Below are 57,671 nucleotides of genomic sequence, written 5' to 3'. Positions count from 1 at the left end.
GCCCGCCCTGGCCGCCTCAATTGACGCATTAAGGCTAAGTAATTTTGTCTGTGTGGCAATGCCCCGGCTCATATCCAGAATTTTACCGGTGTCCTTAACCTTTTGCGCCGATTCGTTAGATACGGTAACTACATCATCCGTAGTTGACGCAAGTTCCTCGGACGAGGCTGATATTTCCTGTACAGCCGCGGCAGCCTGCCGGACATTCTCCGATACCAGCTCCACGACTCTGGCTACCGCCTGCTTTTGCATATCTTCTTTGATCCGGTAGCCAACAATGGTTGCCGCTAACTGCGTGAGCGGCTTGACGACCTCGACCGAGCCGGTGATACCAAACGTGCCAACCCGCGCTCCGTCAATGACGATAACACAGCTGTAGCCTTCCCGGACCTGAGGGTTTTGCAGCGCTTCTTCAGCGGAAACCGCATACTCATCCGTCAGTCCCTGCAGGATCTTCCGTGCTCCGCTATGTACGGCTCCAAGCCTGGTTCCGCCTACCGTATCCGCAATCACTGTACCGGAATCATCGCAAATAATCATTGGATAACCGGTTTTACCGGCAACAAACTTTACAATTTCCGCTGCTAAATTGGGGCTAATCGTATATTCAGCCATACCCGTCCCCTCACTTTAACCCTATTCTTTTGTAATTTGCTTCGACATATCCCGCCAAAGTCCTGCCCTGATCTGAATTTTACTGCCCGGACCGGAAAGTAAACCGCAGGGGCAGACGCAGCACGCAACGCGCGCAAGCAAACGTAAGACGGCAACCCGTCAGCAGCCGAAAGCCGGCTTTGGTTACACGCCTGAACACACGGAGCAGGTTCTTGTGTGCAAACAAGAACCTGCTCCGTGTGTTTAGGCGCGCCGTTTTAGGCTTTTATGAAAAAACGTTTTGCGGCACGCCGGTTATATGGATGAGGTGTTTTAAAAAACTGCCTCTCCACTGCTAAACTATGCACCAGACAGGCAAATCTTGCCGGTTATTCCTTAGTAGCCAATGATCAGCAGACTGTCAATATAACTGAATATCCGTTCGATTTTACTGAGGCGTTTGACGGTATTATTATAAAATTCACTGCTGCTTTGCTGTCCCTGCCGTACGACCGGCACTAACAGAACGCCATGCCTGATTACCGACGATTCGGCAAACTTACAAATATTCTTCCAGATATTATTAATTTCACCCTTTTCCACTTCTACGGCGATTTGCAAATCCTGGTGAAAAAAATCAACTTCAAAATTCAAACCGCGTCTAAATAACGCTTCACACTGACGATTGGTAACTGAATGCATAAACCCCAGCCGGCGCATATCATTTACAATGACCTTTTCCGCCTCAACACTTTTCCGGAACGGTGTATTGCGGATTTCAGTCAGCTGACTGCTATTATTGATCACAACCTGGCAGAGCTGATGCTCATTCGGATTAACCTGCATTCTATATAAATACTGGCGCGGCGGATATACCGGCGGTACAGTATGCGGCATAAGCGCTCCTTCCTGGCAACTAGCAAAGCATTCATTACTGAATGCTTTGCCTGAAAACAGTATTGGCATTTTTTATTGATATAGCTTAACAACTTCGGCATCTGTATAGTAATGCGTCAATATTTCCTGAAAATCTTTCCCCTGCTTGGCAAAAGTATAAGCGCCCCATTGGCACAGCCCTACGCCATTGCCCCACCCCAGGCCTTTAAACGTAAAGTCTTTGCCGTCATAAATCATGTCGGTAATCAAGGTTGATTTTAAGCGGTCAAAGCCAACCGCTTTGCGGAACTCAGCTCCATAGACCTTCTGGCTGCCGGCGCCAATATAAAGAATCCGGCCGGAAGGACCCTTTTCCAGGATTTTTATATCGCCGGGCCGGCCATTGTAGCCAACCGCCGCCGCTACTTCAGTCCCGGGAATTTTGACCGTCCAGGATTTGATATTATCAGGCGCATAGGCGAAACAGTTATCCTTTACCGGTTGAAAATATGGCGCCGGGTGAGGAATCTCTTTGGGAAAGCTCTCCTCTTTGGTAGCGGCAATCTGACCATTACACGAACTATAAATTGCATTTACCAAACCACCGCCATAAAGCAGGATTTGTCCTCTGGTGCGCCGGACTGCTTCCCGGACATTATCATTGACTTTCTCCGGGGCAAAGGCCTGCAATTCTTCTTTTGCTGTACTGACGTCAGCGTTATGCAGCCGCCTGATTGTTCCCGCCTCAATGGCATTAACGGTCAAAGTCCGTGAAGCTATCGCCTGTGCTGCCAGTGCCTCGACCGGCCACTCCGGCTGCATTTCCTGAGCGATTACTCCCTCAATATATTTTTCCATCGACATGCTTTCAATGGTTCCTTTATCGGCCCGCCACACTGTAACGGTTGGCTCTGCTTTATATTTTCCGACGTCAAACTGCGGCACGCCCGGGATTGGTTCCACCGTTTTACCCGGCGTCTGCGGAGCCTGCTCCATCGGCGCCGGCGGCGCGGGCTTGGGGGCAGGAGGCCGTAATAAGGCATAAGCTCCCGCAACGGCTAGGACAAGGATCACCGCGATAATTGCATAATTAACATTTTTATTCTTTAGCATACACTCCCACCTCGGTATTATTATGGTGATTAAATTGGTTTTTATACAGGGCCAGTGCATGAACTGCTGAAAAAAGACTGCTTCAGCAAATTCCGCAGAATTACACTGAGCAGCCTTATGGTGGATTAAGCAATCCCATTTTAAATCAGAAAACTCCGCCGCCAAAGGGCAGGAAGCTTACCGTACAATGACCGAAACCCCGTCCGGTATAACAGTATAGCGGGCATCCGCTCCGGCGATGTGCTCGGCCAGGGCGATGGCTTCAGGCAGGGTTTTGGCCACTTTCATCTTCATATCGGTAATCAGCTTGGGATCGCACTCATCCGATACCATAATTACCGTATGTTTAAGCAGTACCCGCGCCAAAATTTGAGCCTCCCATTGATCGGCAATGGTGTTTTCGGGTTCAATCGCCATAATTTTATCCATGACCGCCTGGGCATCTTTGGCCTCAGTAAACCAGCGATAGAAGGCCTCGCCGCCATGCCCGTCATTACACGCCGCACAGATGATAATGACGCCGCCCGGCTTGCAGCTTGCCTCAGCGGCGGTCATTCCTTTTACGGCCTGATAAATATTCTGATCCAGCGGATAGCCCCCATTAGAAGTAATGACGATATCCGCCGGTTTAGCGCTCACCCGGGCCAATTCCCCGGCAAACCCGGTTCCGGCCAGATGAGCCTGTTCAACATCACCGGCATAGGCTTTGATAATTTTTTTGTCAGCATCAATAATCACATTGACAATAAAGGCCAGCTTGGCTGTTTTTGCCGCATACAGCATATCAATATGAATCGGATTGCCTTCCAGAATCCCGGTTCTGGCGTTTTCATGAACGATAAACCGGGAGTTGTGATTGGCCAGCACAGTTACTTTACTTACAACTCCAGGCAGTACGCTCTTTCGTCCACCAGAGAAGCCGGCAAAAAAGTGAGGTTCAATAAAGCCTTCCGAAATTAACAAATCGGCCTCTACAGCCAGCTTATTAATAACAATATCCCCGCCTGAAGGTAATTTCCCAATGTTGACCATAATATCAGGATCAAACGCATTATGAACAACTATTTTTTCATTGGCAACAATTTCCTCACCAAATTTGCTGATCAATTCTTCTTTGGTTGTTAAGCGGTGAAACCCGGTCGCAATTAAAAAGGTGATATCCGCGTGCGGATTGCCGGCCCGGATTTCGGCCAGCATTACGGGCGCCATAATTTTACTGGGAACCGGCCTGGTGTGGTCACTGGCAATAATCACTATTTTGCTTTTATCTTTTGCCAAATCTCTCAGCCGGGCCGAACCAATTGGGTTTTCCAGGGCTTGCTGTACCAGCTCACGCTCGCCGGCCTCAGGGTGATAGTGATGTGATTTGGATTCCAGCACTCCTTCCAGCTTACTGTCCGGAATAGCAGCGATCAGATGACCTTTGCCGTAGGGAATTTTAATGTCAGCCATTTAAAGCTCTCCTTTATGTCATTTTATATACAAAACTCACCTTACAACGGTTGCAGCATTTATCTTACATAGTACTGATAAAAGTATTTTACCCCAAAAGTCTGAAATCCTTTTTAAAAAAGTAAGTTAAAATATTAATTTAAAAAATTCACCCTATTGCGCCTATAAATCAAACAAACCTGTGCAATGCTCTTTTTGCCGTAACGAGCATTGCACAGGTTATTCCATGCGGTGTATTGGTTACTATTTGCCTTTTTGGGTAATGATATATTTCTCCACCATTTTAACAGGATGATAACTTTGTTTGGCTTTTCTCAAACCGGGAATGCCCATATCCTCTTCCCGGTTGATATACGCCAGATGGCTCCAGCTGTTTTTACAAAACTCCTGATTAATGGCGGCATATGCTCCCTTAATCTCCGGATTGGCTTTTTCAACATGAATTACGGCAGTGTCCGTATTGAGCTGTTCTCCGAAACTAAAGGCCTCGACCTTACCGTCAATGACAATGATCCCGCCGGTAAGCTGCAGCAGTTCAAAATTGTTCAGAATTTCAATAATTGCATTTTTTTCGGCCAATAGCATCGGGTCTTTATAACAGCCGTGTTTTCTACACCATTCGATAATATTATCAATACATTGCGGAATTAACTCCTGCGTCAGCGGCAAATATTGATAATTGCTGTAGTTTTTGCGAAAGCTGTTTACATGATTTTTCTTAGAATGATAGCTGCGCCCTTTTAAATCAATTAAGTCCTGCACCCGGTAAACATAGTCATAATTATCCCGGTCACTGCTGATGATAAACTTGCCGGGCATCATTTGCTCAATGATTGCGGCCGGCCCGGCTTCCACCCCGCTCATGACAAGCGGAAAATCAAGTTTCCGAAAATATTCCAGCCATTTTCCCATCGCCTTCCCCAATTGCTGCTGCGGTCCGAACGGCTGCAAAACATATTTCTGGTCGCCCCAGGCGGCCCGGGCATATAAAAAGTCTTCTTCAATAGCCCACTCTATTTGATAGGCATTTCGCCACATAAACAGATTGGTAAAATTGAAATGGGCGTTTTCGTAATATTGTTGACGGAAAAACTCGTCAAAGACGGGTTTATCCTGCAACTGAATCTGTCGGAACTTAATAATAATCCCTCCCGTGAACCTATTCCACACACTAAGCTAAATTATACCAGCTAATCGGCCTGTGAACAAACAAATGGCAAAAAGACGTATAATTGCGTAATTTATTAATTTTCAGTCAATAACAGAATTTGACGCTGCTCACTGTAATACAGTAATTAGGTTATGCAGTTGCTTTGTTATATTATACGTTTATTATGGTAATGTTGCTATGGTTATGAAAAGAACTTTCCGCCTTGTCCCGGCTACAGCGGCCGGAGCGCCAAAACCCGGGACGGCCCCTGCTTGCCAGTTGGAGTTGGCAAACAGGGGCCGCCCCGGTTGGCAAGAGCTGCCACCGGTAAAGGCGACGGCCCTTTCAGGCGCTTTGCAGTATTGCGCCGCCCGCTATCGGCGGCCCGAAAAAAATGCCGGCTAGCCGATCACACCAACTGCATGCAAAAATACGACAACCAATAAAACCGGCGTTACATACCGCAGGGTAAAATAATAGCAGTTAAAAAGCCCGCCCAGCTTGAGATGTCCATCATTGGACAGCTCCCGCAGGATATCTTCTTTCCGGACAACATGACCGATAAAGACGGCGGTCAACAGCCCGCCCAAAGGCATCAGGATATTAGAAGACAGATAATCGAACCAGTCAAAGAAGCCCCGGTCCAAAAGTGTGTAAGCACCCAGCAGGCTGCTTTTATCCACGGATAATGTGGCTAGAATGCCAATGGCCGCAATCAGCCCGGCGTTCAAAACAGCGGCCTTAGGCCTGGACATTTTGCGTTCCTCGGTGAAATAAGCCAGGGGAACTTCTAATAATGACAACATTGCGGTAGTTGCCGCAATTGAGGTCAAAAAGAAAAAGGCCACCAGCAGCACATTACCGAAAGGTATTTGGGAAAACACCAGTGGAATGGTCATAAATAACAAACCAGGCCCGGCGCTGGGCTCCAGCCCGAACGAAAACACCGTTGGAAAAATGGCAAGGCCGGCCAATAACGAGACCAGCGTATCCGACAAAGCCACTTTGGCCGCAGTGGCGTATAAATTATTATTCGCAGTAAAGTAACTGCTATAGGTGATCATTGTCCCCATAGCCAGCGACAATTTAAAGAAAGCCAGCCCCAAGGCCGTTAAAACCCCGGTTGCCGTCAATTTTCCAAAATCGACCTGCAGCAAAAAATCAATTCCCGCACTCGCGCCCGGCAAAGTCAAAGCCCGGATGTCGCACACCAGAATCAGGATAAACAATAGCGGCATCAAGGTCTTGGTAATCTTTTCAATTCCGTCTCGCACGCCCATCACCAGAATTGCAGCCACCACCGCCATAACGACAAACTGCCAGATGATTGGCGCCGCCGGCCCCAGCACAACTTCACTGAATTGCAATTGCGCCGAAGCCATCGTAATGCCGTCAAAATCACCTTTAACGGCCTTAAAGAGATAAAAATAAACCCAGCCGGCAACACAGCTGTAAAAAAGCATAATCAGATAAGAGGATAATATACCCATGATACCGATACACTGCCAGGCGGCGCCAGGGCGCAGGGCCTGTAAAGCGCCAACCGCATTTTTCCTGGTTTTACGGCCGATATAAAATTCACTAATCATAATCGGCAAGCCGACAAATGCAATGCACAGCAAATAAACCGCCAGAAAAGCGCCGCCGCCGTATTGTCCGGTAAGGTAGGGAAACTTCCAGATGTTGCCCAGACCTACCGTTGAACCGAGGGTAGCCAAAAATACCGCCAGCCCTGAAGAAAAAGTTTCTCTTTTCACTATTCCAACTCCTGATATACAGATTACTTTGGGTCTGAATTGCCCGTTTCGGCATTAGAAAACCCGGCTTGCGCCCAGCCTGGGGCCAAAGCTCAAGCGCTGCTTGCACTTTGCATATCAGAAGCTACCCCTTCTGAACCGTACAATAAAAAACTGCCTGCCCTGAGTAGACCTCACAGGACAAGCAGTTTAATTCCAGCCGGAGCCAGTGCGGCAAACCCCTGCATTGTCAGGGATTTGCCATATCAGGGCAATTTTGCTTGTTTGTAGTCCGTGTACATCCTACCAAACCCGCGTCCGCCTGTCAAGTACACGAAGCAAGCGTTTTAACCAAAATAATCGATGCCGGCGGCAAAAATTTGCTGATCTTTATTGCCCGGAACATTTATGCCAAGATTTGCACCTACCCTTTCGGAATGCCCCATTTTCCCCAAAACCCGGCCATCCGGGCTGGTAATACCCTCAACCGCCTGCATTGAGCCATTGGGGTTATGAGGAATAGCCATCGCAGGCCTGCCGGAAAAATCAACATACTGGGTGGCAATCTGACCATTCTGCGCCAGTTTGTCCAGCATTGCCGCATTGGCGACAAACCGTCCCTCGCCATGGGAAACGGCAATGGTATGAATGTCGCCAACCTTTACATGATTAAACCAGGGGGATTGATTCGATACAATCCGGGTTTGTACCATGCAGGAGACATGACGTCCAAGGCTGTTATGCGTAAGGGTAGGAGTGTCGGCGGTCAGATCGGTGATTTCGCCATAAGGTACCAGTCCCAGTTTAATTAAGGCCTGGAAGCCGTTGCAGATGCCCAGCATTAACCCGTCCCGCTGCCGCAGGAGCTGCATGACCGCCGCCTTGATCCGCGAATTACGGAACATCGCTGCAATAAACTTACCGGACCCGTCCGGCTCATCGCCGGCGCTAAACCCGCCGGGCAGCATAACAATCTGGGCATTTTCAATCCCTTGGGCAATGGCCTCAATAGATTGCTCTACCGCCTTCGGCGTCAGATTTCTGATCACCAGCGTGTCAACCTGGCCACCGGCCCTGGCGAAAGCCTGGGCTGAATCATATTCACAATTTGTGCCGGGAAAAACCGGAATAAACACCCGGGGCTTAGCATAGCGAACGGCAGCTTTCCGCGAACCGGCAGTATCATACGGCTGGAAGTTTATTTTGCTTTCTTCCCCGGCGGTTTGCGTCGGAAAAATCTTTTCCAGAGGTTGTTCCCATACTTGCTGGGCCTGATCCAGGCCAATGGCTATCCCGTTAACTTCTATCACGTAGTCCTGCTGGGTTACGCCAAGCACTTGAAAAGCAACATCCTCAAAAACACTTTCCGGTTCGGTCGCCGGAGCCAGTTCTAATACCAGCGAACCGTAATCAGCGGAAAATAAAGCTTCAGCCTTGGCATTTTCCGTCATTTTAAGACCGATTTTATTGCCAAAGGCCATTTTGCTTACGGCAGCGGCAATTCCGCCGTTACGCACACTATTGGCGGCTAAAACCCGGCCGGCCTTGATCAGCTTGGTAACCTGGGAAAAATTGCGGCGCAAGGCCTCAAAATCAGGCATTTCATATTCATCCCGCAGCGCCGGCACTATCACCACGGTATTGCCGGGCGCTTTAAACTCAGGCGAAATTACGGCATTCGCATTTACCACATTGACGGCAAAAGCGACCAGGGTGGGGGGCACACTGATGTCCTTAAACGTGCCTGACATGCTGTCCTTGCCGCCAATGGCCGGAATGCCCAATTCCAGTTGGGCGTATAAAGCGCCCAATAGCGCACTGAACGGTTTGCCCCATTTGGCGGCATCCTGGCCCAGTTTCTCAAAATACTCCTGCAACGTTAGCCGGATGGTGGAATAGTCTCCCCCCAGCGCCACAATTTTCGCCGCAGCCTCAACCACTGCGTACAGCGCACCGTGAAAAGGACTCCATTTGGCCAGCGCCGGATTATAGCCGTACGTCATGGCAGTGGCCGTATCGGTTTTGCCGGTAAGCACCGGCAGTTTAGCCACCATCCCCTCGCTGGGCGTAAGTTGATATTTGCCGCCAAACGGCATTAAGACCGTACCGGCGCCGACGGTGCTGTCAAACATTTCGCCAAGCCCTTTCTGGCTGCAAACATTCAACTGCTGCAAATTCTCCAGCCAGCGGCCGGCAAGATGGTCCGCCTCCCAGCCGGGAGTGGCGGTAAAAAACCTGTCAGCGGCGGCCGGAGCCTGCACGCTGACCGCCGTGGACTGCAAAACGCCATTGGTATTAAGAAAATCCCGGCTGATATCTACAATGGCCTTGCCCCGCCAGAACATCTGCAGACGGTTGCAGTCGGTTACCTCGGCTACCACCGTAGCTTCAAGGTTCTCGGCATCGGCATAACGGATAAACGCCTGGGCGTCTGCTGCGCTGACGACAACCGCCATCCGTTCCTGAGATTCGGAAATTGCCAGTTCTGTACCGTCAAGACCTTCATATTTTTTCAAAACCTTGTCCAAATCAATCCTAACCCCGTCGGTAAGCTCGCCAATGGCTACGGAAACTCCGCCTGCGCCGAAATCATTGCAGCGCTTAATCAGTTTGCTTACTTCGGCATGACGAAATAAACGCTGAATCTTCCGTTCGGTTGGCGCGTTGCCTTTCTGGACTTCCGCGCCGCAATTAAACAGTGATTCCTCGGTATGTTCCTTGGAAGAGCCGGTTGCTCCGCCGCAGCCGTCACGGCCGGTCCGGCCGCCAACCAACAGGACCGCATCCCCCCTGACCGGTACGCCCCGGACGACATTTCCCCTGGGAGCAGCCGCAATTACAGCGCCAATCTCCATACGCTTAGCCATAAAATCCTCGTCATATAGTTCGGTAACCTGCCCGGTAGCCAAACCGATTTGATTGCCATAAGAACTATATCCGGCTGCGGCGCCTGTCGTAATTTTCTTTTGCGGCAATTTACCCGGTAAGGTATCCTGAACCGGGCGGCGCGGATCAGCACTGCCGGTTACCCGCATGGCCTGGTAAACATAAGAACGGCCGGACAAAGGATCGCGAATTGCCCCGCCCAGGCAGGTGGCGGCACCGCCAAAGGGTTCAATTTCCGTAGGATGATTATGCGTTTCATTCTTAAACATAACCAGCCATTCTTCCGGATACCCGTCCACATCAACCGTGACGGCAATACTGCAGGCATTGATTTCTTCCGATTCGTCCAAATCGGCCAGCAGACCGCGTTTCTTCATTTCCTTCATCCCGATGGTTGCAATATCCATAAGTGATATATCGCGGTCCTTATCGCCATAAACATATTTCCTGGCATCAAGAAACCTTGCATAGGCCTTGGCAATCGGCTCAACAAAATAACCGCTTTCAAACCTGACCGTATCCACCCTGGTGAAAAAGGTCGTATGACGGCAATGATCCGACCAGTAAGTATCAATGACCTTTATTTCGGTTATGGTCGGGTCACGCTGTTCGGTATCCCTGAAATAGCTTTGACAAAATACCAAATCATTGTAACTCATAGCCAGGCCGGCTTCAGCCATAAAAGATTCCAACTCCCGGCCTGTTTTATGGATAAATCCGGTCAGCGCCGCCACATCGGCCGGGTCTTCAGACATCATCCTCAGTGTTGCCGGTTTATCAAGACAGGCTTCGCGGCACTCTACCGCGTTGATGCAATAGTTTTTAATCCGGTTAAACTCCTCGGCCGTGATTGTCCCAGTTAAGACAATCACCTTTGCCGTAACAATTACCGGGCGGTCCTGCTGCGTTAAAATTTGAATACACTGGGCAGCCGAATCGGCGGTCTGATCGTATTGACCCGGTAAAAACTCCATGGCAAATACCAGATCGGACGAAGCAGCCGGCAGCACCTCGTCATATACCTCATCAACCGTCGGTTCGGAAAAAACCGTACTGCGGGCTTGCAAATATTCAGCTTCGTTAATTCCTTCAATATCGTAGCGATTGACCAGCCGCACCGCGGTTAATCCGCTTATGCCCAGACTTTCTTTCAAATCGGCATACAAAGCCTGCGCCGGGATATTAAAACCCGGACGTTTTTCCACATAAATTCTTTTTACACTGCTCATATGAACCGCCCCCTAACCTTTACAACTATCATTGTAATATATTATTATTAATAATAATAATTAATAATTCTAATCTATTTCATTAGGAGCACTTATGAATAATATCAATTTTGAACTGTATAAAGTTTTTTATTATGTTGCCGGTAAACTAAGTTTTTCAGCCGCAGCCAACAGCCTGTACATTTCACAGTCGGCAGTCAGTCAGTCAATTAAGCAATTGGAGGAGCAGCTTGGCAGTAAATTGTTTTTCCGCAATACCAAGCAGGTCAAGCTTACCAAATCCGGGGAATTGCTGTTTAGCCATGTCGAACAGGCTTTTAACTTTCTTAAAACCGGCGAACGCAGTATTGCCGAGCTGCAGGCCCTGCAGCTCGGCGAATTGAAAATTGGCGCCAGCGACACGATCTGCAAATACTTCCTGCTGCCTTATCTTAAGCAATTTCATCAGCTTTATCCAAAAATCAAAATTAATATTACCAACCGGCCTTCGCCGGTATGCGCGGAATTACTGCGCAAAGGCCTGGTTGACATCAGCATTATAAATTTACCGAATGCCAGGCCGGATAAAGACCTGACAATCAGCCGCCTGCAGGCAGTCCACGATGTATTCATCGCCGGGCCTAAATACAGCCATTTGCAGCAGCAAGTGCTTGAACTCCGGCAATTGAGCGGTTATCCGCTGTTAATGCTGGAACGAAATTCAACAACCCGGTTGTTTTTTGACCAATATCTGCAGCAGCATAATCTCAGGATCACACCTGAGATTGAGCTGGACAGCGTTGATATTATGATCGAATTGGTGAAAATCGGCCTGGGTATTTCCTTTATCGCCAGGGAATACCTGCAAAAAGAACTGGCAGACAATGAGGTCGTCCTCCTAAACGTAAATGAGCCGATACCTTCACGCTATTTAGGAGTAGTCACGCATGCCAGTCTGCCAGTTCCTGTCGCCGCCCAAAAATTCATGGAACTATTGGTGCAATAATTAAACTTTAACCCGGGGAATATTGCGGCCGTAAAATATTTCCGACATTTCCTTTTTGAGCCGCTGTTTGATTTTTTTCTTTTCGCCTGTCAGTAATTCTTTCTTGGCTGTACCGAACAAGTAATTGTCTAAATCAAATTCTTTGAGAATCATTTTGGTGTGGAAAATATTTTCCTGATAAACATTAACATCAATCATTTGATACAATTGACGAATATTGGGCGCAATATAATTTTGCACCGAATTGATTTTATGATCAATGAAAAACTTTTTGCCGTTTACATCACGGGTAAAACCGCGAACCCGGTAGTCTACAATGGCAATATCCGAGCTAAAGGATTTGATCAGGTAATTCAGCGCTTTCAGGGGCGAAATGTGACCACAGGTAGAAACATCAATATCGGCCCGGAAAGTACTGATGCCCTTGTCAGGATGACTCTCCGGATAAGTATGAACAGTGATATGGCTTTTGTCCAAATGACAGACCACGGCTTCTGACTCAGGCTCCGCCGGCGCTTTGACCACTAGCGGTTCTTCGGATATCAGCATGGTTACACTGGCGCCCTGCGGATCATAATCCTGCTTGGCGATATTTAAAATATTGGCCCCGATAATATTGGCGACTTCTGTTAAAATATTGGTAAGGCGGTCGGCATTATACTCTTCGTCTATATACTCTATATATGCCTGACGATGCTCGGGCGTCTTGGCATAGCAAATGTCATACATATTAAAACTTAAGGATTTGGTCAGATTGTTAAATCCGTAAAGCTTGAGTTTTTTGATTTCTCTAATATTCATCTCATCCACCTTACTACTGTATTTAAAATGCAGGGGTTAGCCGGTATATCCGATTTGATATTCTACAGTTAATGACAAATCCCTGCTAAATTTGCAGGCTTCCAAATATTTTCGGGGAGCCTTTGCCCGGCAAGCACCGGAGATTGACTGCTTACACCAAATCAAGAGCGATTTTCAGCACAACTTTTTTTACCTCGGCCTGATGATCGCCGCTGCAGCCGGGGCGGTGTATATCCCAGGGAAATATGACTGCGTAAGCGCCTGAGGATAAGTGAATAAAGGATTCACCGGCTACCGTTTTATAATAAACCGCATCCTTTTGGGGCGTACAGTCTTCAAGTATCTCCTGTGCATCGCTGCGCGGCGCGTAGCCCAGCAATTCCTCGCCTGCCGCAACAAATTGCACGTCAATATACTTTACATGAGTTTCCGCTTTACAGTTTTCCCAGGGCTGCGGCGTATATTTTGAAACAATCGCCAATATTTTGTCGCCGTCAATCGGGTACCGGCCTTCGGCCAGACTGCCGAAATCGGTTTCCGCCAGATATTTTACTCCTTTTTGGACAGCCTCCGGCAGAAAAGGCAGTTCATTACTTAGATTATGCAAATTACCAATGATCATGCTAATCATCCCTTCTTGTTTTATTTACTTATTTTTGACAGGTTGATAGGATTATAGTTGCAAACAGGTTTTGTCCTATGCTATTATTTAAACAAATAAATAGCAAATAGGCAATGACAGGAAAAGTATAGGTGCTGTTTTTCCACAGAGAGCCGGAATCTGCTGTGAACCGGCGTTGAACGCATTTAGAAAGCCCTCCTTAAGCCGCAGGCTGAAAGTCCCAGTAAGCCTGACCGTCTTGCCCCGCGTTAACGGGTTAAAGTGAGCCGTATGGCTAAACAAGGTGGTACCGCGGGAACAGTTCTCGTCCTTTCAACAGGATGAGAACTGTTTTATTTTTCCATACTATACCTTAGATCATCAACAGATTGGAGTGTTCATTATGAAGCAATTATTGGAATTACTGGAAAGAGACGCCAAACGGCCAATTGCCGAGCTGGCGGTAATGCTCGACCGGTCCCCGCAAGAAGTGGCGGCCGAAATCAAGGCCCTGGAAGAAGAAAAAATAATTATTAAATATCATACCATTATTAATTGGGAAAAAACCGGCACTCATACTGTTACCGCCATGATTGAGGTAAAAATTACACCCCAGCGCGAAGTTGGTTTTGACGCCCTGGCTGAACGCATTTACCGCTTCCCGGAAGTACGCAGCGTTTATCTTATGTCCGGCGCTTACGATCTGCTGGTTATGCTGGAAGGTCAGTCCCTAAAAGAAATTGCCAGTTTTGTTTCAACCAAGCTGGCGACCATTGACGGCGTCATCGGCACAACTACCCATTTTATGCTGAAAGCCTATAAGGAGTCTGGAATTATTATTGAAGATCGGGAAGAGGATCGCCGCCTGGTGGTGACGCCATGAGCTGGGCAGACCGTATTTCACCGGCCGTCCGTTCCATTCCGCCTTCAGGCATTAGAAGATTCTTTGATATTGCAGCCGAAATGAAAGGAGTAATTTCGCTGGGTGTCGGAGAGCCGGACTTTATTACTCCCTGGCATATCAGAGAGAGCTGCGTTTATGGACTGGAGCGCGGCTATACCTCCTATACCGCCAATCATGGCCTGTTGGAACTCCGGGAAGAAATTGCCAAAACAACGGACCGCGACTATAACGTCCGCTATGAGCCGAACCGCGAAATCCTTATTACTGTTGGCGTTAGCGAAGCCCTGGATCTGGCCTTAAGAGCAGTTTTATCGCCCGGCGACGAAGCCCTTGTGCCTGAGCCCTGCTATGTATCCTATAAAGCCTGCGTTACCTTGGCGGGCGGCGTTCCAGTACCGGTGCCAACGGTTATGGAAAACCAGTTCCGGGTGACGGTTGAGCAGCTGGAACAGTTGGTTACCCCCCGTACCAAGGTTTTGTTGATCGGATACCCCAACAACCCCACCGGCGCAATTATGCCCAGAGAAGAACTGCTCCGCATTGCGGGGTTTGCCAAAAAACATGATCTCATTGTAATTTCAGACGAAATATACGCCAACCTTACCTATGATGCTGAACATACCTGCTTTGCATCACTGCCTGAAATGAGGGACCGCACAATTTTGCTCAATGGGTTTTCCAAAGCCTATGCCATGACCGGCTGGCGCATCGGCTACGCTATGGGCAACGCTGATTTTATTGCCGCCATGACCAAAATCCATCAATACACCATGCTGTGCGCCCCCATTACCGCACAAGTTGCAGCAGTGGAAGCGCTCCGTCACGGGCAGGACACCATGAAGAAAATGGTAGCCGAATATGACTGCCGCCGTCGCCTGATGCTGGATGGATTATGTAATATGGGACTTAGCTGCTTTGAACCAAAAGGCGCTTTTTACATCTTCCCCTCCATTAAAAATACCGGACTGAAATCGCTGGAGTTTGCCGAGGAACTGCTCAAAGCGGAAAAAGTCGCGCTTGTGCCTGGTGATGCGTTTGGCGAAAGCGGTCAGGGTTACATCCGCTGTTCTTATGCAACCTCGATGGCCAACCTGAACAAAGCGCTGGAGCGAATCGGCCGCTTTATCGACAAGCGGCTAAACAGACGGGAAGAGCTGCAGCCGAAACCACCGCAGGCTTAATTATCACGCAAAGGGGTGTCTCTAAATGCAACCGCATTTAGAGACACCCCTTTGCTATATTGGGCTCAAACCGTTACGGGCTGAATCACGACAAAAACGCCGGCAAATAAAACTCCGGGAAACCTTGGGCTCTGTCAAGCCCCGGCTTCCCGGAAAATATAATTATGCTTTAGGATCGATAATGGCAATATCGCCTTCTTCACCGGTACGAATCCGCACTGCATTTTCAATAGGATAAACAAATATTTTCCCGTCACCGATTTGACCGGTTTTAAGTACACGTTGGGCTGTTTCAAGAACTTTTTCCACCGGGATTTCGCAGACAACGGTTTCCACTTTGACCTTTGGCAGTAAATTAATGGTATATTCAGTTCCCCGGTAAACCTCCGTATGGCCTTTTTGCAAGCCGCAGCCATATACCTGACTGACAGTCATTCCGGCAACGCCAATTGAATTTAATGCCTCTTTAAGCTCTTCAAGTTTGCCTGGTCTGGTAATAATCTCAATCTTAGTCATTTTTTTCATAACCAGTCCTCCTTCGCTCCCGTAACCGAATCTTTCTTTATGCTAAACCTGCTCTGCTCCAGTCTTACTCCTTCAAGTTTAAACTAAATTGGCTTTTCCTGCAACGCTATCTTGCACAATTGCCTGACTATGGGAAATAGGCGCTCCGGCTACAAAGTCCTGAGCATAAGCCCGTTCACCATGCTCACTGACATCCAGGCCGGTAGTCTCTTCATCTTCATTAACCCGTAGTTTCATAAAGCTGCCAATGATTTTCAGCAGCACAAAAGTCATTATGGCTGCAAATACCCAGGCAGCAACAACGGCAATAAGCTGGGTAACAACAGGAGCAGCGCCGCCGCCATAAAATAAACCGTCTGTTCCTGCCGAGTTTACGCCAGTTGAAGCGAACAAACCGGTGGCAATAGCACCCCAGGTGCCGCCGATGCCGTGAATGCCGAAAACATCAAGCGAATCGTCATAGCCAAGCTTTTGTTTAACAACGGCAACGGCAAAATAACAAATTACGCCGCCAGCTAAACCAATGATTAACGAAGGTATCGTCGATACAAACCCCGCGGCGGGCGTAATGGCTACCAAACCGGCGATGCAGCCGCTGACAGCGCCCAAAATTGTCGGTTTGCCATTATGAATCCATTCTGCAAATACCCAGGCCAGAGTTGCTGCAGCAGCGGCAACCTGAGTAACAACAAAGGCTGAAGCCGCCAGACCGTTGGCGCCAAGTGCGCTGCCGGCATTAAAGCCAAACCAGCCAAACCACAGTAAAGCCGCGCCCAAAACAGTCATCGGCAGATGATGCGGCAGAATTGGCGAAGTGCCATAGCCGCGCCGTTTGCCAAGTACGATACAAGCTACCAGTGCGGAAACGCCGGAAAGAATATGAATAACCGTACCACCGGCAAAATCAAGCGCTCCCAGCTCAAACAACCAGCCGCCGCCCCATACCCAATGGGCAAACGGATTGTAAACGAAAGTAGCCCAGGCGACAATAAACACAATAAAAGCCGGGAATTTCATTCTTTCAGCAAATGCTCCGGTAATCAGAGCCGGAGTAATGACAGCAAACATGCATTGGAAGGCTACAAAAGCCAAAGCGGGGATGGTATCGGAAAATGCGCCCGGTTCCTGGCCCACACCGTTTAAACCAAAGAATTCCAAGCCGCCGATCAGCCCGCCTATATCAGAACCAAAAGTTAATGTATAGCCCAATAATACCCATTGAACTGAAATAAGTGCAACAATAAAGAAACTTTGCATAATCGTAGTAAGCACATTTTTTGTCCTGACCATACCGCCGTAAAACAAGGCCAGACCCGGTGTCATCAGCATGACCAGGGCAGCGCTTGCCAGTACCCAGGCGGTATCTCCAGTATCGATTGTGGATGCCGCCTCTGTGCCCTCACCAAAAGCCACTGGTACAAACAGAAAAGTTAACATCAGGCAAATTGTTAAAACAGACCAAACTTTTTTCATGTTCATCCCCTCTTTCATTAAATTATTTTCATTGGGTATTCATCAGGTTTAGTTCAATATGATTGCAATAGTGAAACAAATTAAATATCTACACCTCCTTGGCGTGATAAAAAATAGAGTCCGGCAGCAGTAAACAAAAGCTGCAAGACATCATCGTCTGCGAAAATGCAAAAGGGCCTTCGCATCGTAATAGCGAAGGCCTCATTGCCTTTGAGTTTCTTATTGACACTAGTATAACAACCGATTTTGCCGGTGTCAATACTAAAAATAGATATTCAGAAAATTAAAATCTCTATTCCCTAAAACAAATTCCGACATTTATTTTGTTTTTCTGTCATAGACATAATTCCCCGGCCAAACTTGCTTCACCTTGCCCTGGTCTACCCGGTAATATAAGCGCAGCAATAGTCGGTAACCGCACTGACCTTAAGCTTGAAACGCGCTTTTGCCGGTACATTAAAGACGTCGCCGCCGCTGACCTGCCGCCACTCAGTTGCTCCCGGCAATAAAACCGTCAAATCCCCGGACAGAATTTCCATGCTTTCGGCGGCCTCTGTGCCAAACTCGTATTCGCCTGGCATCATAATCCCCAAAGTGATTCGCCTGCCATCAGCAAAAATTACCGTGCGGCTGGTCACATTCCCGTTAAAATAAATATTGGCGGATTTTACCACAGTGACATTTTCAAACTGGCTCATTGCCGCGACCTCCCGATTATAATGTTTCGTTAGAAGTAATTTGAACTTTATACTCACCACTGGCTGCTTTTTTAATAATGCCTTTTTTACCGGCCCCATCGTCAACAGTTATGGCCTGAAGATTGTGTCCAATCAAAAAATTCAATACGTCTCCCTTTACAAAGCCTTCCCAGCTTTCTTTATTTTTCAGTTCCGATGTCTCATTGCTAATATCCATCCATGTATCCTCCAACAATTAAAATTTTTCAACCATTTCTCTAAAATAACGGCAATTATGGATGAGATCAGGACTATGTTTAACCAGTCCGCCGCCAATTAAAAATATCACTTCCCGGCCGTAAACAGCCAGCAATTCGGGGACCTTCTCCAACGTCATACCGCCGCCCGGACTGGGAAATATCGGCCTGACCGCGCCCAGCGGCGCAGCGCAGGCTTCGGCGATATCTTCGCACTCTGTGCGGCTAAAGGAGAATCTGCCGCCGAAATTCGGATAAATGGTCGCATCAGCGCCAGCCAAACGGGCCAATTGACCGAATAAAACCGGATGTGAGATCCCATGCCCGGCGCTCAGCGCATAACTGCCTTGAAAAGCCGGATGACTAAAAACAGGCAGCCCGAGGGTTTCGTCATCCGCCAGTTGCTGCATTACAGACAGCCCCGTCAGCGCCGGGGCAATCATCAGGCCGCCCGCGCCGGCGGCCTTGGCCTGATAAGCCCGCTCAACCGTCTGCTGACCGGGAGCTGTTACGTTGGCCACAAAAATGCACTGCTGTCCGGTTTGGCTATTGGCTTTTGCCACTGCGGCGGCGCACCGGCTGACGCGCTCATCAAAGGGGGCAAACTTCTGGTTGGTCAGACCGTGGTCATCCTTGATGATATCAATCCCGCCAAGCGCCAGCTGATAGGCCATTTGCGCCAATTCTTCCGCTGAGAGCCCCATTGGTTTTAATGCCGTAAACAGCAACGGCCGCTTTGGTACGTCAAGTAGATTGCGTAAACCGTCCCGGCCGAAGCGGGGCCCGGCAAACAGCTTGAGCAAAGAGCCGGAAAGCTGCAGCGCTTCAACCCGGATACCAGGCTTAATGCTGCTATTGCCAAAGATTACATTAAGCAACTGAGTGATTTCGTCAGCCGCTGTCTCAATGGCATAACTAATGACAGCATAATGGCAGTCCCGGCCTGACCTAAAGCTTTCAATTTTTCCTACAACTTCCTCACGGATGAAATTATCCGGCAATAATTCTTCCGGAAACTCAACCGTTTGTTCAATGCAAATATCTTTGGCCTTGGCGTAAGCTTCCTGCTCATTGCCTGACAGCCGGTATTCCACGCTAAATCGCTCGCCTGACAACATGATTGCCCCTCCATACTCTTTTGCCTGAAATGGTTTGCTGATAATGCTTTTGCGCCTTAATCATTTCTAGCCCTCAACCGCTTATTCCTGTAATCAAACCTAGTTTAGTTCTCTTATTTTCATTTTTAAAAACATTTTACAAGGCCAAACATAGTATAAATTAATCATTGACAACCAAATACGGAGGGTGAAACTATGACTAGCTCAAAACGCCATTCGCCGGCCAGCGGTAAACAAAGCTGCCAGTGTTGGCAGTGTAAAGCTTTCGCGCAATGCTGGCCGGAAACCGGTATGCCTACCCGCACTGCCATAGCCAGAATCAAAGGCGGCCCGCTTGCACCGGCAATCAGGGGCATTGTTATTTTCCGGGATATTCCTGGCGGCACTGAGGTTTCCGCAGATGTCAGCGGCCTGCCTCCTTTTCGTCCGGGACAAAACAACAAACCGCAAATCGGCCCGCATGGCTTTCATTTGCATGAAAACTGCAGCTGTAAAGTTGGCGATCCGGCCGACCCTTTTACTGCAGCCGGATCCCACTGGAACCCCGGCAATCAGCCGCACGGCAATCATGCCGGTGATTTCCCCGCTTTATTTTCCAATCATGGCCGGGCCAAAATGACCTTTTTTACCGATAAATTTAACGTTGACGACATTATTGATAAAACAGTCATTATTCATCAAAGTCCCGATGATTATCGGACCCAGCCGACCGGCGACTCCGGCCTCCGCCTCGCTTGCGGAATCGTTCGCTGGGCGCGCCACTTATCGGATGTCTAACCCCGCTCCGCACCCCGCCGGGCAGGCCTCCGCGGATCGTGGTGCTGCGAGCCGCTAAACAACAGGCAAATTAAGATCATAAACAATACTGAGCACCCGGATGACAACAGTAACCACAAAACAAGAATACATTGGCACTGGCTCCGGCAAAGCGGACTGTGTATAATAAAAACAGGCTGCGCCAACAATGGCGGCCACAGCATAAATTTCCTTGCGAAATACAAAAGGAATCTCCTGGACAAACAGGTCTCGAAGCACTCCGCCGCCTACGCCGGTAGTTACCCCTAATACAATCATGATAAACAGCGTATTATGGTCTTGCATAATGGCCATATTGGCGCCGCCGGCGGTAAAAGCGCCTAAACCGATGGCATCGCAGATCAGAATGAAATAATTAAATCGCGTAATCTGATGATAAACAAAACACGAAGCCAACGCAGTAACAATACTGATCAACACAAAGGTGGGGTCCCGCAATGCGAATGGCGGGGAATTGCCAATGAGCAAGTCCCGTAATATTCCCCCGCCAGTGGCAGTGGTGATTGCTAACATGATGACCCCAAATACATCGAGCTTTTTTTTAATGCCGGTCAGCGCCCCGGCCAGCGCAAACGCCACCGTGCCAATGATCCCCATTAAATCCAATACAATCATGTTATCCCTACCTGCCCCTACGCTAAACTAGCGCCTTCGTATATGCTTGTTAAAATACCAGCCATATCTTCAGCGCCGACCAGCACCGGATTGGCCCTGGTGGAACCTTTGAGTGAATTATCCACCAAATCCTTAAAATCATCAAAAAACTGCGCCTTCTCCAGACCGGCTTGGGCCAAGGAGTCGGGTATTTGCAATACGGCGTTTAATTTCTTAATTGCGCCGATGAAATGATTGGCTCCGATTACTCTCGCCAGGTGGGTTAGTTTTTCCTGAACCAGCGGACTGCGCGCGTTATATTCAAGCACATAGGGCAAAGCAATGGCGTTAATCAGTCCATGCCCCAGGCCGAACCTGCCGCCAATGGCATGAGCAATTCCATGGGCCATGCCCAAACCGACATTATCAAAAGCATAGCCGGCCAAACTTTGAAAGTGGTGCACTTTCTCCCGGCTGCCAATGGTTTTATCCTGATAGGAAAACGGCAAATAGGCAAGCAGCCCTTCAATCGCGCCTCTGGCCATAACCTCGGTAAAATCGTCCAGGTTATGATTCAGATAAGCCTCGACCGCATGGGTTACTGCATCCATTCCGGTCTCGGCGACGATCTGGTCCGGCATCGTCATCGTTAAACCGGCATCCAGAATGGCAATGTCGGGAATAAAAGCTGTTGTTTTAAGTCCAATTTTTAAGTTCTGCTGTTTAAACGTAACAACAGCGGCTTTGGTTACTTCACTTCCTGTGCCCGAAGTCGTTGGAATGGCGATAAACTTCAGGTTATTCCGGCGCCCGGGAATCGTGCATGAAAAGAAGTTGTCAAAGTTAATTTCAGGATATTCATAAAACAAAGCCATTACCTTTGCCGCGTCAAGTGCTGATCCGCCGCCGACAGCAATTAAAACATCCGGCTTGAACGCCTGCATTGCAGCAAGACCGCTTAATACCGCTTGCGTATCAGGATTTTTGACCACGCCGGAAAACACAGCGCTCAGGCAGTGGCTATGAGCCAGCAGCTTCTGAATCCGGGCGATCGTACCGTTTTCCAGCATTGATTTACTCCCGGTCACAATAAAAGCTTTCGTTGCCGCAATATTTTTAAGATATTCCAGCGAACCATTACCCACAATCAGCCGCTCGCCGCCAAACATCAGACTTTTCATTTCGTTATCACAACCCTTTGCTTTTTTGCTTGACGAACACCAGTCAGAATACCAAACAGCAAATACACCAGCCATTCACTATATTTAACTCCAGCTTGTCTTAATCCTTTTCATCAACAGTTTAATTTAAATTTTTTTACACTTGCCAGCAAAAAGGAGCGGTTTGTTATGCGTCCGGTACCGGATATTATCACACCTGGTCTTAAAATACTATTCATCGGCTTTAACCCCGGTGAGCGTTCCGCCTTAACCGGTCATCATTTTGCCGGTCATTCCAACCGGTTTTGGAAGCTGTTGGCGCTTGCCGCCTTAACGCCCTATCAGTTGAGACCGGACCAGGACGCATTATTGCTGTCCTTTGGTTATGGCATCACCAACATCGTTGCCCGCCCCAGCCGCACTGCGGCTGAGATAACCAAGGCCGAATACGCCGCCGGCCGTGAAATATTATTTGCAAAGCTCCGCCAATACCAGCCTGAAATTGCCTGCTTTGCCGGCATTGGCGTGTATAAAGAATTTGCCCGGCTTTCAACAGTAAGCTGCGGCCGGCAGGCCACCGGCATGATCCCCGGCATCATTGATTTTGTTTTACCGTCGCCGAGCGGCCTTAACCGGATCAAGTCTGCCGATCAGCTTAACTACTACCGGCTCTTAGCCGCTCTAATCGCCAATTAAACTAACAGGAGCAGTAAATTTCCTGCTTACGCCTGCCTGTTTTGCATAAAGTAAGAGTGCGCTTACATATAATACAAATAGGGAATATCTTTCAAATACTCCCCATTGACATAATGTCATTAAGGTCTACCAGCATTGAATATCAGGGGGGTCTGTCATTTGAAATTAAATGAGCTGCAAGATTTAACTTATCGCTCGCCTTGGGTTGCCTTAGGCTGGTCAGCGATGATTCCGGGCCTCGGCCAGGTCTATAATCAGGAATATTTACTGGGCATTGCCATGATTCTTTTCGAATTTTTTATTAATAATCATGCCCAGCTTAACCTTGCCATACACCATTCATTTAATTTCAATTTTGCTGAATCCCGTCAGGTAATTGACTACCATTGGCTGCAGTTTTACCCGGCCTTATGGACCTATGGCATGTGGCAGGCCTATAATAAGGCCCTTGAAATTAATAAAAGACTGCGCGACCAGGGGGTAACCGCTACCGGAAAGCCAGCGCACTTCAGCGGCTTTTTCATTGGTTTGACTGTCGGCATGCACCTGGGATCCTTTTGGGGTTTCGGCGGCTCGCCAGTCTGGAGCGGCCTGGCTATCGGCTTTATTTCCGCCATCATTGGCGGAAAGCTGGAGAAGCGCTTCAGCCGCCAGACCCTGCCGGATAAAAGCTGATCATCCCCTGGGCGCCATACCGCAAAAACCAGCCGGCCCTTTCATAAGCAAGGACGCGTCCATAGCCAAGGCTCCTGCGGACGGCAGTTGACAAATTGCAAAGAGGGTGTCTTTAAATACTTCCATTTAAAGACACCCTCTTTATATTTCTCAGGCTTTCCGTCTGTCATGAATGATCCGGGCAACATATACGCCGCTGGCGCTGGCCTGAGACAACCCGCGCGTCACGCCGGCTCCGTCGCCAATTGCAAACAGCCCGGGAATTTCAGTTTCCAGCTCATCAGTCAGCTTTAACCGGGAACTATAAAACTTGACTTCAACACCATACAGCAAAGTATCGTCATTGGCCATGCCCGGCGCAATATTATTTAAGGCATAAATCATTTCAATAATGTTGTCCAAATGACGCTTAGGCAGTACCAGGCTTAGGTCGCCCGGCGTCGCTTTTAGTGTTGGTTTGGTAAAACTTTGCTCCAGGCGGTGTTCATTCGTTCTCCGGCCCTTGATCAGATCGCCAAACCGTTGTACAAGCACGCCACCGCCCAGCATATTAGAAAAAGAGGCAATTCGTTTACCATACTGATGCGGCTCGTTAAAGGGTTCATTAAAACGATTGCTTACCAGTAAGGCAAAATTCGTATTTTTGCTGTGCAGTTTTTCATCCCGGTAGCTATGTCCGTTCACAGTAACAATGCCATCCGTGTTTTCGGCTACAACATATCCTTTGGGATTCATACAAAAAGTCCGGACCAAATCGCCGTATTGTTTCGTACGGTAAATCAGTTTGGCCTCATAAACTTCATCGGTGATATGCTGGAATACGGTTGCCGGAATTTCTATTCTTACGCCAACGTCAACCTGGTTATTCAGCATGGTCAGCCCCATCTCTTTACACCGGCCGGCAAACCATTCCGATCCGGCCCGGCCGGGTGCGGCAATCAAATAGCGGCAGCTTACCGGCTCGTCATCAAGTAACTGAAGCCCAAAACCCGCCTCGGTTTGATCAATCGACGCCACATGCCTGTTAAAAATCAGGGTAATCTTATCCTTAAGCTGTTCATAAATTTGTTCGAGAATTTTGAGGTTGTTTTCAGTGCCCAGGTGCCGGACTTTTGCCTCAAGCAGGTGTAGGCCAAATCCGATGGCCAGTTTGCCCAGCGAGCTGTTTTGCGTGCTAAAGTACTCACTTGGCGCTCCATACTGCTTATTTACCCCATCAACATAGTCAATCAGGCTGAGTACCTCATCGTCCGGAAGATATTCGTTCAGCCAGCCGCCAAACTGAGTGGTAAAATTATATTTCCCGTCGGAAAAAGCGCCCGCCCCGCCAAAGCCGCGCATGATGCTGCAGGGCTTGCAATTAATGCAGTGCTCGACTTTTTTCTCGGCAATCGGACATCGCCGGCTGTATATATCACGTCCCTCTTCAATCAGGATTACTCTGATCTCCGGATTAAGCCTCGCCAACTCATAGGCGGCGAAAATCCCGGCAGGCCCCCCGCCGATAATCGCCACATCGTATTGTCTACCCATATAGCCTCTCCCCTCTGCAATAAACAGCGTTCAGCCAAATTGCCACAGATATTATATATCATAATGCCCTGTTTGACCAGAATAATTTATTGGCAATGGCTTCGGACGGCGTCCTATGACCGGACGTTTTGGGGGTGCTGCTCGAAAAAAAGAAGCGCCCGCAAGAGCGCTTCTTCAAATTGACTATTGAACATTATACAGCCCCTGGCTTTGCATATACTTAAACAGACCTTCACCATGCTCCTGCTCTTCTTTTTGGATATGATTGAGAACCTGTCTGACGCTTGGATCGGCAAACTCAAAAATAGCTGTATCATAGGTGCCGGACACATATTTTTCAGTCATCAGCATATCGTTTAACAACGCTGCGTCATTTGGGCCGCCGGCAAATGCAGACGGACTGCCGGCACCGGCCGGTTGCCCACTGCCTTGCTGGTTCTGTTGCTGACCCTGCTGATTTTGTTGCTGGCCTTGCTGCTGGACATCGGGCACTTGGCCGCTGAGAATTTGGTTGATGGTGTTCAGATGCTGCTGTTCCGCCTGCGCATAATTGGTAAACAGCTGCTTTAATTGGGGCGTTTGCGTTTGATTTGCATAGGATTGATATTTTTGTACGCAAATCTGCTCATGCTTTTTCTGATCCTGTAAAAGCATTTGTTCTTTTCGGGATAAATTTAGGGCCACTAATCATCACCTCCTGCCAATAGTTTGGCCTGAGTTCTGGAAGCCTATTCTATTTTTTCCCCGGATTTGCTATACTGCAGATATACAGGCTGATTGCCTGGCAACAAATAACCAGGGAGTGATTGGATGGAACTTCATTTACCAGTGGGTTTGACAAGTGAGAAATCCGAGCAGGTAACCCCTGAGAATACCGCTGTCAGGTATGGCAGCGGCTCAGTGTCGGTGTATGCCACCCCGGCGATGATCGGCTTAATTGAAGCGGCCTGCCTCGCCGCTGTCGAACCGCATCTGCCGGCCGGCATGGCTACTGTCGGGATTCATGTAAATGTCAGCCACATCGCAGCTACGCCCATTGGCATGCAGGTGCGGGCAGCGGCTGAACTAACCGGGATAACAGGGAAAAAATTAACCTTCCGGGTGGAAGCTTTCGATGAAAAAGAAAAAATTGGTGAGGGAACTCACCAACGTTACATCATTGATATCGAAAGATTTTTACAAAAAACAGAAAGCAAGCTGGCTACTTCTTAGGCTTGGCCGGTACGGCAGTCAGAATAACCTGATTGCCTTGACGGACAACCTTAATGGTGTAATCAATCGTGCCTTGTTTATAAAGCTCAAGTTTAATTTCCAGTAAGGCCTTGCCTACCTTCTCCTGAATTTCCGGAGTGAAAAAAGCGGTGGCAAGGTCTTCTTTTTGTTCCTTTTTCCCTGGTTTAACCGGTTCCTCAGCCTCACTGTAGACCGCTGTTTCAAACGTCGCCTTTTCCTTAAACCCCGAAAACATTGCATTGTCACTTAAATTTTTTGGTATTTTAGCCATCAGTTATCACCTCAAAAAATGGGCGGCTGCCTTTGGCAGCTCCCATTCAGCCTTTTTGCATTTTTGCCCAGGAATCCCGCAGCCCTACAATTCGGTTAAAAATTGGTTTTCCCGACGCTGAATCAGCATCAACACAGAAATACCCCTGCCGCAGAAACTGATAACGGTTACCTGGCCGGGCTTCACCCAGACTGGGTTCCGCCATACAGCCGCTAATCGTCTCCAGCGAATTTTCATTTAATGTTGCAATAAAATCTTCAGCTTCCTCATCACTGTCATCTGTCAGCAGATAGTCGTATAATCGTACTTCAACCTGCACAGCCTGACTGGCGCATACCCAATGCAGAGTGCCTTTCACTTTACGGCCGCTGTTTGTTCCGCCGCTCTTCGTTTCCGGATCATAACTGCAGCGAACTTCAATAATACTGCCTGCTTCATCTTTAATTACCCGTTCACATTTAATAATGTAGGCATGCTTAAGCCGTACTTCTTTGCCAGGAGCCAGCCGGAAGAATTTCCTGGCCGGTTCTTCCATGAAATCGTCTTGCTCAATATATAATTCACGGGAAAAAGGAATGCTTCGGTTTCCCATGCCATCATCCTCGGGATTGTTTTCAGCCGTAAGCTGCTCAACCTGCCCTTCCGGGTAGTTTTCAATGACCACCCGGAGCGGACGCAGCACGACCATCGCCCGGGCGGCCCGGCGGTTAAGGTCTTCGCGGATACAGTGCTCCAGCAGTGCAATATCGACTGTGCTATTGCTTTTTGCCACACCAATCCGGTCACAAAAATCCCGAATTGCCTCCGGCGTATACCCACGGCGGCGTAAACCGGAAATGGTCGGCATCCGTGGATCGTCCCAGCCGCTTACATGACCGCCTTCAACCAATAGTCTTAGTTTGCGTTTACTCATTACCGTACGATTCAAATTCAGCCTGGCAAATTCAATCTGCTGCGGCCGGGGAAGGGGACAATCGCAGGCCTTGAGTACCCAATCGTACAACGGGCGATGATCTTCGAACTCCAGGGTACAAATTGAGTGGGTAATGTTTTCCAAGGCATCGGAAATCGGATGGGCGAAATCGTACATTGGATAAATGCACCATTTATCGCCGGTCCGGTGATGAGAGGAATGAGAAATGCGGTATAACGCCGGATCGCGCATATTTAAATTGGGGGAAGCCATATCTATTTTAGCCCGGAGAACACGGGCGCCATCCGGAAACTTGCCGGCTTTCATCTGTTCAAATAATGCTAAGTTTTCCTCAACCGGCCGGTTGCGATAAGGGCTCTCTTTCCCTGGTTCAGTCAAGGTTCCGCGATACTCACGCATTTCCTGCGCCGATAAGTCGCAAACATAAGCCCGGCCCTTCTTAATCAAATAAACGGCATAGTCATATAGTTTACCGAAATAATCAGAAGCATAATACCGCCGGTCATCCCAGGAGAATCCTAACCATTGAACATCTTCCTGGATAGATTCAACATATTCAATATCCTCTTTCACCGGATTTGTATCATCAAATCGGAGATTACATAACCCGTTATACTGGCGAGCCAGCCCAAAATTCAGGCAGATTGATTTGGCATGACCGATATGCAGATATCCATTAGGTTCCGGCGGAAAGCGGGTATGGACTTTATTACCGTTTTTTTGGTTACGCAGGTCTTCATCAATCATTGTTTGAATAAAATTTGATGATACAACAGCATTCATCGACATAATTCCAGGCTCCTTCGCGACGTCTTTTCTAAATTGACGTTATTCGTCATTACTTCTTATGTTTCCTGCTCAGATAAACATCTCCTTATCTATTATGGTAAAATATAGCTTAAAATAGTAGTGAATTAAGACTTTTTCTAATTTATTTCAGCACATAATTCAATAAAGCCGGCGGTATACTTATACAATGGCCGGCAAAACCGCAATGGCAGCATTTGATGATGCATTATTCCGTGCAAATAAAGTGAGGAAGCCGGTTCAATTTCTCCGGCTTCCTCACTTTATTTTTCAAACATTATCTGCTTTAAACCACCCGTTTAGGCTTGACAAACATACTAAGTACCCATAAAAAAACGATGGCCCCGATTGTGCTGACAACAATACTGCCAATTGTTCCATAGGCGTTTAGGCCCAGTAAGCCGAACAAAAACCCTCCGACATAAGCGCCAATTACACCTACCACCAAGTTCCCAATCAGGCCAAAGCTATTGCCGCGTGAAATTTTACCAGCCAGCCACCCGGCAATTAATCCAATAATTAAAGACCACAGCATACTGGTTCCTCCTTTTGGAAATATGACGATTCCAAAAATCCTGTTGCTGCAATTAGTCTGCCCCATTCAACCTGGTATCTATAACGTTATATTTTTCCAGCCGGCTGTTTTAACCGGCTTTGCCGCCTTGGCGCATATTGTTCAAGTAAATTGGGCGGCAGGTCGGATTTCAGGGAAGTATTGGGCTCCAGGGCCAATACCTTATCAACCGCAGCCTTAAAGTCGTAATAGACTTCCCATTTTGCCTTGACCAATTCTTTGCCGTTAAGCCTGAGCAGATAAGCCGGATGGTAAGTGGCAATTGCCGGTATGTCATATTTGGTCTCAAACCATGCCCCCCGGTCCTTCGTAATGCGGGCGTTACTATGGTGCAGGTATTTTAAAGCCACGCTGCCCAAAGCGATAATGATCCGCGGACGCACTAATTTCATTTCGGCGTCCAGCCAGATATTGGCGCAAAAAAGCCCTTCCTCAACGGTAGGCGTTCGATTGCCTCTGGGGCGGCATTTAACAATATTGGTGGTATATATCAAATCCCGGGTAATACCCACGCTTGCCAAAGCCTTATCCAGCAGCTGGCCTGACGGGCCAACCAGGGGCACGCCGTACTCATCCTCCACCCGTCCGGGACCTTCACCCACAATGGCCAGACTGCTGTGCGGCGTCCCGTTATATGATGTCGGCCCATGATTCTGATCCTGAGCCAAGGCGCATTGATTACATTGAAATAACGAAGCTTCCAGTTCTACATGGCTGTTAAACATCTTTTCACTCCTCATCCGGCTGTTCCTGTTTTGACGCTATGTAAAATAATTAAACACAAGGCCGGATATTCCTCTCTCCGTCTTGTGTTATCCGGTCAAACCCGGACGTTTAACAGAAAATACGGGGAATGTCTGCTAATTACTTTTCTTTTTATAAAAATAGCAGTATGATGTACTCATCGTTACTTTGACCTGGTTAAGGAGGTAATTACCATACTAACAACAATTCTGACCTTATTTATCCTCGGTTTTGCGGTTGGAACATTTGGCACGCTGGTAGGCATCGGCGGCGGTATTATCCTGATCCCCGTATTTGTGCTGCTGATGAACTACACCCCGCAGCAAGCTGTCGGAACGTCCCTGACGATCGTTCTGTTAAACGCGCTGTCCGGGACCTATGCCTATATCAAGCAAAAAAAAATTTATTATGACGCGGCTGTTAAATTTGCCGTCGCCACTGTACCGGGTGCGTTTCTGGGCAGTTATATGGTTGAATATTTTACCGGAGCCAGTTTTAGAATGACCTTTGGTATTTTTTTAATGCTTATTGCTCTGTTAATGTTTTTCCGTTCTTCACCGAAAGGGGCCGGTACTGAATTTGATCCGTCCTCCTTTACCTACAATCGCACGCTGGGTATTATCGTTAGCGCCGGTGTCGGCTTTCTGTCCAGCATTCTGGGTATTGGCGGCGGAGTTATCCATGTGCCGATTATGATTTACATATTGGGTTTTCCGACCCATATCGCGACCGCCACCTCCCACTTTGTACTGGCCGTATCTTCATTGTTCGGAGTGACTTCGCACCTGCTGCTCGGCAATGTCCTGTTATTACCGGCCCTTACCATCGGCCTTGGGGCGATCGCGGGAGCTCAGTTTGGTGCGGCCTTATCGTTGCGCACCAAGTCAAAATCAATTATCGCTCTCCTGGCCCTGGCCCTGTTCGCACTGGGTCTGCGTCTGGCCCTGACGGCCAATCAGGCTCTGTAATCAGCAGGATCCGTTGTCGCAGCTAAATTTTGAAATAGAAAAGTGGTACAAAAACCGCGCGCTCTCGCGTTTTTTGTACCACTTTTTACCTGCTGTCAGGAATTTTGCAGTTGCCGCAGAGCCCTTTCTTCCGCCGGGATGCGGACAGCGCCTAACAACAGCGCGTTTACCAGAGAGGCCGCCAAGGCCGTTGCCCCGGCGTTAAATAGCAGCGGCACGCAGGCCAGTTCAATACAAACAGCCAGGTAATTGGGATGGGCAATAAAGCGATATGGCCCGGTCTTTACTCTGCGCTGCCCCGGCACTACAAAGATTCTGGTATTCCAGAAACGCCCCAGACTCAACATGCACCAATAGCGCAGTCCCTGAGCCAATACAAATAACCCCAGCCAAACCGGCCAGTTGCCGCTAAGCCCACCGGTGGAAATAGCTTCATAGATCCAGCCGGCCAGCCAGCCGCCATGAAGAGCAAAAAACAAGGGGTAATGGCCGGCTCCCGCCTCCTGCCCCCCGATTGATTCAATATAACGGCGGTTACGCCTGGCAATACAAAGTTCGATCAGCCTTTGCCCGGCGATTACAGCAGCCAGACCGAACGCCAGTATTGCTACCATTGGAATAATACCTGCTCGGAACTAAAACCAGGGCCTAATGCCAGAAAAACGCCGTATTTTTCAGTAGGCAAACGGTTTTGCAAGTATTTAGACAATACAAAAAGGATTGATGCACTGGACATATTGCCGAATTGCGCTAGAGCGGCATAAGCTTCAGCCACTGCTCCCACAGGCAGGCCCAGACTCTCAACATAGGCTTCGATAACCTTGGGTCCGCCGGGATGGACAATATAATGCTCCAGGTCGGAGCGCTCAATGCCCCACCTGCAGCAAGCCTCGGTCATTAAGACCGGTAAGTGCCGGCGCACAATTGCCGGAATATCCCGTGAAAACCTTACCTTTAGCCCGGTATCAACGACATCCCAGCCCATAACGTCTTCAGAGTCGGTGAATAAAGTACTCAAACTGCCGAGCACCGCCGGGCCGCATCCCTCGGTTGACAGGACAGCGGCGGCGGCGCCATCGGCAAATAAACCGGCGCCAACCAGATTGGATTTGGAAAAATCATGCCGTTGAAAGGTAAGACTGCATAGCTCGGCTGCAATGAGCAGAACCGCTTTGCCAGGCATCATTTGCGCCATCTCGGCCGCTCTGGCTACTCCGGCCGCGCCGCCGGCGCAGCCTAACCCCCAAATGGGCAGCCTCACTGTATGTCCTGATAATTCCAGCCGGGATATTAATTTGGCGTCAATGGTAGGCGTGGCAATGCCGGTGGAGGATATAAATACCACAGCACCGATTGAGCTGGCCGGCACACCGGCGCTGTCAAGCGCCTGACGAGCCGCCTGAGCGCTTAATTCCAGCGCAATTGTCTCATATAACCCGTTTGCTTCGGCAAACGTATGCTCTCCGGCATACCATTCCAGCGGCTGGGCAAAATGCCGCTTGGTAATTGCCGCATGATCGAAAACCGGCAGCAATCGCGCCAGGTTGCGGGCATCACTGTCAAACAGCATCTGTATATATTGTTTTACTTTATTTTGATCTACTTGAAACTCCGGGACTGCCAAGCCTACTGAAAGTATCTTTGCTGGAGCCATTTTCCCCTCACAACCTTCACCTGTTAGATTTTTCGGTTAAAAGAAAGGTAACACTTTATCTATATGCCGGCTCGGCCTGTCTCTTGCTAAAAACTTGCCGGAGACCTTTGAAAACTTTACCGATTTGTAATATTATCGGCAGTACCGGAAACAATAAAGTAGACTTAGCCGCTCCTGATCCCGCTTGCAGAAGTAACGGCAGGAATAATATGAGAGTGGGTTAGTGCGGATAAAATAAGACTTTGATCAAGATACTCAACATAGTGGAGGGAAGCGCATGTTATTAAGCTGGCTGGCAATGAAAATGATGGACCCGATGATGGATGAAGCCATGACGAAAATGATGACCGAGGACTATTCCGATAACCCGTTTCTGCTGGTAACCGTTGCTGAAAAACTAACACCGCGCGCTGCCATTGAAGCAGCCATCAGAGCTGAAACAGGCAAAGAACTCGCCCGGCCGCTGGGCAGCCCCAATGTACTGTCACCCTGGAATAAAATACTGCTTAACCCGCGTCAATTGTTTCAGTTGCCAACCGAGAGCACCGGGCAGATTTCCACCAAAACAGTGATCGGCCCCCATGCCAAAAAACCGTTGGTGCTGGATCTGCCGGTAATGATCACGGGCATGTCTTATGGCGGTTCGCTAAGCCTGCCAATGAAAATTGCCCTGGCTAAAGGCGCAGCCCTGGCCGGAACCTCCACCAATACAGGTGAATCGGCGGTTACCCCCGAAGAACGCGACGCCGCCAAATTTTTAATTGGTCAGTACCATCGCGGCGGCTGGTTAAGCGGTCAGGAACAATTAAGCCAGCTGGATGCAATTGAAATTCAGCTTGGTCAGGGAGCCTGGGGCGGCGCTGTTGAAACCTCTGTTACCGAACGCAAAGACGAACACCTAAAGCATACCTGGCAGCTTGAAAACGGAAAGAGCGCCACCATCTATTCCCGGATGCCGGGAAAACAATCGACCCAGGATTACATCAAAATGGTCAATTCGATGAAATCGCAGTATGATGTGCCGGTGGGTGTAAAAATTGCAGGCACCGATTTTATTGAATACGAGTTGGCGGTCATTGCCCAGACCAAGGCTGACTACATAGTGATTGACGGCGCGGAAGGCGGCACATCCTCCTCTCCGCCAACACTTCAGGATGATATTGGCCTGCCAACCCTTTACACGCTGGTCCGGACAGTAAACTGGCTGACTGCCAATGATCTGCGGGATCGTTTTAGCATTATTATTGCCGGAGGTATGTCTACACCCGGTCATTTTCTCAAAGCTTTAGCCTTAGGCGCCGATGCCGTATATATTGGCACAATTGCCTTAATGGCTGCCATGCAGGCCCAGGCGGTAAAAGTTTTGCCGCAGGCTCCGCCCTCGCAGCTGGCCCTGTATGGCGGCCGCATGACCGATAAATTAGACATTGACAAAGCTGCCCGCAGTTTGGCAAATTTTCTCATCTCCTGCACCGCCGAAATGAAGCTTGCCGCCCAGGCGTTGGGCAAACAAGCCCTGAATGAACTTGGACCGGCCGATCTGGTCACTGTAGACAAAGACTTAGCCGAATTTATCGGCATCCGTTATGCCGGTCAGATACGCCGCCCTCGCCCCTCACAGACCGATGCCTGCCAGCAGACAGAACACCAGCAGCAGCCACCGCTGCAATAGGCCGGCAGGTTCTTCTGCAGGTGAGGCTGAAAGGAAGAGACCGCCCAAAGCATGCTCATGCTTTGGGCGGTCTCTTCCTTTTACTGTGTTCCTGCCCTCGTCTCGCTAAATCATACATAAGTTCCCCCAAACAGCTTCAGGCATACCGGCACAAGTCCGGGAGCAATAAAAGCTGTGATCAGCCCCATAAAGATCATTGCCAGGCTTGCGCTCGCTCCTTCCAGATAGCCCAGCTCATGCGCCTTGGACATCCCGGTGCCATGGGCCGAAATGCCCAGCATCATTCCTCGGGTGACCGGATTTTCAATTGACAGGTACTTTAACGCCAGCGATGCAAAAACGGTGCCTACCAGGCCGGTAATAATGACAAAGGCCGCCGTCAGCGCCGGATTCCCGCCGACAATTTGCGATATATTCATAGCGATCGGCGTAGTAACCGACCGTGGCGCCAAACTATCCGCCACCTGCACCGGCAGCCCGGCCAAACCGGCTGCGCCAACCGAAGTTACAATCGCCACAACCGCCCCGGCGGATACGTACAGCACAATTTCCAGCAGATGTTCTTTAATTACGCTGCGGTAACGGTACAAAGGAACGGCCAGCGCTACCGTCGCCGGCTGGAGCATATAGCTCAAAAGCTGTCCCCCGGCATTATAGGTTTCATAAGAAACATGCAGCAGTTGCAATGCCACAATGATCACCACCGGACAAACCAACAGAGGCGATAAAAGCAGACAGGCGGACTGTTGATACAATCGTTTTGCCAATTGGTAGATAATCAGCGTCGACATTAAGCCCAATACAACGTTCACATGCGTTCGCCCCTCTCCCGGTAATAATGCGTCAGCCGGCTAAGCCCGGCAATACACGCCAAAATGCTGAGCGTACTAATGGAAATGACCGCCAGCAGTTCAACCGATTGCTGCAGCAACAAACCGGAAAACTGCATGACGCCAATGGCTGAAGGAATAAAAAACAGCAGTAATTCAGAAATTAGTAAGTTTGAGCCGTCCTCCACCCACGCCATGGCCAGCCAGTTGCGCTCAATAAGCAGGAACAAAATGCCAATGCCGATAATGCTGCCCGGAACCTTAAACGGCAGCAACATCGCCACGCCATTGCCGATAAGCCCAATCACACCTAAAAGAACAATCTGAAATAATATTTTGACATAGCGCACACAAACATCTCACCCTTCTTCCCGCCGGTACCACTGTCCATTCCTGACAGCCCGGACACCGCAGCAGCCGCATTGTGCGTACTTGTCATCAGACGTATCTGCAGTACACACCTGCTATATATCGATTATAGTGCGCAAAGGTTGATAAGTACAATAAACATTAAGCATACATTACATCAAAATTATGCATGAACTAAATGCCTGATCCATCGTCCGGCAAATTGTAGTTGGTGTTGAAAAAGCTCAGCAGTTCCCGCACGGCATGGGAAAGATAGCGGCCCTTTTTCCAGCAGAGCGCCAGCCTGATGCCCAGTGTTTGATCCTGTAGCGGACGGGAAACAATCGCCTGTCCGTCAAACTTCCGGCAGACCTTGCTGGGCAGCAGGGCAATGCCGATACTGGCGGCCACCAATTGCGTCATTAGCTCCAGCTGTGAAGTTTCAAAAACAATCCTCGGCTGAAAACCTTCCTGCCGGCAGCGGTTGATCACAATATCATGCAGGCTGAAATCATTGCTGTAAGAAATCAGCTGCTCCGGCTCAAGCTCACGGTAATCAATAGACTGCACTGTACTTAACCGGTGTTCCGGATGCATGATCACCCACAGCGGATCAACCGGAAAGAAAATCATTTCATAGATAACGCTCTCCTCCGGCGGAGCGCAGATAATGCCAATATCAATCAGGCCTTCCTGTATCGCCTGTTCAATTTTCTTGGAGCCGTATTCATACAAATTCATTGTTATTTTCGGATATTCTTTTTTAAAATCTCCCAGTACCCGGGCAAATGTCGTAACGCCGGTAATGGGCGGCAGGCCAATATTGATCTTGCCTGTTTGCAGCTTAGTCAAACCATCCAAGCGGGCCGTAATCGCACTGAAAGAAGAAACGATTTGCTGCGCCTGTTCTAAAATGGCCTCACCGGCATCGGTAAGTTCCACATGCCGGTTGCTGCGATAAAACAATTTTACGCCCAGCTGCCGTTCCAGATCACGGATAGCTTTACTAATTGACGGCTGAGAAATATGGATGGCGTCAGCTGCCTTGCTAAAGCTTTTCTGCCTGGCAACCTCCATGAAATATTCCAGATGATAGATGTCCATGCTGCTCCTCCTTGTGCGGCTAACCATGTTACTTGTTATTGTATCATTAATGACTAAGACCGGATAGAGTCAGGCCGCTGTCCTGTAGGGCCGCCTGATGTTACGCTCCGGCTACACCAAAAAACAAGGTGTTCTTCTGGCAATCGCCGGAAAAACACCTTGTAGCCTGAATAGGATAAATCAATGAAAGAGCTGTAAGTTTCTGCTGTCAAACGCAACAATCAGCCTTTCGCTTGGAACAACTGCGCAACCTGCTGTAAAAAAACATGATAATCATCGATGGCCGCCGCACGAATGCTCAGTTTTTTACTAAAATGGGCAACCAGTCTATGTTCCAACTGCGAAGCCTCCTCTGGCCTAAGCTCATCTTTCCTCAATAAATACTGCTTGAGCGTTGCAAATTCGTCCTCCGTGATTGTATGTAAATATAGTCGCGCAGAACCTGCCCACTCCGCCTCCGGGACGGCATAATCAATCACCGGTGGAGCCGATCCGCCCTTTTCTCTTAGTACTACCGTTCCCGCGGCTAGATCTCCCAGGCGTTGATTCCGCCTAGTGACTAATACCGCAACCATACCGACCGCATAAAGAAACGGCAGTTGATCAATAATCGTCAACATATTCCGCACTAAAACCTGCATAAAGGTAACCGGAGAGCCATCACGCTGTACAACCCTGATCTTAATCAGTCTTTTGCCAGGAGTTTGTCCGTTCCATATTGTTTCAAAAAAAATCGAATAGCCGTATACAATACCAAAAATGATCAATAGAATAAGTGCTCCCCATAAAGAAAAATATTCTTCAAACTCAGGCACATCAACCCAGCCGCTTAATCCCACGCCCCAAAGGCTGCAACTGACAACAACAAAGAACACGACCAGTATTGTTTTAAACACCCCGTCCACAAATGCTGCGGCAAAACGTGAGCCTATTCCAGCCAGTTTGAACTCAAGGCGCACCTTTTCAGGGCTGATCAGGCTGAACTCCTTCATTGCCTCCACCCCCTGTATGAATCCGCTTGTCCGGCTTGATTTCCCCGCCAGACATAATACAAAAACAGCAGCAGCGAACCTCCGCCTACCGCAACTTTAACATACTTTGGCAGAACACTCGGCGTAACAAACCCTTCAATTAAACCGGCAATAACAAAAAGAGGCAGGGTTCCTGCAACTAACGACAGCGCCGCCCGGCCTTGCACGGGCAACAGCTCCCGTCGTTTGAAATCTCCCGGCTTTACCAGAGCCTTAGCCAATACAAAGCCGGCTCCCCCGCAAATAAAAATAGCGGCAAGCTCCAGAACTCCATGGGGGAGTATCAACGACCAAAAGTCCAGGGCATAACCCTTATTCGTATACATTGCCCCCAAAATCCCTACCATGATTCCATTGAGATATAACACCGCGCAAGTCCCCAGCCCCCAAGTAACGCCCAGTCCAAAGGCCAATACGCCGACCTTAATATTGTTTAGCATAATTACTGTTGACAGAAGCGAACCCAGGCCTTCCCATCCGTTGATTCCGGTCTGACCTGCGACTATTTCTTCCGGTACTAATTGCTCCGGAATAAACCAGCCGGTCAGCACCGGTTGAAAATAGTAGATCAAATATCCGGTTAACAGGCCCAGCAGCAGAATCGCGGCGGCCGCCCCAATTAGCCGCCTTTCGTCGGCAATACGCCGTGGAAACTCGCGAGAGTAAAAATGCAAGACAGATTTCAGGCCAAACGTTTCCTGCCGATAAAGATGTCCATGTGCTTTAACCACTAGGTTATTCAGATAACCAACCATTTCGTGGCCGGGATAGTTGCTGCGGGCATAGGCCAGCTGTGCCGTTATTCTCCTAAACAGGGGGCCAAGCATCCTGACCTCCTCACGGCTTAAACTGGCAATACCGCTTCTTTCCATTTGTTGTACAATCCGGTCAAACCGCTCCCAGGTTTGTCGGTAGGTTTTTAAAAACAGTTCTGAATTCATTGCCGCTCCTATAATTTCAGCTGAGACTTCATTTCAAGATATTTATTCACCAGATTAACGGATAGTTCCCCGGGCGTAACGTTCAATACCGTTACCCCTCTTTGCTTCAGCAATGCGGCGGATTTCTCACGGTTCCGCAGCACTTCAATGGCAATCCCCTTCTCATAGACCTCCTGGGAATTGACCGGACATATGCCGGCTTTGCCGACAATGCCGGCATCCTGCAGGGTGATGCAAAGAACCAAATGATGTTTGCTCAGAATAGATATACATTCAATCAATCCCTTGGAGGCTTCTTCATCAATAAGATCAGTAAAAAAACAAACCAAACTCCGTTTACGGTTTTTCGTGCCGATATATTGACAAACTGCCTGATAGTCACTTTCCACAAGTTCCGGCTGCAACTGATACAACTTAGCCAAAATTTTCTGCAGCTGCGGCTGACCTTTGCCGGGAGGTAGATACAGCTTGACCTTATCCGAGAAAGTCAGCAACCCGACTTTGTCATCTCTAGTTATACCGACATAACCCAATAATAAACTGGCGTTAATGGCGTGATCCAGCATCGTAACTTGGTCAAATTCACCGCTCAACAACCGTCCGGCGTCAAGCACCAGTAAAATCTGCTGACTCCGGTCTACTTCATATTGATTGCTGATTAATCGTCCCCGGCGGGCCGTGGCGCCCCAGTTAATCCGCCTGAACTCATCATCAGTCCGGTAATCACGCAAGCTTTCAAAATCAGTTCCAAGCCCCGCCAGGCGGGAGACCTTAACCCCTGAGCCCATAAAATTGCCCTGACGGCCCAGCTGATAATTGCTTATTTCCCGGATATTGGGATATACCCTGACAGCGGTAGCCGGAGGAAGTATCTTCATTTGCTGCATAAATAATCCCAGACGGCTGTAATAACGAAGATGAATCGCCCCGAAAACATAATCACCCCGTTTAGGCGGCTTGACCATATACCGCACTTTGGCCGTTTCCCCCGCACCTAACAGTACTTCCCACCGGTTTTGCCCTGCCTGAAACTCCGGCGGTATATCATCTTTAACAATAACCCGGACGTCCTGCCTGCCGTCATTTCCAACCGTCAGTACGACCGCGTTTTCAATCCCGATTGACATACGCTGTTCATACAGGCGGTCTGCCTTCAGCCGATGAGGCTTCATGGTTAACCTGAGGTCAAGCAGTACCAGACCTAAAATAACGCCATCATACAACAGCAAAAAAGCAAGCGCCTGCTGCAGCGTAAACGCTGCTATGATCACCAGGAAAAACAAGCTGACTGCGCCCCCCAGCACCAGGGCAATTGCCCTTGGACTAAAAACCACTGGCCTTCCTCCCATATCAACGGTAATTACATTAACGAGGAACCTCAATGCCATCAAGAATCAGTCTAACGACCGTGTCGGCGGCAAGTCCCTCAATTTCAGCTTCCGGTTTTAATATAATCCGATGCCGCAACACAGGAAAACTTACCCGTTTTATATCATCAGGCGTGACAAAAGCACGCCCCTGCAACGCAGCCAAAGCTTTGCTGCAAATAAGCAAAGACAGCGAGGCCCTCGGACTGCCGCCCACCGCCAAATGGTGATTCTGCCTGGTTGCATGAACAATATCCAGAATATAATTCAGAATACCATCTTCTACCGTTACTGCATCCGCCTGCTGCTTAAGCTGCAAAAACTGCTCTTTATCCAGCACCGGCTTTATCTGCTCCAGCATTGCAGCTGCCGGCCGGCCATTTTGCATCATGTCTAAAATAACTTTCTCATCACTCCGCTCCGGATAGGGCACCAAAACCTTCAGCAAAAAGCGGTCAACCTGCGCTTCCGGCAACGGATAGGTCCCCTCGTGTTCAATCGGGTTTTGCGTGGCAAACACCAGAAATGGCGGCTCCAGCTTAAACGCTGCCCCGTCAATGGTAACCTGTTTCTCTCCCATTGCTTCCAGCAACGCCGCCTGGGTTTTCGGCGGCGTGCGGTTGATTTCATCAGCCAGCAGGAAATGAGTAAAGATGGGACCTCGTTTCAGGGTAAATTCACTTGTCTGGAAATTAAACACATTGGCGCCGATAATATCAGAGGGCATTAAGTCAGGAGTAAACTGAATCCTGCGAAACTCGCATGCCGTTAAGGCCGCCATAGTGTTAACAAGGGTTGTCTTACCTACCCCGGGCGGTCCTTCCAGCAAGACATGCCCCTGGGCAACCATTGCGATCAATACTTCTTCAATCACGGCCTGTTGCCCGGCAAACACCGTACCCAGACCGGCCAGCAATTGTTCAACCTGTGTTTTTAATTGATAATCAGCCATTGTCTTTGCCCCTTTTTGCTTTAAAACTAAGATTGTCCTCACGCCAGCTTTCCATCTCCCGTACGATGGCCAGCAATTCGTCTTCCGTAAAATCAGGCCTTACCAGAATTTGTTCACTATTGTTCAGCAAGTCACCCAACTTTTGGGCATCAATATTCGCCCGACTGGAAAACAGGCCGATCAGCTCATCATTGGAACTGCTGGAAGGCATCCCTAAATACCGGGCCAAATCTTCTCTAAATCCTTGATAAATGCTTTCAAAAATTAAATGCCGGGCACGTGCCTGGCGATAAATAACAGCAAGTGAACTTACATAACTGCCTGTTAATTGTTTATCCTTTACCGTCAAGGAAATCGCCCTGCCAAAGCGTTTGCCCCAAAAATAGTACAATAACAACAGGCCCAGTATAAATTGGCCCCCGGTCAATGCCAGCGGCCCTAGCAACGCCCTTTGCGCGGCATGGCCTGATTTGACGCCGGTACCTTCACAAAACCAAATACCCGCTCCGCCGTAAAGACGGACAATATTCAAAACCAAAATTAAATTATCCTGTTCGCCAATCTGCTGATTACTTAACAAGCCGGGTACTGTTAGAAAAACCATCCGTCCCTTGCCGTAAACAACTTCACCTAAATAAGCCCCGTGATCATCTCCATACTGAAAATCTGCTGCAGCCGCATCATTAACTCTTGTTCCTTCAACAAGGTCCAACTGCCCTACACCCTGCAGCAGTTGATGTGATGAAGAAACAGAAGCAATTGACGGCCTGCTCAAAGCCGGTTCCGGCCAAAAACCAAAATGCCGATAGAGCAAATTCGGCTGCTCGCCGGCCAATAGAACGGTATTGCCGTCAGTCACCCATTCAAGCAGCCTGTCCCGGTCTTCGGCGGACAGCCGCCCGGCCGGTTCCAGCAGAATTGCCAGCCCATTGCCTGGCGGAACAAACCCGGCGGCACGTTCTACCTTTTGCCCTTCCTTCTCCAGCAGCAAAAACACTGCTTTCGTACCTTTTGCACCTGAACTTAACGTACTGTAAAGAACATTGTCCGCCTGTGGGAGCATCGCACACAAGATAATGATAACCGCCAGTGCACCGCCTGCGGCAATGTAGATGCGGGAAGTTGGTGTCTTCTTAGCCATTCTCCTCCCCCTTTGCCAAAGCCGCATATAACGTTTTACCCTGGTTAACATCTTCTCCGGAGCAGCTTTCCAGCCCATACCACTTATGCTCGAATAAAGTTGCCAGAATGTGAAAATTGGCTGCCGCATCTGCCGCGTGCAGCCTTATTTCCCTTAAATACTCGCTATTGGTTTTTGCCGCCTGGTAAACAATCAGACTGCGGTTATTCAGCTCAATCAGAGCCGCTAAATAGATCTCCCGTAAAGCACTTCTAAACTCCCCCCGGGATGTATTTTCATCAGCTTGTTTTAACAGCGCAGCAGAGGAAGGACGAATCAATAATTCACTTGGCGCGGTCTCACACTCCGCCTCTTTAACCATAACCCGCCAAAACGGCACGATAGAGCGAAGCAAATAAATCAGCAGCGCCAAGCCGGCGATCATTGCAACAATTCCGCCGATGACCAAAATATCGTCAGCATGTACTCCTTTACCGCCTAACGCCATATTTTCTAATAAAAAAGCGCTTATCCGCTTCCCAAGATTATGAATTGCAAATTCCGGAGTGGCTAAAATCTGTTCCAGCACAGCTCGAGCATGCTCATTGCTCATCGTATCACCGATCATCTTCTGCACCGCTATAAATTAGTGGTATCGGTGACCGCCTCTACCGCCGAATGCAGGTCAAAATTTTCTTTACGTACTCTTAAATCATAATATAACAGCGTATAGGAAATACCGGTAACCGGCATAAACAAACTGCCCGTTATTGTCGCAACCAGATTATCTGCAATCATCTTGCTAAAAACGTCTAAAGACAATACCTGCGTCAACAGGTTCAACGGCAATTGTATGATCAACGACATAATGCCCACCAACAGGCTCATTAAAAATATAATTGCGGCAATACGCCACCATGACCCTTTGGATAACTCCCGGCTTCTTTTCAGCCCGGCCCAGGGCCCGGTCGATTCAAGAGCATTCACTTGAATAAATAAGATGAAAGCATTGGCCAGATATATTCCGGGAAGGATGAATAAGATAAATCCAAGCGTAATTGCAATACCATACAGTATAGTACTCGCAACCTGCACCGCGATTTTACGAAATCCAAACAGCAAAGCGTCCTTCACTTCAATATGACGGTCGGATAGTTGTTCTGAGGCAATATGAACAATACCAGTAACAGCTCCGATATTAACCATAACAACGGCTATAAAAATGATTGCGCCGATAACCACAACGCCTGACTCTCCCATGGCCGAATAGCCGCCGGCAACGATAAGTGCGCCCACTGTAAAAACCAGCACCTGTAACAGCGATATTTTCATATACACATTAAACTGCGCCTTGTACATGGAAAAAGTACTGTCTAAAATCTCGCCCAGACTCCTTGGTTGGAAATTCAAAATATCAGACCCCCAGTGTTAAGTTATTTTTAGCAATAAATCCACATTCATCCCTTAATAAAAGCAACTCTCCTTTCGCATTTTTCCTATACCACTTCCCAAAGTCCTTCTTTAATTTTACGTATATTAATAATTATCGTATGCTTCCGCTTAAAACATTGTAGGACTATATTCCTAATTTTCAAACCTAACGCTGAATCCCGTTTCAGACAAATCGCGAGGCGTCGAATATTCAACTCGCCCGCCGCTCGGTGCCGCCCGGAAAGCACAGCAAGATTATTTCACGATTTTACAGTATATGAAACCAGTCCTGTCCTATTCTCCGGCAATAGCTGTGAAAAAGCCGAATGACCGGACCATTTCGCTGAAAATATCAATTAAATGGATACAGCCCTGCGAGCCGCCAAGCGCTTTCGCTATCGCCTTCTTATTCAGCTCGCTCATTTTCAGGCCGATTATTTCCGTCAGATAGGTCTTCGATTCGAAACACACGTTATCCGGCGCTCTTAATAAATTCCCCGTACAGTTGGCTATGACGCCGTCCGCCAGCGTCACGTTTACAGCCAACTGGTGAAATGAGTCGCTAAAGCTTCCCGTTATCAGTAGCTTTCCACTGTCGAAACTGATACTCACTGTTTTATTGCGCTGGAATAAAAACGACTTTCTGGCTTGCTTCCCGACATGCTCATGCCATTCGGTTGACACCCGGTCTAAATTGCTGTAATAGCGGCAGGAGTTTGCGTAAAATTTTTTCCATTCCCGGTCATAGCTTTCAGGCGATTCGAAACCGCGGGCTTGATATACATAGGTTTCAGCCTGAATGATGCCGCGAACGCACTCGGCGACCAGTTCTTTTTGAAAATTCTCCTTTTCCCCAAATGCATTGCTTAAAGCGGGACCAATGTTAAAATAAGCCTCCTGACCGGCTAACTGGCTTACACTCGCCTGTCCCGTTTCGTTCACCCCGCAGGAACGATAAACATTCCAGCCGGCTGCCTCGATAATAAAATCCGCGGTTCTCGCCCGGATATGGCCGGCAGCCTCATGCTGCGTTGAGAGATAGTAGCTGTCCGCCCAAATATTGCTTTCATTCGCCTTTACGATTGTCGAGAAATGACTTTGAAATCGGGTCTGCATTTCTATTCTCCTTGACAACTGACTCATAATGCTTATTTCGCCCAATGCGCAACATCTCCTGCCCCCGCCGCCCTGTGTCAAGAGGACGTGTGCCAAGAGGACGTGGTGAAAGCATAGAAACCATTGAAAAATTGATCCGGGCAAATATCAAAAATGAAAGAGAAGTAATTTTTACTAAGAAATATAGACGTTCTCTATTTCAAAATAGAAGAACTTTCCTTTCTTTGTGGTATGCGGGCCGGAGCGAAGGTGCTAGTGTCTTGACAAAGTTAAATCTTAGCTTAGCCAGCGTATCTTTTTTCGCACTGCTGCGTTGTCGTCAGTCGGCATACTCCCGGTATGCCTCCTTCCTCCGCCTTGCATTGCAAAAAAATCTACACTGTCTAATCCTAATTCACAACTTTGCCAAGACACTAGTGGATTTACTGCCACCGAACGGATAATAGTTGAAAATAGCCCAAACTATTGCCGCAACCAAATAAAAGGAACGAAAACTGGCCGGAATGGATGTGTGAGAAATCCATTCTACCATAACAGGAAAAGTCACCATGGGCTTTTTTCTTAGTTGTTCTATTTTATTTTACAATCGGCCGAAAAATAATTTTTGACGGTAACAAACAAAAATTTTCCTCAATATTACTGGGAATAATTGCTATTTAATACTAATACATTTAAAATATTGATTAAATAACTATTTGCTTTTTTGATCATATAGTGGCAAGGAAATTTTTCGTATGGCAAGGCGGAGAGGGAGGCATACCGAACGTATGTTAACAATCGGCTTAGGTGGTGATTTTGCCATCCAATATAGGCATTACGAGCCACAAACGGCGAACACAAATGTTGATGCCGGTTTTTTAGGCATTCATTTCTTACTATGAAAAAATACGAGTCAACGAACTAAATGTTTTATATAAAATCAATAAAAACACATCTTTTTTTTGGTAGTTATAGCTTGGCCGCGAAAGAAGAAGCAATTAATAGGCGGTGCCAGCGGCTTGGTAAACGCCGAGGCAGGCATAGGTTATGAAATTGACCGCAAGTGGGATTTTAATGTAACTTACCGCTATCTTATGGCAAAGGAAGATAATTATAAAACCACCTGTGAAGGACTCGGTTTGGGCTTACTTACTTATAAGCTTAACTAAGCAAAGGGAGAGGACGAGTGCAATGAACCGGCTATTATCTACTGTAATTGATCGTTATGCTTTGTATGATCTTCATAGGAAAAAAAGTATTGTTAGTCAATTTATAACGAATCATACGCAAGCTTATCCATCAAAGGGCGAACACAAAAAATTTTATAATCAGCCTAACTTACCTAATGTTGAAATGAACGAGGCTGATTCCGGCTTCTTCAAATTCAAAAGTGAAATTAATAATGGAAAAAGCAATCAATTTGCTACCGTTGAGTTCTACTTAAATAACCCTAAAGCTGGCAAGAATGTTGTGTTAGTTCACGGCTGGCGGCAAGGTAACCAAAGAATCAAGGACATTTATTTAAATGCGCTGACGAGCAAGGGGTATAATATCTATTTATTTACGTTACCTCATCACAGAAATCGGCAGGAGAACTTATCCAGCTATAACGGTGAATTTTTCATAAGCGCAAATGTAGAGAGAACTATAACTTCGATGCAACAGGCGGTTAGTGATTTACGGGCCTTGATCCTTTGGCTGAAGTCCCAAAGCACCGCTAAGGTAATCGTAATTGGAATAAGCCTAGGGGGTCTTATTGCTAGCCTTACCGCAACTGCCGAAAAAAGCATGGATGGGATGATTACAGTATTTTCACCTAATAGTCTCTCTTATGCAACTTGGTATAGTATACCGGGGAAGAAAATACGTCAGGATTTAGAGCAGAATGGGTACATATACGACAAATTGAAGATTGATTGGGAATTATTTGATACCAGCAACTTTGAATTGGCCATTCCAAAAGAAAAAGTGCTGTTGTTTTCAGCACTTTACGATAAATATATTGACCTTCAAGACGCAACTAAACTATGGGAAAAGTGGAATCGACCGCAGCGGTTGCTTTATCGCTGTGGCCATACGGGACTAGTTTTTTGTAAACAAAATATTGCTAGAGATACCATAGCTTATATTGAAAATCTATGATTTTTGTTATTGTAATCCTATGGTCAATTACCGTAATATTGGCGATTACCAACCGTACAAAGCAGAACTGCTACCTTGCTCTATTAGCATTTCTCTGTGGTCTTGGCGGACTTTCCGTGCTGCTGGAAGATGATATAATTCCTTTTATATAAGGTATGGCAATTTTGATTCAGGTTTAATAATTTCAGTATTAAAAATTATCATGACCGTAAGTTCCGGACTTGCTCATTATCTGTGTCCTTGGAGTCAGTTAATGTATGGTGTTACTTCAGCGGAGCTATCAGCTAAATGGGAAAGAAGAATTTGCGGTTTTTACAATTATTCCGGTCATTATAACCTTATCTTTTTACCCGCTCATAACCATTATTTGGTACAGGCAAATGAGCAAAGGGGCTGTCGCAGTAAGGAAAGGCTCAAAACAAAAAAATGGCAACCGACAGTAGTCGGGAGCCATTTTTTGTTGTAAAATCAGTTTGTGAGAACCGAAAAATTACACTCAAATTATACAACAGACGCAAATATATATCAACTGGTCTTGCCGATGGACATCGGAGAAATGATCCCGGCAGACGATTCGGTGAGACTACTCAGCGCGGTATTGGAGAGGATGAATTACAGCAAATTAAATGCCGCGTACTCCCGCCTGGGGAGAATCGAGAGAGCACCGAAACGTCTATTCAAAATCTCAGTATATGGTTACATGAACGGCATCTATTCCAGCCGTAAGCTCGAACAGGCCTGTCAACGGGATGTCAACTTCATGTATTTGTTGGGACGGGAAAAAGCGCCCGATCACGCGACTCAAGCGTATTTATTGACGGTACCAAGCTTGAGGCCAATGCCAACCGCTACAGCTTTGTCTGGAAAAAATCAACGCAAACCAATGAGGAAAAGATGCAGGCCAAACTGAAAGCTGAATTGCCGGTACTGGCGGCAACGTTGGGGCTGCGCTTTCACGCCGGTCAGAAGATCAAAGCCAAAGACCTGAAAAAGCTGCGCAAACGGCTCAAAGTTCAGCAAGCGCAGCAAGGCATCGTCTTTGTCCACGGCAAGGGGAAACGAAAACCAGTACTGCAGCGGGCGGTAGAAACGGTGGAACAATATCTGGTCCGGCAAAAGAAATATGACGACTACAACCACAGCTTTGGGGGAACGAAACAGCTTTTCAAAAACCGACCGGGACGCCACCTTCCTGCGGATGAAAGAAGACCACATGAAAAACGGGCAGTTAAAACCCGGCTACAATGCCACCTTGGCGGTAGACGCCGAATATATCGTAGGTGCTGCGATCTCTCAGGAACGAAGCGACAGTCAGACCTTGATTCCGATGCTGAAAAAGCTCCAAGGAATGGGCTATACCAAGCCTGTAGCAGATGCGGGATTGAAAGTGAGGAAAACTATAGCTGGTGTGAAAAAAATGGACTAACCGCCTTCATTAAACCATCCAATCACGACAAGGCCAAAACCCCCAAATACAAGAGCGACATCGGCAGGCGGGAAAACATGCCCTACGATGCGCAAAGCGATTGTGTCAAGGGGACGGGGTTGTTGACACAAATATATATTTCCGGCCTTATATCCCAAATTACATATATTGACTTCTTTTTCTTACGTTCGTTTTCATAATCGCTTTCTTGTCTTTTCACCCAGTGGAATAGGCCTGGTAGACATAGAAAGCCTACAGCCGCTCGTCGGTGACCTACTAATCGCATCAAATCCTTTACTGAGCAGGCCTCCGCCTGGGAGGTATGCTCGGGACGCTTTGTTTGCCTCCGTATTTTCCGGTGCTGTCATAGGTGTCGAGGGTGTTTTCGATGACAACGGTTTGGCCAGATTTATTTTGACAAATAAGGTTCCGCTATTACATGCTACTTCACTTTTTCACTATCTTTCTTCGCAACATTAAATTTCAGCTTCTTACTATAAATCTTTCTGTGTCAACAACCCCGTCCCCTTGACACAATAAGGCTCCTGCCGAAAAAAAGACACACTTTACTTGCTAAAATTATTTTTCGACAAACCAGGACCGCGCACAGGAATAGCATAAAACGAACACGAAACTAGCATAAAGCATTTTCCTGTGGTGATTAAATGCAGCTTCAGCAAGGCTCCGATACCCTGCAAACAGAACTGCGCATACGCCCAAAATTAAAGCTGAAGGAGAGATTCATATGAAATTAAGGTTAAAGTTAATCCTTGTATTTTCGTTCTTATCCGTATGCATTCTTCTGTTTGCCACAATCACAGGTTATTTATTTGCTAAAAAACAATTGATCTCCGGAATGCAGAACGAAATGCAGTCAGAGCTGCTGGCCCACAGCAATAAACTGGAGGGCTGGCTGCTAAGCAAAGGGAAAATGCTCGAGATGACTGCCGGGCTCCTGCAAAATACTGACGAAGCGCAAATTCAGCCGTCACTGCTGTCAGGGTACAAAGTTGCTGACCAGGAAATCTCCGACCTTTATCTGGGTTATACTGATGGAAAAATGATTGATGGCAGCGGATGGCAGCCGCCGGCCGATTATGATCCACGGACCCGTGGCTGGTATAAAACAGCCTTTGAAAGCAAAAAATTAACGTTTGGTGCCCCTTACCTGGATTTTGTTACGCAAAAAATGGCTGTGCCTGTTTCCATCCCTTTACAAAACACTTCCGGCCAGTTGCGGGGAATTATTGGTGCCGATGTGCTGTTGCAAACGCTGGTGGATAATGTAAAAAGCATTACTCTCCAGGGAAATGGCTATGCATTTTTGCTGGACAGCCAAGGAACCATTCTGGCTCATCCCAATGATGCCTTTTTGTCCAAACACTTTTCCGAAGTGCAGGAGTTACAGTCATCTAGCGATCTGATGCAAAAAATTCTGGCCTCCGAGCAAGGACTTGAACAGTATTCCGAACAGGGAAAAACCATGCTGATGGTACACCGGAAGCTGCCGGTCAGCGGCTGGGTACTAAGCCTGCATATTCCTGAGGAAATTATTTATCAGCCGCTGCGCCAGCTGCAGCTGTTATTTGCCGGCATTATTGCAGTATCCATTCTGGTGGTCGTAGCTCTGACCTACCTGCTTGCCCAACGTCTGGTCAAACCGATTGAAGCGGTAGCTGGTCAGGTCAGGTTAGTAGCTGATGGAGATTTGACCGTAGAAGCCCCTGTAACCGGGAAAGATGAAATCGCTCAACTTGCCGCCGGGTTTAATGCTATGGTAGACGGCTTGCGGAGCATGATCCTGCATGTACAGGACAATTCGCGACAACTGGCCGCTTCCAGTGAAGAACTGACGGCAAGCGCCAACCAGTCGGCCGACGCCGCCAATCAGGTTGCCGGCTCAATTACCGAGGTTGCGCTCGGAGCGGAAAAACAGGCAGATTCAGCCAATCAAATCATGACCATTGCACAGTCAATGGCCGAACAAGTCGAGCAAATTTCCCGGACGGCAGGTCATGTTGCGGCGGCAGCCGGAGAAACAGCCCAGGCAGCCGGTCAGGGACGACAGGTGGTGAATGAGGCAGTTGCGCAAATGAGTAAAATCGGGCAAAATACCACCGCCATTCAGTCCACAATTGCCGAACTGAATCAAAGCTCCCGGGAAATCGGTGAAATCATCGTTCTCATCTCCGCCCTTGCCGGCCAGACCAACCTGTTGGCACTGAACGCCGCGATTGAGGCGGCGCGGGCCGGCGAACAGGGACGCGGCTTTGCCGTCGTGGCCGAAGAAGTGCGCAAACTAGCCGAACAGTCAAACGAGGCTGCCCAGCAAGTCGGTGTGCTAATTGCTAAAAATGCCACCAACCTGGACCAGGTGGTTGCTGTCACCCAGGCCGGTGCCAGCGGTATCCAAAGCGGCGTCAATCTGGTTAGTCAAACCGGTGAAACCTTCAAACAAATTGTTGACGCCGTTTTAAAGCTTTCAGCCGAAATCAGGGCGATCTCCGAATCGATTCGGACAATTGCCGGCGGCAACCAAACCCTGATCACAGCAATCCAGGATATTGACAAAACCAGCAAACAAACAGCCGCCGAATCACAAACCGTGTCTGCCGCCACCGAAGAACAGTCCGCCTCCATGCAGCAAATCGCCTCCGCCAGCCAAAGCCTGGCCGTACTGGCCGGCGACCTGCAGGCCGCTGTATCCAAGTTTCAGCTCTAACTTAAACGGGGGAGCCGCAAAAGCTTTAAATAAAGCTCTTTACGGCTCCCCTTTACATTCCATTTGAGTTAATTGCGGTAACACTATTTCAAAAACCAGGAACAGGAGGATTTTTGTATGAACAAGAATAACCAAAGAAAGTCGAAGCAACTATTATTATTTATCGGTCGCGGCCTTTTATTTATCTGCTTAGTTTTTAATCTATTGCATCTTCCGTCAGCAAATGCCCAAGTGGTTGAAAACAATAAATATGGATTTTCACTAATTCTCCCGGATGAATGGAAAGTTGTATATGGTCGGGGAGAAATGCAGGGGACACTACTGTTTAGTGCTTTCGACAAAGAAAATGCCGGGAAAATTCTAGTTAGCGCCATGCCGCCGTATCCGGTCGCCATGTACAGTACGGAATATAGCGAAATATTGGACATATTCATTAATAGATTTAGTGCTAAACGGCCTGATGTTAAAGTAGAGTCAATTAAAAAGGATACCATAGCAAACCAAGATGCCAACATAGCCGTGTATTCCTGGCCCCGGAAGGATGGCGGCAGGCAAATTGTAATAAATGCAGCCTTTTGGATGAATGACACTATATTGGATATCGTCGGCGTATTCAAAGAAACGCAGCGTGAGCAAGGACTTCAGATGTTTTCAGAAATACTAAATTCACTAAAACTAAATGAAAGTACCAGCCGGGACTGGCTAATCTCGGGTATTCCTATCAAAAAAACGGCAATTACGCAAAAGCCGGCGAAGCCTTTGCAAGTGCCGCCAGACTTCATCCCAAAAACGTTGATAACTATTATGAATTGGCCTATAGCAATGCTGAAACTGAAAATTATTTACAAGCAATCAACGCCATATCAAAAGCCATAGAATTAAAACCTAAGGTGGCCTTTAATTACCAGGAGCGTGCTTATTCGCATATTAAACTAAAAAATGCCGAAGCTGCTTTGGCTGATACGAATCAAGCCATCGCTTTGGATCCGAACAAAGCAATTTTTTATGCTGGCCGCGGAAATGCCTTTGCCTTAATGGAAAAATATCCTGAGGCAATCAAAGACTTCGAGAAATGCCTTGAACTTCAAGGAAAACCACTTGATTCCCAGTTTAACCTTGGACAAGTATACGAATTGACAGGAAATCAGGAAAAAGCGTTATTTTATTACTCCATCATTGCCAAAATCCCTAACTTGCCTGAGCCTGTCAATGTTAAGGTCCAAGCGCGCATGATGGGAGACTGGGAAAATTATAAGGAATGGATATAATCTTTACCATCTTTCCAATGTGTCAACAACCCCGTCCCCTTGACACATTGTACCATTCATTGACGATATTCGGCAATAATGCCGGATATACTGTTGGAACGCCGTCCGCCGTTGATTCCGGCTGCTTCAATTACAATCAGGCCTTTGCTGTACTCTAACGGCATTTTAAACTCATAAATATATCCTGACGCCGGATTACCTACCGGAGTTTTATTTACAACAACCAATTCGCCGTCCTTAACCAGAAAACCGTTGGAAGAAATCTTAATCGATCTCTCGTCCGCATAACCGCTGAAATGAGCGGCCAAGTAAAAATTCTGCCCATAAATGGTTTGCTTTTGGGCCTCAGCAACAGTTTTCCAGCCGCTTACCTCTGCGCCAACATGAGTAATCTGTATTTTGAACAGATTGGGCGCCGGTCCTCCGTTAACAGCAGCAGATCCGGCAAAAACGAACATAACTGCCAAAAACAATCCGGCAATAATTTTTTTCAAACACACTCAGCCCCTCTTTGCTTAGACTTGTCACTGCCGTTTTTCCCCGGCAATTAAATCTTTTACCACTTCACCGGCAATGATCAAACCGGCCACAGCCGGAACAAAAGCAATACTGCCCGGAATCTGATTGCGAACAGTGCATTTTCTGGTAGTTCCTGACGGGCATATACAACCGGTTGCGCAGCTTGACCCGGCCGTTTCCACCGGTTTTAGCGGTTCCTCCCGGGAGTAAACAACTTTAAGCGATTCAACCCCGCGTTTACGCAATTCCTTTCGCATCACTTTGGCCAAAGGGCAGACGGAGGTTTGATAAATATCGGTCACTTCAAACCTGGTTGGGTCAAGCTTATTGCCTGCGCCCATACTGCTGATCACCGGAATATGCCTGGCTTTGGCTTTGACAACCAGATCAAGTTTTCCGGTTACAGTATCAATGGCATCCACAATATAGTCATAATCGTCAGCAAGCAGTTCATCGGCTGTATCCGGCATATAAAACTGCTGTAACACCGTTACTTCCGCCTGCGGATTAATATCATAAATCCGTTCGCGCATAACCTCAACTTTTGGTCTGCCTACTGTTTTCGAGGTTGCATGCAGCTGCCGGTTAATATTGGTCAGGCAGATACAATCATCATCCACCAATACAAACTTTCCGACACCGGAACGCGCCAGGCCTTCAACAACATAGGTGCCGACCCCGCCAATTCCAAATACAGCCACTTTACTTTGCGTCAGCATCGCCAAGCTTTGCGGGCCAATTAATAATTCAGTCCGAGAAAACCGATGTAACATAAATTCACCTTTATCTATTGTATTTATTAAAAATAATCGGGATTATTATATGGATCCCAATGATCCAATTTAGCCAGCTTCGACTCCGCCGCTTTGATAGCCGCCAGCAGCTTGCTTTTATCCTGCGGCAACGTCCCTGCAAAAGCAGTATAATTAGACACATGATTGCTTCTGAATATGCAGTGGCTGCCTGCCGGTAATTCAATCCTGTCGATGATGGCGTAAAGCTCGCTCATAATTTCAACCGGCGACAATAATTCAAATTCACCGCGCTCATACTCGGCCCGCAATTCACTGCCCCGGTACATCATTAAAGTTAAAGCGCTTAACATATTTGGTCTGATGGCGCTTACCGCCTGAGCGGTATTTTCCGCATGACGCATCGAACCGGCTTTACCGCCAAGTCCTAAAATGACCATCATCGATAATTTCATTCCAGCTGCGACAATCTTCTGACCAGCGGTAACGGATTGTACACCGTTTACCCCCTTGCAAACATGCTTCAGAACCTCATCGTCCCCCGATTCCATGCCATAATACACTAATGTTAAGCCGGCGTGATTCAGTTTTTCCAAATCCTCCGGTGTTTTACGCAAAATATCCTGCGGCCCGGCATAACAGGCTACCCTCTGCAACCGGGGAAAAGTAGCGGTAAGCCGCTGCAAAACTTCCAGCAACTTATCGGTAGGCAGAATCAAAGCATTGCCGTCAGCTAAAAATATTCGCCGGATATGCTGTTGATATTGCTTCGCCTGATTAATTTGCTGAATGATTTCCTCCATTGTTCTAATGCGAAAGTCCACACCGCGGTACATATTACAAAAAGTACAGCGATTATGTGAACAGCCGATCGTAACCCGAAGAATAAAACTATTGGCCTCGCTGGGCGGACGAAAAACCGGACCTTCAGCAGTATCGAAATACATAAAAGCCTCCTTAGTTTTTATTTAGGTAACACCCATTCGCTCCTACTCATAGTATACATAGAAAGATGCAAGGAGGTGAAACAAAAATTGCATCGTTACGAGTATCCTGAAATATTGGACTGGACGCCTGCCGCCAACCATCCTTCTTACCGGGAGCGCTGTTTGCCGGGTGTAGCTGTCATAACCGCAATAGCTGCGCTGGCTGGCTGCCGGCCCCGCAGCTGCTATCCCCGCCATTTCGGCAATTGGTCTTGTTCACCCCGATCTAACGCCAGACCAATCTATTGCTCACCTTATTATATCTGCGTACCGATGCCTTGTTACCCATATCAGTATAAACGCTGAATACCAGCGGTTTGTACTTTCACACACTCTCCTCAGACTCCGTCAGGAGTCTGTTTTTCTGGAAAAGCGGTTCGCCCCGGTACCGAAGAAAATAGCTGGTGCCGAAACCGCTCTATACCGGCGTAATATGTAGTAGGAGACCAGCCAAGGGCTGGCCTGGATAGAACGGGTTGGACAAAAATTCAGGCAGGCCATACAATGATCGCAAGCAAAAGCCCAATAGGGCCAGGCCGGCTTAGCCGCAATGCAGGGTAAATACAGCGAATTCGGCCGGACAGCCAAGACGGAAGGGAAACCAGCTTCCTGCGCCGGTACTTACATACCCGTATGAATTATGATGTTGATATAAACCACGCATGTATTGATACGTTACCGGCAGCAAGGACTGCCCGAATAGCGCAATCTGCCCGCCATGGGTATGCCCGGTTAACGTCAGCGGAATTCCGGCTGAGAACGCATTATCGATAAAATCGGGATGATGGCTGAGCAATATTTTAAATGCATTTTCCGGTACATCTTTTATTGCCTGTTCAAACATTGCCTTCCGTTTCGCAATCTGATCCAGTCCCCGCTCAGCCCAGGGGTAGTCAACACCCAATATATAAAAAGGCTGTTTAGCGTCGATAATCAGGTGGCTGCCGTTCGCAAGCACTGTTACCGGTGTAGCTTTGAATGCTTGGCGAATTTTATTAATATCACGAAAATACTCATGGTTGCCCCAGCTAAAATATATGCCGTGTTTAAGTTCGCCTGCCAGCTTGCTCAATTGATGCATGGCCGGCTCCAGTAAGCTTAAATCATCCAGAAAATCTCCAGTGATTACCAGCATATCGGGCTGCTCCCGCCTGACGGCAGCTAAGGTTTCCTCTAATTTAGCCACCGAAAAAAATAAACCAATATGCGTATCACTAAGTTGAGCAATTTTCAACTTATCTAAATATGCCGGTAGCTGCGGCAAAAAAAGCTGATGGCGCTGAACCGCAATGTGCGAGCCGCCGGAATAAACGCCGTATGTACTGATTCCCAGCGCAGCAAGCGGCACCATACTGCCTGCGGCACGTAAAAAACGCCGCCGGGACAGCATTGTATCCGAAGCTGCCGATGTTTTTCCGGTACCGGCGGCTGCCAGGCGATAAGCCGAATAAAACACCGGCGAGAGCAGCAATACTATTATTTGTCCCATCAGCCAGCTGAATGCAATCCGAAAAAACTCCGCCGAAATCAATCCCGGCTGTACTGTTCTGATAATCGTCAGACCAATGGCCACGGTTGCGCTGGTAAGCCAGTAAAACCGCCTGAAAAACAAAGTATCGTATCCGGAAAAACATTTTTTCAGCAGGCGGTAGACAATCCAACTGATGGCAATAATTATAACAAAACTAATCAAGATTGATAACTTCGTGGGACCGTGCACAAGAACCTCCTGAAATGATGCTTAGAATTCCCTGACAGTACTATTATGCAACAAACCATAGCAAATAATCTACCCCCTTCTATAAATTTATCATGAATAACAGCAGCGGTCGCCCCTGTTTTCGACCGGTAAAATCAGACCATGCGTTGGGAATAAGGGGTTAAATCTATTAGCATTTTAATTCAAAAAGCCCCGTATAATAATTCTGAGGTGATTTGTATGGTGACCTCAAATAGCAGCCCTCTTGAATTAGATGAAGCCGATCTTGACATGCTCGTCATCCTTGCCGCTATTCTTGCAATTGTCCTGGCAAAAGAAAAAACCTCTGATGAAGTTAATGCCATTGGCAATTTTTTCGCTATGCTGGGATTGGCTCTGACAGTACTGGGGTCAGCACCGATAGCAGCTCAGCGTAGTCGGACGCAGCCGCCGGAGTTTAGCGCCCTTGAGGATATGCAACAACAAATTAACCAGCTCAAGCTACAGCTTGAGCTGCTGCATGACAAACTGTCTGGCAAAGAAAAATAAGCCCTATAGTGATATTATCACTATAGGGCTAACTTCCTTCTATTTAGACTTCTCCTCTAAGGTGAGCTAATTCAGCCTGTTTTTCACTATAGTACCACCTGACCGAATTACCGATTGCACAACGAATTGCATCCATCTTCCCCTGTTGCGCAAGTTTTTTAAGTTTGCTTACATCAAAGCCGCAAACAGAAAAATAACTCGCCGAAATAAAGCCCCTTTCTCTCATCAGTTGACGATAGCTGCTACTGTCCTTTCGATCCATCTCTATCCGCCTAATTGCCATATTGCGCCTCCTTCACTCTATAAAAATTGAGACTACAAATGCAAAAGTAATACTATAATACTATTTTAATACATTTTGCCGCTCCTGTACATTACATTTTCATAAAAATATTTTCCAATTTTATTAAATCATTGTAAACTTTTATACTTTTTTAGCAGATGCTGTTGCAATTTGTTATATTTTAGTTAAGTTTTATTGTAAACGGACTGAGCCGGCAAGTCCGCCAGCAACGCTGAATAATTAATAAAACGCTTACGTTCTTATCCTATCAGCAATTAAAAAACCGCCTCGAAAAATCGAGGCAGTTTCCTTGCGATGGCCATAAATTACACGGTATAGTACAAGTCTCCCGCTTTTTTGGATTATATCATAAAAAAGCTCCCGATCAAATATCGGAAGCTCTAATGTTTGGTGCGGTTGGTGGGATTTGAACCCACACAGGTCTCCCCGCCACCCCCTCAAGATGGTGTGTCTGCCGTTCCACCACAACCGCATAGCATAAGTATATTTTTTTTATGGTGCGGTCGAGTGGATTTGAACCACCACGAGGTTGCCCCCACTAGCTCCTGAGGCTAGCGCGTCTGCCGTTCCGCCACGACCGCATGAAGATAAGAAAAGTAGCTGGTGCCGAGGACCGGAATCGAACCGGTACGGATGTTACCATCCGACGGATTTTAAGTCCGTTGCGTCTGCCAGTTCCGCCACCCCGGCATAATATATAGATGGAGCGGGTGATGGGAATCGAACCCACGTGACTAGCTTGGAAGGCTAGGGCTCTACCATTGAGCTACACCCGCAGTTAAACCTGTGGAGCTGGCGAGAGGAATTGAACCCCCAACCTGCTGATTACAAGTCAGCTGCTCTACCAATTGAGCTACACCAGCGTTATGGTGGTGCCTCAGGGCAGAATCGAACTGCCGACACGAGGATTTTCAGTCCTCTGCTCTACCGACTGAGCTACCGAGGCATGCTGGATTTTGGATATTAGCTTTTGGACTTTGGAAGCTCCGCTAAAATCCCTATAGTATTGCCGGACCTGCCTATTGTACTATCCAATAGCCAATGTCCAACGTCTAATATCTAAAATGGCGACCCGGATGGGACTCGAACCCACGACCTCCGCCGTGACAGGGCGGCATTCTAACCGACTAAACTACCGGGCCGTTTTGGGATGCTGGCTATTAGCTTTTGGACTTTGGCTCCGCTAATATCCCGCT

At 47.8% G+C, this 57,671-nt stretch carries 55 protein-coding genes, 7 tRNA genes and 1 other annotated feature (1 of these 63 running past the window's edge); of the genes, 15 read left to right on the top strand and 47 right to left on the bottom strand.

What is annotated here, in order from left to right; translation table 11 throughout:
• The 7 genes from BLR06_RS20255 to BLR06_RS12095 all read right to left on the bottom strand — a co-directional run.
• Positions 1-615, bottom strand: partial view of a methyl-accepting chemotaxis protein gene (locus BLR06_RS20255; protein WP_092073533.1) — the 5' portion only. Its footprint begins 252 nt before the window's first position; only the first 615 of its 867 coding nucleotides appear in the window; it begins with the start codon at positions 613-615; the stop codon falls past the left edge of the window.
• A gap of 375 nt (positions 616-990) precedes the next feature.
• Positions 991-1,491: a hypothetical protein gene (locus BLR06_RS12125; protein ID WP_092073531.1), complete on the bottom strand. Its 501-nt coding sequence runs from the start codon at positions 1,489-1,491 to the stop codon at positions 991-993.
• Positions 1,492-1,563: 72 nt separating this feature from the next.
• Positions 1,564-2,583 (bottom strand): SpoIID/LytB domain-containing protein, encoded by a 1,020-nt coding sequence (locus tag BLR06_RS12120; RefSeq protein ID WP_092073528.1) that lies wholly within the window; start codon positions 2,581-2,583, stop codon positions 1,564-1,566.
• A gap of 177 nt (positions 2,584-2,760) precedes the next feature.
• Complete coding sequence (gene larA, locus BLR06_RS12115; RefSeq protein ID WP_092073525.1) at positions 2,761-4,035, bottom strand: nickel-dependent lactate racemase; 1,275 nt, start codon at positions 4,033-4,035, stop codon at positions 2,761-2,763.
• A gap of 243 nt (positions 4,036-4,278) precedes the next feature.
• Positions 4,279-5,154, bottom strand: a complete 876-nt coding sequence (locus BLR06_RS12110; RefSeq protein ID WP_218039509.1) for a DUF2156 domain-containing protein — start codon at positions 5,152-5,154, stop codon at positions 4,279-4,281.
• A gap of 432 nt (positions 5,155-5,586) precedes the next feature.
• A complete protein-coding gene (locus BLR06_RS12100; protein ID WP_245698135.1) occupies positions 5,587-6,942 on the bottom strand; it encodes a sodium-dependent transporter in 1,356 nt (451 codons plus the stop codon).
• 326 nt (positions 6,943-7,268) lie between these two features.
• Complete coding sequence (locus BLR06_RS12095; protein ID WP_092073516.1) at positions 7,269-11,036, bottom strand: phosphoribosylformylglycinamidine synthase; 3,768 nt, start codon at positions 11,034-11,036, stop codon at positions 7,269-7,271.
• A gap of 94 nt (positions 11,037-11,130) precedes the next feature.
• On the opposite strand from BLR06_RS12095, the gene BLR06_RS12090 reads away from it, so the two are divergent.
• A complete protein-coding gene (locus tag BLR06_RS12090) occupies positions 11,131-12,021 on the top strand; it encodes a LysR family transcriptional regulator (protein ID WP_092073513.1) in 891 nt (296 codons plus the stop codon).
• Here BLR06_RS12090 and speD read toward each other — a convergent pair whose 3' ends face one another.
• Together speD and BLR06_RS12080 are read right to left on the bottom strand one after the other, a co-directional pair.
• Entirely contained in the window at positions 12,022-12,822 is an 801-nt protein-coding gene (speD, locus tag BLR06_RS12085; RefSeq protein WP_092073510.1) for an adenosylmethionine decarboxylase, read from the bottom strand.
• A gap of 151 nt (positions 12,823-12,973) precedes the next feature.
• On the bottom strand, positions 12,974-13,444 hold the full coding sequence (locus tag BLR06_RS12080) for a NanQ anomerase/TabA/YiaL family protein (RefSeq protein WP_173812749.1): 471 nt from the start codon (positions 13,442-13,444) through the stop codon (positions 12,974-12,976).
• Between the two features lie 104 nt (positions 13,445-13,548).
• Positions 13,549-13,759: a binding site (T-box leader), on the top strand.
• A 67-nt stretch (positions 13,760-13,826) separates the two neighbouring features.
• Here BLR06_RS12080 and BLR06_RS12075 point away from each other — a divergent pair.
• Together BLR06_RS12075 and BLR06_RS12070 are read left to right on the top strand one after the other, a co-directional pair.
• Positions 13,827-14,306: an Lrp/AsnC family transcriptional regulator gene (locus tag BLR06_RS12075; RefSeq protein ID WP_092073504.1), complete on the top strand. Its 480-nt coding sequence runs from the start codon at positions 13,827-13,829 to the stop codon at positions 14,304-14,306.
• Positions 14,303-15,508, top strand: a complete 1,206-nt coding sequence (locus BLR06_RS12070; RefSeq protein WP_092073501.1) for an aminotransferase class I/II-fold pyridoxal phosphate-dependent enzyme — start codon at positions 14,303-14,305, stop codon at positions 15,506-15,508. The genes BLR06_RS12075 and BLR06_RS12070 overlap by 4 nt, the downstream gene beginning before the upstream one ends.
• Positions 15,509-15,670: 162 nt before the next feature.
• Here BLR06_RS12070 and BLR06_RS12065 read toward each other — a convergent pair whose 3' ends face one another.
• The 5 genes from BLR06_RS12065 to BLR06_RS12045 all read right to left on the bottom strand — a co-directional run bounded on the left by BLR06_RS12065 (position 15,671) and on the right by BLR06_RS12045 (position 19,558).
• Entirely contained in the window at positions 15,671-16,033 is a 363-nt protein-coding gene (locus BLR06_RS12065; RefSeq protein WP_092073498.1) for a P-II family nitrogen regulator, read from the bottom strand.
• 78 nt (positions 16,034-16,111) lie between these two features.
• The gene (locus tag BLR06_RS12060) at positions 16,112-17,506 is read right to left on the bottom strand and encodes an ammonium transporter (RefSeq protein WP_092073495.1); all 1,395 of its coding nucleotides are present in this window, start codon (positions 17,504-17,506) and stop codon (positions 16,112-16,114) included.
• 380 nt (positions 17,507-17,886) lie between these two features.
• A complete protein-coding gene (gene ppnP / locus BLR06_RS12055; RefSeq protein WP_092073492.1) occupies positions 17,887-18,204 on the bottom strand; it encodes a pyrimidine/purine nucleoside phosphorylase in 318 nt (105 codons plus the stop codon).
• Positions 18,205-18,220: 16 nt separating this feature from the next.
• Positions 18,221-18,421: a hypothetical protein gene (locus BLR06_RS12050; RefSeq protein ID WP_092073489.1), complete on the bottom strand. Its 201-nt coding sequence runs from the start codon at positions 18,419-18,421 to the stop codon at positions 18,221-18,223.
• A gap of 18 nt (positions 18,422-18,439) precedes the next feature.
• Complete coding sequence (locus BLR06_RS12045; RefSeq protein ID WP_092073486.1) at positions 18,440-19,558, bottom strand: RuBisCO large subunit C-terminal-like domain-containing protein; 1,119 nt, start codon at positions 19,556-19,558, stop codon at positions 18,440-18,442.
• A 195-nt stretch (positions 19,559-19,753) separates the two neighbouring features.
• On the opposite strand from BLR06_RS12045, the gene BLR06_RS12040 reads away from it, so the two are divergent.
• The gene (locus tag BLR06_RS12040) at positions 19,754-20,335 is read left to right on the top strand and encodes a superoxide dismutase family protein (RefSeq protein ID WP_217636900.1); all 582 of its coding nucleotides are present in this window, start codon (positions 19,754-19,756) and stop codon (positions 20,333-20,335) included.
• Positions 20,336-20,389: 54 nt separating this feature from the next.
• Here BLR06_RS12040 and BLR06_RS12035 read toward each other — a convergent pair whose 3' ends face one another.
• Entirely contained in the window at positions 20,390-20,989 is a 600-nt protein-coding gene (locus BLR06_RS12035) for a trimeric intracellular cation channel family protein (protein ID WP_092073483.1), read from the bottom strand.
• Positions 20,990-21,006: 17 nt separating this feature from the next.
• Positions 21,007-22,224, bottom strand: coding sequence for an iron-containing alcohol dehydrogenase (locus BLR06_RS12030; RefSeq protein WP_245698134.1), 1,218 nt, complete (start codon positions 22,222-22,224; stop codon positions 21,007-21,009).
• Positions 22,225-22,317: 93 nt separating this feature from the next.
• On the opposite strand from BLR06_RS12030, the gene BLR06_RS12025 reads away from it, so the two are divergent.
• Together BLR06_RS12025 and BLR06_RS12020 are read left to right on the top strand one after the other, a co-directional pair.
• Positions 22,318-22,824 (top strand): mismatch-specific DNA-glycosylase, encoded by a 507-nt coding sequence (locus BLR06_RS12025; protein ID WP_092073480.1) that lies wholly within the window; start codon positions 22,318-22,320, stop codon positions 22,822-22,824.
• 159 nt (positions 22,825-22,983) lie between these two features.
• Positions 22,984-23,499 (top strand): DUF5683 domain-containing protein, encoded by a 516-nt coding sequence (locus BLR06_RS12020; protein WP_092073477.1) that lies wholly within the window; start codon positions 22,984-22,986, stop codon positions 23,497-23,499.
• 150 nt (positions 23,500-23,649) lie between these two features.
• On the opposite strand, the gene BLR06_RS12015 is transcribed toward BLR06_RS12020, so the two are convergent.
• Together BLR06_RS12015 and BLR06_RS12010 are read right to left on the bottom strand one after the other, a co-directional pair.
• Positions 23,650-25,032, bottom strand: a complete 1,383-nt coding sequence (locus BLR06_RS12015; RefSeq protein ID WP_092073474.1) for an NAD(P)/FAD-dependent oxidoreductase — start codon at positions 25,030-25,032, stop codon at positions 23,650-23,652.
• A gap of 183 nt (positions 25,033-25,215) precedes the next feature.
• Positions 25,216-25,716 carry a spore coat protein gene (locus BLR06_RS12010; protein ID WP_217636899.1) on the bottom strand — a complete coding sequence of 167 codons (501 nt, stop codon included), beginning with the start codon at positions 25,714-25,716 and terminating at the stop codon, positions 25,216-25,218.
• Positions 25,717-25,842: 126 nt separating this feature from the next.
• Between BLR06_RS12010 and BLR06_RS12005 the strand changes: the two genes are divergently transcribed.
• A complete protein-coding gene (locus BLR06_RS12005; RefSeq protein ID WP_092073471.1) occupies positions 25,843-26,244 on the top strand; it encodes a thioesterase family protein in 402 nt (133 codons plus the stop codon).
• Here BLR06_RS12005 and BLR06_RS12000 read toward each other — a convergent pair.
• From BLR06_RS12000 to BLR06_RS11985, 4 genes are all read right to left on the bottom strand, one after another.
• The gene (locus BLR06_RS12000; protein ID WP_092073468.1) at positions 26,234-26,536 is read right to left on the bottom strand and encodes a hypothetical protein; all 303 of its coding nucleotides are present in this window, start codon (positions 26,534-26,536) and stop codon (positions 26,234-26,236) included. The genes BLR06_RS12005 and BLR06_RS12000 overlap by 11 nt on opposite strands.
• 46 nt (positions 26,537-26,582) lie before the next feature.
• Positions 26,583-28,259, bottom strand: coding sequence for a glutamine--tRNA ligase/YqeY domain fusion protein (locus BLR06_RS11995; protein WP_092073465.1), 1,677 nt, complete (start codon positions 28,257-28,259; stop codon positions 26,583-26,585).
• A gap of 304 nt (positions 28,260-28,563) precedes the next feature.
• A complete protein-coding gene (locus tag BLR06_RS11990; protein WP_092073462.1) occupies positions 28,564-28,812 on the bottom strand; it encodes a GlsB/YeaQ/YmgE family stress response membrane protein in 249 nt (82 codons plus the stop codon).
• An 86-nt stretch (positions 28,813-28,898) separates the two neighbouring features.
• Complete coding sequence (locus tag BLR06_RS11985; protein WP_092073459.1) at positions 28,899-29,576, bottom strand: uracil-DNA glycosylase; 678 nt, start codon at positions 29,574-29,576, stop codon at positions 28,899-28,901.
• A gap of 213 nt (positions 29,577-29,789) precedes the next feature.
• On the opposite strand from BLR06_RS11985, the gene BLR06_RS11980 reads away from it, so the two are divergent.
• Entirely contained in the window at positions 29,790-30,563 is a 774-nt protein-coding gene (locus BLR06_RS11980; RefSeq protein ID WP_092073456.1) for a sulfite exporter TauE/SafE family protein, read from the top strand.
• Between the two features lie 95 nt (positions 30,564-30,658).
• Here the strand turns inward: BLR06_RS11980 and BLR06_RS11975 are convergent, their stop codons facing one another.
• Positions 30,659-31,177: an isoprenylcysteine carboxyl methyltransferase family protein gene (locus BLR06_RS11975; RefSeq protein WP_092073453.1), complete on the bottom strand. Its 519-nt coding sequence runs from the start codon at positions 31,175-31,177 to the stop codon at positions 30,659-30,661.
• Positions 31,171-32,217 carry a type III polyketide synthase gene (locus BLR06_RS11970; protein ID WP_092073450.1) on the bottom strand — a complete coding sequence of 349 codons (1,047 nt, stop codon included), beginning with the start codon at positions 32,215-32,217 and terminating at the stop codon, positions 31,171-31,173. Before BLR06_RS11970 ends, BLR06_RS11975 begins: the two co-directional genes overlap by 7 nt.
• 277 nt (positions 32,218-32,494) lie before the next feature.
• On the opposite strand from BLR06_RS11970, the gene BLR06_RS11965 reads away from it, so the two are divergent.
• The gene (locus BLR06_RS11965; protein ID WP_092073447.1) at positions 32,495-33,889 is read left to right on the top strand and encodes an FMN-binding glutamate synthase family protein; all 1,395 of its coding nucleotides are present in this window, start codon (positions 32,495-32,497) and stop codon (positions 33,887-33,889) included.
• 110 nt (positions 33,890-33,999) lie between these two features.
• Here BLR06_RS11965 and BLR06_RS11960 read toward each other — a convergent pair whose 3' ends face one another.
• The 11 genes from BLR06_RS11960 to BLR06_RS11910 all read right to left on the bottom strand — a co-directional run bounded on the left by BLR06_RS11960 (position 34,000) and on the right by BLR06_RS11910 (position 44,129).
• On the bottom strand, positions 34,000-34,701 hold the full coding sequence (locus BLR06_RS11960) for an LrgB family protein (protein WP_245698133.1): 702 nt from the start codon (positions 34,699-34,701) through the stop codon (positions 34,000-34,002).
• Positions 34,698-35,069: a CidA/LrgA family protein gene (locus tag BLR06_RS11955; protein ID WP_092073444.1), complete on the bottom strand. Its 372-nt coding sequence runs from the start codon at positions 35,067-35,069 to the stop codon at positions 34,698-34,700. Before BLR06_RS11955 ends, BLR06_RS11960 begins: the two co-directional genes overlap by 4 nt.
• A gap of 193 nt (positions 35,070-35,262) precedes the next feature.
• Positions 35,263-36,171 (bottom strand): LysR family transcriptional regulator, encoded by a 909-nt coding sequence (locus BLR06_RS11950; RefSeq protein ID WP_092073441.1) that lies wholly within the window; start codon positions 36,169-36,171, stop codon positions 35,263-35,265.
• A 221-nt stretch (positions 36,172-36,392) separates the two neighbouring features.
• Positions 36,393-37,163 carry an RDD family protein gene (locus BLR06_RS11945; protein ID WP_092073438.1) on the bottom strand — a complete coding sequence of 257 codons (771 nt, stop codon included), beginning with the start codon at positions 37,161-37,163 and terminating at the stop codon, positions 36,393-36,395.
• Entirely contained in the window at positions 37,160-38,143 is a 984-nt protein-coding gene (locus tag BLR06_RS11940) for a stage II sporulation protein M (protein ID WP_092073435.1), read from the bottom strand. The genes BLR06_RS11945 and BLR06_RS11940 overlap by 4 nt, the downstream gene beginning before the upstream one ends.
• An 8-nt stretch (positions 38,144-38,151) precedes the next feature.
• Positions 38,152-39,477 carry a DUF58 domain-containing protein gene (locus BLR06_RS11935; RefSeq protein ID WP_173812751.1) on the bottom strand — a complete coding sequence of 442 codons (1,326 nt, stop codon included), beginning with the start codon at positions 39,475-39,477 and terminating at the stop codon, positions 38,152-38,154.
• Between the two features lie 31 nt (positions 39,478-39,508).
• Positions 39,509-40,462, bottom strand: coding sequence for an AAA family ATPase (locus tag BLR06_RS11930; protein ID WP_092073429.1), 954 nt, complete (start codon positions 40,460-40,462; stop codon positions 39,509-39,511).
• The gene (locus tag BLR06_RS11925) at positions 40,455-41,603 is read right to left on the bottom strand and encodes a DUF4350 domain-containing protein (protein WP_173812753.1); all 1,149 of its coding nucleotides are present in this window, start codon (positions 41,601-41,603) and stop codon (positions 40,455-40,457) included. Before BLR06_RS11925 ends, BLR06_RS11930 begins: the two co-directional genes overlap by 8 nt.
• Positions 41,596-42,210: a DUF4129 domain-containing protein gene (locus tag BLR06_RS11920; protein WP_173812755.1), complete on the bottom strand. Its 615-nt coding sequence runs from the start codon at positions 42,208-42,210 to the stop codon at positions 41,596-41,598. Before BLR06_RS11920 ends, BLR06_RS11925 begins: the two co-directional genes overlap by 8 nt.
• 11 nt (positions 42,211-42,221) lie before the next feature.
• Complete coding sequence (locus tag BLR06_RS11915) at positions 42,222-42,992, bottom strand: hypothetical protein (protein WP_139164489.1); 771 nt, start codon at positions 42,990-42,992, stop codon at positions 42,222-42,224.
• 315 nt (positions 42,993-43,307) lie between these two features.
• Positions 43,308-44,129, bottom strand: coding sequence for a DUF2889 domain-containing protein (locus BLR06_RS11910; protein WP_173812757.1), 822 nt, complete (start codon positions 44,127-44,129; stop codon positions 43,308-43,310).
• A 1,170-nt stretch (positions 44,130-45,299) separates the two neighbouring features.
• Between BLR06_RS11910 and BLR06_RS11905 the strand changes: the two genes are divergently transcribed.
• The 5 genes from BLR06_RS11905 (at position 45,300) to BLR06_RS11880 (ending at position 51,666) form a co-directional block, all read left to right on the top strand.
• A complete protein-coding gene (locus BLR06_RS11905; protein ID WP_092073414.1) occupies positions 45,300-46,250 on the top strand; it encodes an alpha/beta hydrolase in 951 nt (316 codons plus the stop codon).
• Positions 46,251-46,791: 541 nt separating this feature from the next.
• Complete coding sequence (locus BLR06_RS20380; protein WP_217636897.1) at positions 46,792-47,160, top strand: transposase; 369 nt, start codon at positions 46,792-46,794, stop codon at positions 47,158-47,160.
• A complete protein-coding gene (locus BLR06_RS20035) occupies positions 47,145-47,876 on the top strand; it encodes a hypothetical protein (protein WP_245698132.1) in 732 nt (243 codons plus the stop codon). The genes BLR06_RS20380 and BLR06_RS20035 overlap by 16 nt, the downstream gene beginning before the upstream one ends.
• A gap of 545 nt (positions 47,877-48,421) precedes the next feature.
• Entirely contained in the window at positions 48,422-50,398 is a 1,977-nt protein-coding gene (locus BLR06_RS11890) for a methyl-accepting chemotaxis protein (RefSeq protein WP_092073408.1), read from the top strand.
• A gap of 698 nt (positions 50,399-51,096) precedes the next feature.
• A complete protein-coding gene (locus tag BLR06_RS11880) occupies positions 51,097-51,666 on the top strand; it encodes a tetratricopeptide repeat protein (RefSeq protein ID WP_245698142.1) in 570 nt (189 codons plus the stop codon).
• Between the two features lie 56 nt (positions 51,667-51,722).
• On the opposite strand, the gene BLR06_RS11875 is transcribed toward BLR06_RS11880, so the two are convergent.
• The 4 genes from BLR06_RS11875 to BLR06_RS11860 form a co-directional block, all read right to left on the bottom strand.
• Complete coding sequence (locus BLR06_RS11875) at positions 51,723-52,160, bottom strand: DUF4879 domain-containing protein (RefSeq protein WP_139164487.1); 438 nt, start codon at positions 52,158-52,160, stop codon at positions 51,723-51,725.
• Positions 52,161-52,190: 30 nt separating this feature from the next.
• Positions 52,191-52,958: a tRNA threonylcarbamoyladenosine dehydratase gene (locus BLR06_RS11870; protein WP_092073397.1), complete on the bottom strand. Its 768-nt coding sequence runs from the start codon at positions 52,956-52,958 to the stop codon at positions 52,191-52,193.
• A gap of 26 nt (positions 52,959-52,984) precedes the next feature.
• Positions 52,985-53,884 carry a radical SAM protein gene (locus tag BLR06_RS11865; protein ID WP_092073395.1) on the bottom strand — a complete coding sequence of 300 codons (900 nt, stop codon included), beginning with the start codon at positions 53,882-53,884 and terminating at the stop codon, positions 52,985-52,987.
• A 580-nt stretch (positions 53,885-54,464) separates the two neighbouring features.
• Complete coding sequence (locus tag BLR06_RS11860) at positions 54,465-55,643, bottom strand: metallophosphoesterase (protein WP_092073392.1); 1,179 nt, start codon at positions 55,641-55,643, stop codon at positions 54,465-54,467.
• Between the two features lie 219 nt (positions 55,644-55,862).
• Between BLR06_RS11860 and BLR06_RS11855 the strand changes: the two genes are divergently transcribed.
• Entirely contained in the window at positions 55,863-56,171 is a 309-nt protein-coding gene (locus BLR06_RS11855) for a hypothetical protein (RefSeq protein ID WP_092073389.1), read from the top strand.
• Positions 56,172-56,214: 43 nt separating this feature from the next.
• On the opposite strand, the gene BLR06_RS11850 is transcribed toward BLR06_RS11855, so the two are convergent.
• From BLR06_RS11850 to BLR06_RS11815, 8 genes are all read right to left on the bottom strand, one after another.
• Positions 56,215-56,454 (bottom strand): hypothetical protein, encoded by a 240-nt coding sequence (locus tag BLR06_RS11850; protein ID WP_092073386.1) that lies wholly within the window; start codon positions 56,452-56,454, stop codon positions 56,215-56,217.
• Positions 56,455-56,863: 409 nt separating this feature from the next.
• Positions 56,864-56,947, bottom strand: a tRNA-Leu gene (locus BLR06_RS11845).
• Positions 56,948-56,970: 23 nt separating this feature from the next.
• Positions 56,971-57,056 (bottom strand) — tRNA-Leu (locus BLR06_RS11840).
• Positions 57,057-57,076: 20 nt separating this feature from the next.
• Positions 57,077-57,165: transfer RNA gene (locus BLR06_RS11835), tRNA-Leu, on the bottom strand.
• Positions 57,166-57,177: 12 nt separating this feature from the next.
• Positions 57,178-57,251 (bottom strand) — tRNA-Gly (locus BLR06_RS11830).
• An 11-nt stretch (positions 57,252-57,262) separates the two neighbouring features.
• Positions 57,263-57,338: transfer RNA gene (locus tag BLR06_RS11825), tRNA-Thr, on the bottom strand.
• A 7-nt stretch (positions 57,339-57,345) separates the two neighbouring features.
• Positions 57,346-57,421 (bottom strand) — tRNA-Phe (locus tag BLR06_RS11820).
• Between the two features lie 119 nt (positions 57,422-57,540).
• Positions 57,541-57,617 (bottom strand) — tRNA-Asp (locus tag BLR06_RS11815).
• Positions 57,618-57,671: the final 54 nt, after the last annotated feature.

This window comes from Dendrosporobacter quercicolus, assembly GCF_900104455.1.
In the GTDB taxonomy this organism is placed as follows: domain Bacteria; phylum Bacillota; class Negativicutes; order DSM-1736; family Dendrosporobacteraceae; genus Dendrosporobacter; species Dendrosporobacter quercicolus.
The sequence above is the reverse complement of the archived record's forward strand: the minus strand, read 5'-3'. Positions and strand labels throughout refer to the sequence as shown.

Bases quoted from the DNA above. Each gene is read 5' to 3' on its own strand.
- BLR06_RS12125 (WP_092073531.1), bottom strand. From the start codon at position 1,491: ATGCCGCATACTGTACCGCCGGTATATCCGCCGCGCCAGTATTTATAT.
- BLR06_RS12120 (WP_092073528.1), bottom strand. From the start codon at position 2,583: ATGCTAAAGAATAAAAATGTTAATTATGCAATTATCGCGGTGATCCTT.
- larA (WP_092073525.1), bottom strand. From the start codon at position 4,035: ATGGCTGACATTAAAATTCCCTACGGCAAAGGTCATCTGATCGCTGCT.
- BLR06_RS12095 (WP_092073516.1), bottom strand. From the start codon at position 11,036: ATGAGCAGTGTAAAAAGAATTTATGTGGAAAAACGTCCGGGTTTTAAT.
- BLR06_RS12090 (WP_092073513.1), top strand. From the start codon at position 11,131: ATGAATAATATCAATTTTGAACTGTATAAAGTTTTTTATTATGTTGCC.
- speD (WP_092073510.1), bottom strand. From the start codon at position 12,822: ATGAATATTAGAGAAATCAAAAAACTCAAGCTTTACGGATTTAACAAT.
- BLR06_RS12080 (WP_173812749.1), bottom strand. From the start codon at position 13,444: ATGATCATTGGTAATTTGCATAATCTAAGTAATGAACTGCCTTTTCTG.
- BLR06_RS12075 (WP_092073504.1), top strand. From the start codon at position 13,827: ATGAAGCAATTATTGGAATTACTGGAAAGAGACGCCAAACGGCCAATT.
- BLR06_RS12070 (WP_092073501.1), top strand. From the start codon at position 14,303: ATGAGCTGGGCAGACCGTATTTCACCGGCCGTCCGTTCCATTCCGCCT.
- BLR06_RS12065 (WP_092073498.1), bottom strand. From the start codon at position 16,033: ATGAAAAAAATGACTAAGATTGAGATTATTACCAGACCAGGCAAACTT.
- BLR06_RS12060 (WP_092073495.1), bottom strand. From the start codon at position 17,506: ATGAAAAAAGTTTGGTCTGTTTTAACAATTTGCCTGATGTTAACTTTT.
- ppnP (WP_092073492.1), bottom strand. From the start codon at position 18,204: ATGAGCCAGTTTGAAAATGTCACTGTGGTAAAATCCGCCAATATTTAT.
- BLR06_RS12050 (WP_092073489.1), bottom strand. From the start codon at position 18,421: ATGGATATTAGCAATGAGACATCGGAACTGAAAAATAAAGAAAGCTGG.
- BLR06_RS12045 (WP_092073486.1), bottom strand. From the start codon at position 19,558: ATGTTGTCAGGCGAGCGATTTAGCGTGGAATACCGGCTGTCAGGCAAT.
- BLR06_RS12040 (WP_217636900.1), top strand. From the start codon at position 19,754: ATGACTAGCTCAAAACGCCATTCGCCGGCCAGCGGTAAACAAAGCTGC.
- BLR06_RS12035 (WP_092073483.1), bottom strand. From the start codon at position 20,989: ATGATTGTATTGGATTTAATGGGGATCATTGGCACGGTGGCGTTTGCG.
- BLR06_RS12030 (WP_245698134.1), bottom strand. From the start codon at position 22,224: ATGGCTGGTGTATTTGCTGTTTGGTATTCTGACTGGTGTTCGTCAAGC.
- BLR06_RS12025 (WP_092073480.1), top strand. From the start codon at position 22,318: ATGCGTCCGGTACCGGATATTATCACACCTGGTCTTAAAATACTATTC.
- BLR06_RS12015 (WP_092073474.1), bottom strand. From the start codon at position 25,032: ATGGGTAGACAATACGATGTGGCGATTATCGGCGGGGGGCCTGCCGGG.
- BLR06_RS12005 (WP_092073471.1), top strand. From the start codon at position 25,843: ATGGAACTTCATTTACCAGTGGGTTTGACAAGTGAGAAATCCGAGCAG.
- BLR06_RS12000 (WP_092073468.1), bottom strand. From the start codon at position 26,536: ATGGCTAAAATACCAAAAAATTTAAGTGACAATGCAATGTTTTCGGGG.
- BLR06_RS11995 (WP_092073465.1), bottom strand. From the start codon at position 28,259: ATGTCGATGAATGCTGTTGTATCATCAAATTTTATTCAAACAATGATT.
- BLR06_RS11990 (WP_092073462.1), bottom strand. From the start codon at position 28,812: ATGCTGTGGTCTTTAATTATTGGATTAATTGCCGGGTGGCTGGCTGGT.
- BLR06_RS11985 (WP_092073459.1), bottom strand. From the start codon at position 29,576: ATGTTTAACAGCCATGTAGAACTGGAAGCTTCGTTATTTCAATGTAAT.
- BLR06_RS11975 (WP_092073453.1), bottom strand. From the start codon at position 31,177: ATGGTAGCAATACTGGCGTTCGGTCTGGCTGCTGTAATCGCCGGGCAA.
- BLR06_RS11970 (WP_092073450.1), bottom strand. From the start codon at position 32,217: ATGGCTCCAGCAAAGATACTTTCAGTAGGCTTGGCAGTCCCGGAGTTT.
- BLR06_RS11965 (WP_092073447.1), top strand. From the start codon at position 32,495: ATGTTATTAAGCTGGCTGGCAATGAAAATGATGGACCCGATGATGGAT.
- BLR06_RS11950 (WP_092073441.1), bottom strand. From the start codon at position 36,171: ATGGACATCTATCATCTGGAATATTTCATGGAGGTTGCCAGGCAGAAA.
- BLR06_RS11945 (WP_092073438.1), bottom strand. From the start codon at position 37,163: ATGAAGGAGTTCAGCCTGATCAGCCCTGAAAAGGTGCGCCTTGAGTTC.
- BLR06_RS11940 (WP_092073435.1), bottom strand. From the start codon at position 38,143: ATGAATTCAGAACTGTTTTTAAAAACCTACCGACAAACCTGGGAGCGG.
- BLR06_RS11930 (WP_092073429.1), bottom strand. From the start codon at position 40,462: ATGGCTGATTATCAATTAAAAACACAGGTTGAACAATTGCTGGCCGGT.
- BLR06_RS11925 (WP_173812753.1), bottom strand. From the start codon at position 41,603: ATGGCTAAGAAGACACCAACTTCCCGCATCTACATTGCCGCAGGCGGT.
- BLR06_RS11920 (WP_173812755.1), bottom strand. From the start codon at position 42,210: ATGATCGGTGATACGATGAGCAATGAGCATGCTCGAGCTGTGCTGGAA.
- BLR06_RS11910 (WP_173812757.1), bottom strand. From the start codon at position 44,129: ATGCAGACCCGATTTCAAAGTCATTTCTCGACAATCGTAAAGGCGAAT.
- BLR06_RS11905 (WP_092073414.1), top strand. From the start codon at position 45,300: ATGAACCGGCTATTATCTACTGTAATTGATCGTTATGCTTTGTATGAT.
- BLR06_RS20380 (WP_217636897.1), top strand. From the start codon at position 46,792: ATGGACATCGGAGAAATGATCCCGGCAGACGATTCGGTGAGACTACTC.
- BLR06_RS20035 (WP_245698132.1), top strand. From the start codon at position 47,145: ATGCAGGCCAAACTGAAAGCTGAATTGCCGGTACTGGCGGCAACGTTG.
- BLR06_RS11890 (WP_092073408.1), top strand. From the start codon at position 48,422: ATGAAATTAAGGTTAAAGTTAATCCTTGTATTTTCGTTCTTATCCGTA.
- BLR06_RS11870 (WP_092073397.1), bottom strand. From the start codon at position 52,958: ATGTTACATCGGTTTTCTCGGACTGAATTATTAATTGGCCCGCAAAGC.
- BLR06_RS11865 (WP_092073395.1), bottom strand. From the start codon at position 53,884: ATGTATTTCGATACTGCTGAAGGTCCGGTTTTTCGTCCGCCCAGCGAG.
- BLR06_RS11855 (WP_092073389.1), top strand. From the start codon at position 55,863: ATGGTGACCTCAAATAGCAGCCCTCTTGAATTAGATGAAGCCGATCTT.
- BLR06_RS11850 (WP_092073386.1), bottom strand. From the start codon at position 56,454: ATGGCAATTAGGCGGATAGAGATGGATCGAAAGGACAGTAGCAGCTAT.